The sequence below is a fragment of the Natronosalvus vescus genome (assembly GCF_023973145.1).
Classification (GTDB): domain Archaea; phylum Halobacteriota; class Halobacteria; order Halobacteriales; family Natrialbaceae; genus Natronosalvus; species Natronosalvus vescus.
On record NZ_CP099546.1, the window covers coordinates 3,642,691 to 3,699,328 of the forward strand.

Annotated in this window: 55 protein-coding genes, 2 tRNA genes and 1 pseudogene (2 of these 58 running past the window's edge); 25 read left to right on the plus strand and 33 right to left on the minus strand. The window is 57.2% G+C overall.

Annotation, left to right across the window (positions count from 1 at the left end; all coding sequences use genetic code 11):
• The 7 genes and pseudogenes from NGM68_RS17195 to NGM68_RS17225 all read left to right on the plus strand — a co-directional run.
• A protein-coding gene (locus NGM68_RS17195; protein ID WP_252699444.1) for a hydantoinase B/oxoprolinase family protein crosses the window boundary here: on the plus strand, positions 1 to 669 show its final stretch. It extends 1,134 nt beyond the left edge of the window; 669 of the gene's 1,803 nt are visible here — the last part of the coding sequence; the start codon falls outside the window, past its left edge; the stop codon is at positions 667 to 669.
• 505 nt (positions 670 to 1,174) lie between these two features.
• Positions 1,175 to 1,765, plus strand: a complete 591-nt coding sequence (locus tag NGM68_RS17200) for a GNAT family N-acetyltransferase (protein WP_252699445.1) — start codon at positions 1,175 to 1,177, stop codon at positions 1,763 to 1,765.
• 233 nt (positions 1,766 to 1,998) lie between these two features.
• Positions 1,999 to 2,255 (plus strand): annotated as a pseudogene (locus tag NGM68_RS17205) (hypothetical protein); the annotation flags it as partial.
• A gap of 288 nt (positions 2,256 to 2,543) precedes the next feature.
• Complete coding sequence (locus NGM68_RS17210) at positions 2,544 to 2,909, plus strand: DUF7344 domain-containing protein (protein WP_252699446.1); 366 nt, start codon at positions 2,544 to 2,546, stop codon at positions 2,907 to 2,909.
• Positions 2,910 to 2,952: 43 nt separating this feature from the next.
• Positions 2,953 to 3,684, plus strand: a complete 732-nt coding sequence (locus NGM68_RS17215) for a DICT sensory domain-containing protein (protein WP_252699447.1) — start codon at positions 2,953 to 2,955, stop codon at positions 3,682 to 3,684.
• 63 nt (positions 3,685 to 3,747) lie between these two features.
• The gene (locus tag NGM68_RS17220; RefSeq protein WP_252699448.1) at positions 3,748 to 5,430 is read left to right on the plus strand and encodes an acyl-CoA mutase large subunit family protein; all 1,683 of its coding nucleotides are present in this window, start codon (positions 3,748 to 3,750) and stop codon (positions 5,428 to 5,430) included.
• Positions 5,431 to 5,554: 124 nt separating this feature from the next.
• Positions 5,555 to 6,370 (plus strand): aldo/keto reductase, encoded by an 816-nt coding sequence (locus tag NGM68_RS17225; protein ID WP_252699449.1) that lies wholly within the window; start codon positions 5,555 to 5,557, stop codon positions 6,368 to 6,370.
• 180 nt (positions 6,371 to 6,550) lie between these two features.
• On the opposite strand, the gene NGM68_RS17230 is transcribed toward NGM68_RS17225, so the two are convergent.
• Entirely contained in the window at positions 6,551 to 6,865 is a 315-nt protein-coding gene (locus NGM68_RS17230; RefSeq protein ID WP_252699450.1) for a YbjQ family protein, read from the minus strand.
• A gap of 146 nt (positions 6,866 to 7,011) precedes the next feature.
• Between NGM68_RS17230 and mce the strand changes: the two genes are divergently transcribed.
• Positions 7,012 to 7,395, plus strand: a complete 384-nt coding sequence (mce, locus tag NGM68_RS17235) for a methylmalonyl-CoA epimerase (RefSeq protein WP_252699451.1) — start codon at positions 7,012 to 7,014, stop codon at positions 7,393 to 7,395.
• A 110-nt stretch (positions 7,396 to 7,505) separates the two neighbouring features.
• Here mce and NGM68_RS17240 read toward each other — a convergent pair whose 3' ends face one another.
• The 3 genes from NGM68_RS17240 to NGM68_RS17250 form a co-directional block, all read right to left on the minus strand.
• Positions 7,506 to 8,066 (minus strand): hypothetical protein, encoded by a 561-nt coding sequence (locus NGM68_RS17240; protein WP_252699452.1) that lies wholly within the window; start codon positions 8,064 to 8,066, stop codon positions 7,506 to 7,508.
• A 72-nt stretch (positions 8,067 to 8,138) separates the two neighbouring features.
• Positions 8,139 to 9,425 carry an HAD family hydrolase gene (locus NGM68_RS17245; protein WP_252699453.1) on the minus strand — a complete coding sequence of 429 codons (1,287 nt, stop codon included), beginning with the start codon at positions 9,423 to 9,425 and terminating at the stop codon, positions 8,139 to 8,141.
• Positions 9,426 to 9,530: 105 nt separating this feature from the next.
• A complete protein-coding gene (locus NGM68_RS17250) occupies positions 9,531 to 10,376 on the minus strand; it encodes a hypothetical protein (protein ID WP_252699454.1) in 846 nt (281 codons plus the stop codon).
• A 130-nt stretch (positions 10,377 to 10,506) separates the two neighbouring features.
• On the opposite strand from NGM68_RS17250, the gene NGM68_RS17255 reads away from it, so the two are divergent.
• From NGM68_RS17255 to NGM68_RS17270, 4 genes are all read left to right on the plus strand, one after another.
• Positions 10,507 to 11,574 carry a glucose 1-dehydrogenase gene (locus tag NGM68_RS17255; protein WP_252699455.1) on the plus strand — a complete coding sequence of 356 codons (1,068 nt, stop codon included), beginning with the start codon at positions 10,507 to 10,509 and terminating at the stop codon, positions 11,572 to 11,574.
• Entirely contained in the window at positions 11,571 to 12,215 is a 645-nt protein-coding gene (gene gfcR / locus NGM68_RS17260) for a transcriptional regulator GfcR (RefSeq protein ID WP_252699456.1), read from the plus strand. Before NGM68_RS17255 ends, gfcR begins: the two co-directional genes overlap by 4 nt.
• 359 nt (positions 12,216 to 12,574) lie before the next feature.
• Positions 12,575 to 12,919, plus strand: a complete 345-nt coding sequence (locus tag NGM68_RS17265) for a glutaredoxin family protein (RefSeq protein WP_252699457.1) — start codon at positions 12,575 to 12,577, stop codon at positions 12,917 to 12,919.
• A 212-nt stretch (positions 12,920 to 13,131) separates the two neighbouring features.
• A complete protein-coding gene (locus NGM68_RS17270; protein ID WP_252699458.1) occupies positions 13,132 to 13,713 on the plus strand; it encodes a DUF7110 family protein in 582 nt (193 codons plus the stop codon).
• 89 nt (positions 13,714 to 13,802) lie between these two features.
• On the opposite strand, the gene NGM68_RS17275 is transcribed toward NGM68_RS17270, so the two are convergent.
• Both NGM68_RS17275 and NGM68_RS17280 read right to left on the minus strand, forming a co-directional pair.
• Positions 13,803 to 14,021, minus strand: a complete 219-nt coding sequence (locus NGM68_RS17275) for a hypothetical protein (protein WP_252699459.1) — start codon at positions 14,019 to 14,021, stop codon at positions 13,803 to 13,805.
• Entirely contained in the window at positions 13,984 to 15,195 is a 1,212-nt protein-coding gene (locus tag NGM68_RS17280; protein ID WP_252699460.1) for a DUF7289 family protein, read from the minus strand. The genes NGM68_RS17275 and NGM68_RS17280 overlap by 38 nt, the downstream gene beginning before the upstream one ends.
• A gap of 927 nt (positions 15,196 to 16,122) precedes the next feature.
• On the opposite strand from NGM68_RS17280, the gene NGM68_RS17285 reads away from it, so the two are divergent.
• The 3 genes from NGM68_RS17285 (at position 16,123) to NGM68_RS17295 (ending at position 17,415) form a co-directional block, all read left to right on the plus strand.
• On the plus strand, positions 16,123 to 16,527 hold the full coding sequence (locus NGM68_RS17285; RefSeq protein WP_311136043.1) for a type IV pilin domain-containing protein: 405 nt from the start codon (positions 16,123 to 16,125) through the stop codon (positions 16,525 to 16,527).
• 7 nt (positions 16,528 to 16,534) lie between these two features.
• Positions 16,535 to 16,945: a type IV pilin domain-containing protein gene (locus NGM68_RS17290; protein ID WP_252701454.1), complete on the plus strand. Its 411-nt coding sequence runs from the start codon at positions 16,535 to 16,537 to the stop codon at positions 16,943 to 16,945.
• A gap of 221 nt (positions 16,946 to 17,166) precedes the next feature.
• Complete coding sequence (locus NGM68_RS17295) at positions 17,167 to 17,415, plus strand: hypothetical protein (RefSeq protein WP_252699461.1); 249 nt, start codon at positions 17,167 to 17,169, stop codon at positions 17,413 to 17,415.
• Positions 17,416 to 17,515: 100 nt separating this feature from the next.
• Here the strand turns inward: NGM68_RS17295 and NGM68_RS17300 are convergent, their stop codons facing one another.
• Positions 17,516 to 18,115: a hypothetical protein gene (locus tag NGM68_RS17300; RefSeq protein WP_252699462.1), complete on the minus strand. Its 600-nt coding sequence runs from the start codon at positions 18,113 to 18,115 to the stop codon at positions 17,516 to 17,518.
• Between the two features lie 1,488 nt (positions 18,116 to 19,603).
• Positions 19,604 to 20,671 carry a site-specific integrase gene (locus tag NGM68_RS17305; protein ID WP_252699463.1) on the minus strand — a complete coding sequence of 356 codons (1,068 nt, stop codon included), beginning with the start codon at positions 20,669 to 20,671 and terminating at the stop codon, positions 19,604 to 19,606.
• A 903-nt stretch (positions 20,672 to 21,574) separates the two neighbouring features.
• Between NGM68_RS17305 and NGM68_RS17310 the strand changes: the two genes are divergently transcribed.
• From NGM68_RS17310 to NGM68_RS17320, 3 genes are all read left to right on the plus strand, one after another.
• The gene (locus tag NGM68_RS17310; RefSeq protein ID WP_252699464.1) at positions 21,575 to 21,865 is read left to right on the plus strand and encodes a helix-turn-helix domain-containing protein; all 291 of its coding nucleotides are present in this window, start codon (positions 21,575 to 21,577) and stop codon (positions 21,863 to 21,865) included.
• A 310-nt stretch (positions 21,866 to 22,175) separates the two neighbouring features.
• Positions 22,176 to 22,967 carry a hypothetical protein gene (locus tag NGM68_RS17315; RefSeq protein ID WP_252699465.1) on the plus strand — a complete coding sequence of 264 codons (792 nt, stop codon included), beginning with the start codon at positions 22,176 to 22,178 and terminating at the stop codon, positions 22,965 to 22,967.
• A 65-nt stretch (positions 22,968 to 23,032) separates the two neighbouring features.
• Positions 23,033 to 24,073, plus strand: a complete 1,041-nt coding sequence (locus tag NGM68_RS17320; protein ID WP_252699466.1) for a hypothetical protein — start codon at positions 23,033 to 23,035, stop codon at positions 24,071 to 24,073.
• Between the two features lie 34 nt (positions 24,074 to 24,107).
• Here NGM68_RS17320 and NGM68_RS17325 read toward each other — a convergent pair whose 3' ends face one another.
• From NGM68_RS17325 to NGM68_RS17380, 12 genes are all read right to left on the minus strand, one after another.
• The gene (locus tag NGM68_RS17325) at positions 24,108 to 24,830 is read right to left on the minus strand and encodes a hypothetical protein (RefSeq protein ID WP_252699467.1); all 723 of its coding nucleotides are present in this window, start codon (positions 24,828 to 24,830) and stop codon (positions 24,108 to 24,110) included.
• Between the two features lie 4 nt (positions 24,831 to 24,834).
• Positions 24,835 to 25,521, minus strand: coding sequence for a zinc ribbon domain-containing protein (locus tag NGM68_RS17330; protein WP_252699468.1), 687 nt, complete (start codon positions 25,519 to 25,521; stop codon positions 24,835 to 24,837).
• A 231-nt stretch (positions 25,522 to 25,752) separates the two neighbouring features.
• Positions 25,753 to 26,742, minus strand: a complete 990-nt coding sequence (locus NGM68_RS17335) for a hypothetical protein (RefSeq protein ID WP_252699469.1) — start codon at positions 26,740 to 26,742, stop codon at positions 25,753 to 25,755.
• Positions 26,743 to 26,853: 111 nt separating this feature from the next.
• On the minus strand, positions 26,854 to 27,633 hold the full coding sequence (locus NGM68_RS17340; protein ID WP_252699470.1) for a DUF8125 domain-containing protein: 780 nt from the start codon (positions 27,631 to 27,633) through the stop codon (positions 26,854 to 26,856).
• Positions 27,634 to 27,808: 175 nt separating this feature from the next.
• Positions 27,809 to 28,393, minus strand: a complete 585-nt coding sequence (locus NGM68_RS17345; protein ID WP_252699471.1) for a DUF8063 family protein — start codon at positions 28,391 to 28,393, stop codon at positions 27,809 to 27,811.
• 26 nt (positions 28,394 to 28,419) lie between these two features.
• Positions 28,420 to 31,338: an Env/VP5 family phage fusion protein gene (locus tag NGM68_RS17350; RefSeq protein WP_252699472.1), complete on the minus strand. Its 2,919-nt coding sequence runs from the start codon at positions 31,336 to 31,338 to the stop codon at positions 28,420 to 28,422.
• A gap of 2 nt (positions 31,339 to 31,340) precedes the next feature.
• Positions 31,341 to 31,907, minus strand: coding sequence for a hypothetical protein (locus NGM68_RS17355; RefSeq protein ID WP_252699473.1), 567 nt, complete (start codon positions 31,905 to 31,907; stop codon positions 31,341 to 31,343).
• A 145-nt stretch (positions 31,908 to 32,052) separates the two neighbouring features.
• Entirely contained in the window at positions 32,053 to 32,457 is a 405-nt protein-coding gene (locus tag NGM68_RS17360; protein WP_252699474.1) for a DUF8023 family protein, read from the minus strand.
• Positions 32,458 to 32,492: 35 nt separating this feature from the next.
• The gene (locus NGM68_RS17365) at positions 32,493 to 32,861 is read right to left on the minus strand and encodes a hypothetical protein (RefSeq protein WP_252699475.1); all 369 of its coding nucleotides are present in this window, start codon (positions 32,859 to 32,861) and stop codon (positions 32,493 to 32,495) included.
• Positions 32,862 to 33,025: 164 nt separating this feature from the next.
• Positions 33,026 to 35,014 (minus strand): DUF8148 domain-containing protein, encoded by a 1,989-nt coding sequence (locus tag NGM68_RS17370; RefSeq protein WP_252699476.1) that lies wholly within the window; start codon positions 35,012 to 35,014, stop codon positions 33,026 to 33,028.
• Positions 35,015 to 36,189: 1,175 nt separating this feature from the next.
• Positions 36,190 to 36,364 (minus strand) — tRNA-Trp (locus NGM68_RS17375).
• A 51-nt stretch (positions 36,365 to 36,415) separates the two neighbouring features.
• A complete protein-coding gene (locus tag NGM68_RS17380) occupies positions 36,416 to 37,324 on the minus strand; it encodes a DUF5794 domain-containing protein (protein ID WP_252699477.1) in 909 nt (302 codons plus the stop codon).
• A 544-nt stretch (positions 37,325 to 37,868) separates the two neighbouring features.
• Between NGM68_RS17380 and guaB the strand changes: the two genes are divergently transcribed.
• A complete protein-coding gene (gene guaB, locus NGM68_RS17385; RefSeq protein ID WP_252699478.1) occupies positions 37,869 to 39,368 on the plus strand; it encodes an IMP dehydrogenase in 1,500 nt (499 codons plus the stop codon).
• A 158-nt stretch (positions 39,369 to 39,526) separates the two neighbouring features.
• Positions 39,527 to 41,266: a DUF7289 family protein gene (locus tag NGM68_RS17390; protein WP_252699479.1), complete on the plus strand. Its 1,740-nt coding sequence runs from the start codon at positions 39,527 to 39,529 to the stop codon at positions 41,264 to 41,266.
• 112 nt (positions 41,267 to 41,378) lie between these two features.
• Here the strand turns inward: NGM68_RS17390 and NGM68_RS17395 are convergent, their stop codons facing one another.
• Positions 41,379 to 42,224 carry an aldo/keto reductase gene (locus NGM68_RS17395; RefSeq protein ID WP_252699480.1) on the minus strand — a complete coding sequence of 282 codons (846 nt, stop codon included), beginning with the start codon at positions 42,222 to 42,224 and terminating at the stop codon, positions 41,379 to 41,381.
• A gap of 128 nt (positions 42,225 to 42,352) precedes the next feature.
• A complete protein-coding gene (locus NGM68_RS17400; RefSeq protein ID WP_252699481.1) occupies positions 42,353 to 43,093 on the minus strand; it encodes a proteasome assembly chaperone family protein in 741 nt (246 codons plus the stop codon).
• Positions 43,094 to 43,219: 126 nt separating this feature from the next.
• Here NGM68_RS17400 and NGM68_RS17405 point away from each other — a divergent pair, with 126 nt between their 5' ends.
• The 3 genes from NGM68_RS17405 to NGM68_RS17415 all read left to right on the plus strand — a co-directional run bounded on the left by NGM68_RS17405 (position 43,220) and on the right by NGM68_RS17415 (position 45,245).
• A complete protein-coding gene (locus NGM68_RS17405) occupies positions 43,220 to 44,128 on the plus strand; it encodes an RsmB/NOP family class I SAM-dependent RNA methyltransferase (protein WP_252699482.1) in 909 nt (302 codons plus the stop codon).
• Positions 44,128 to 44,646 carry a DUF7122 family protein gene (locus tag NGM68_RS17410; RefSeq protein WP_252699483.1) on the plus strand — a complete coding sequence of 173 codons (519 nt, stop codon included), beginning with the start codon at positions 44,128 to 44,130 and terminating at the stop codon, positions 44,644 to 44,646. Before NGM68_RS17405 ends, NGM68_RS17410 begins: the two co-directional genes overlap by 1 nt.
• Positions 44,647 to 44,876: 230 nt before the next feature.
• The gene (locus NGM68_RS17415; RefSeq protein ID WP_252699484.1) at positions 44,877 to 45,245 is read left to right on the plus strand and encodes a DUF7344 domain-containing protein; all 369 of its coding nucleotides are present in this window, start codon (positions 44,877 to 44,879) and stop codon (positions 45,243 to 45,245) included.
• A gap of 157 nt (positions 45,246 to 45,402) precedes the next feature.
• Here the strand turns inward: NGM68_RS17415 and NGM68_RS17420 are convergent, their stop codons facing one another.
• Together NGM68_RS17420 and NGM68_RS17425 are read right to left on the minus strand one after the other, a co-directional pair.
• Positions 45,403 to 45,855 carry a response regulator gene (locus tag NGM68_RS17420; protein WP_252699485.1) on the minus strand — a complete coding sequence of 151 codons (453 nt, stop codon included), beginning with the start codon at positions 45,853 to 45,855 and terminating at the stop codon, positions 45,403 to 45,405.
• Positions 45,852 to 47,018: a sensor histidine kinase gene (locus tag NGM68_RS17425; protein WP_252699486.1), complete on the minus strand. Its 1,167-nt coding sequence runs from the start codon at positions 47,016 to 47,018 to the stop codon at positions 45,852 to 45,854. Before NGM68_RS17425 ends, NGM68_RS17420 begins: the two co-directional genes overlap by 4 nt.
• A 411-nt stretch (positions 47,019 to 47,429) precedes the next feature.
• Here NGM68_RS17425 and NGM68_RS17430 point away from each other — a divergent pair, with 411 nt between their 5' ends.
• Positions 47,430 to 48,005, plus strand: coding sequence for a DUF6789 family protein (locus tag NGM68_RS17430; RefSeq protein WP_252699487.1), 576 nt, complete (start codon positions 47,430 to 47,432; stop codon positions 48,003 to 48,005).
• Between the two features lie 114 nt (positions 48,006 to 48,119).
• Here NGM68_RS17430 and NGM68_RS17435 read toward each other — a convergent pair.
• A tRNA-Glu gene (locus tag NGM68_RS17435) sits at positions 48,120 to 48,194 on the minus strand.
• Positions 48,195 to 48,359: 165 nt separating this feature from the next.
• Between NGM68_RS17435 and NGM68_RS17440 the strand changes: the two genes are divergently transcribed.
• Complete coding sequence (locus NGM68_RS17440) at positions 48,360 to 49,097, plus strand: fumarylacetoacetate hydrolase family protein (protein WP_252699488.1); 738 nt, start codon at positions 48,360 to 48,362, stop codon at positions 49,095 to 49,097.
• Positions 49,098 to 49,204: 107 nt separating this feature from the next.
• Here the strand turns inward: NGM68_RS17440 and asd are convergent, their stop codons facing one another.
• From asd to NGM68_RS17480, 8 genes are all read right to left on the minus strand, one after another.
• The gene (asd, locus tag NGM68_RS17445) at positions 49,205 to 50,245 is read right to left on the minus strand and encodes an aspartate-semialdehyde dehydrogenase (protein ID WP_252699489.1); all 1,041 of its coding nucleotides are present in this window, start codon (positions 50,243 to 50,245) and stop codon (positions 49,205 to 49,207) included.
• A gap of 369 nt (positions 50,246 to 50,614) precedes the next feature.
• Positions 50,615 to 51,700: a methionine synthase gene (locus NGM68_RS17450; protein ID WP_252699490.1), complete on the minus strand. Its 1,086-nt coding sequence runs from the start codon at positions 51,698 to 51,700 to the stop codon at positions 50,615 to 50,617.
• Positions 51,697 to 52,698, minus strand: a complete 1,002-nt coding sequence (locus NGM68_RS17455) for a 5-methyltetrahydropteroyltriglutamate--homocysteine methyltransferase (protein ID WP_252699491.1) — start codon at positions 52,696 to 52,698, stop codon at positions 51,697 to 51,699. Before NGM68_RS17455 ends, NGM68_RS17450 begins: the two co-directional genes overlap by 4 nt.
• 224 nt (positions 52,699 to 52,922) lie before the next feature.
• Positions 52,923 to 53,495, minus strand: a complete 573-nt coding sequence (locus NGM68_RS17460; protein WP_252699492.1) for a HemK2/MTQ2 family protein methyltransferase — start codon at positions 53,493 to 53,495, stop codon at positions 52,923 to 52,925.
• Complete coding sequence (locus NGM68_RS17465; protein ID WP_252699493.1) at positions 53,495 to 54,706, minus strand: mechanosensitive ion channel family protein; 1,212 nt, start codon at positions 54,704 to 54,706, stop codon at positions 53,495 to 53,497. The genes NGM68_RS17460 and NGM68_RS17465 overlap by 1 nt, the downstream gene beginning before the upstream one ends.
• Positions 54,707 to 54,801: 95 nt before the next feature.
• The gene (locus NGM68_RS17470; protein ID WP_252699494.1) at positions 54,802 to 55,662 is read right to left on the minus strand and encodes a 16S ribosomal RNA methyltransferase A; all 861 of its coding nucleotides are present in this window, start codon (positions 55,660 to 55,662) and stop codon (positions 54,802 to 54,804) included.
• Positions 55,663 to 55,754: 92 nt separating this feature from the next.
• A complete protein-coding gene (locus NGM68_RS17475; protein WP_252699495.1) occupies positions 55,755 to 56,333 on the minus strand; it encodes a DUF655 domain-containing protein in 579 nt (192 codons plus the stop codon).
• A gap of 165 nt (positions 56,334 to 56,498) precedes the next feature.
• A protein-coding gene (locus NGM68_RS17480) for an RNA polymerase Rpb4 family protein (protein ID WP_252699496.1) crosses the window boundary here: on the minus strand, positions 56,499 to 56,638 show its end. The gene runs 217 nt beyond the window's last position; the window shows 140 of its 357 coding nt (coding positions 218-357); its start codon lies off the right edge, out of view; its stop codon occupies positions 56,499 to 56,501.

Here is a 56,638-nt window from a genome sequence, read left to right on the forward strand (position 1 = left end):
ATGTTGTACGGAGAGGATCCCGAAACCGGCCGCCAGTTCGTCGAGGCCAACAACGACGCCGTCGGCTGGGGAGCGACGAACGACCACGACGGAGCGAACGCAGTCATGCACATCAGTGAGACGATGGTGCAGAACATTCCCGTCGAGGTCTTCGAGAACAAAGCCCCCATCTCGTTCGACGAACTGTCCCTGCGAACCGATTCAGGCGGTGCGGGCGAGTATCGTGGAGGACTCGGGTTGCGTCGTGACTTCCGCATCGATCACCCGGTCGGCGCGCTCTCGATCATCCAAAAAACCAAGAAACCGGGCTGGGGGATCGATGGGGGCAAGCCCGGCGCGAAAAACGGCATCGTGCTAGACCTGGATGAAGACGCCGACGAGCGCGTTCAGATACTCGTCGACAACACCGACCTGTACGACGACGGCAACACATGGGCCGGGTTCTTCCGGGGGAACTTCGTCCCCGGTGAGGTCATCTCGAATCGTACTGGCGGCGGTGGCGGCTACGGTGAGCCGTTCGACCGAGAGCCTGAAGCAGTCCTCGAGGACGTCAGAGACGGCTACGTCTCTCGAGGCGCCGCCGAAGACGAGTACGGAGTGGTCATCACGGACGAACTCGAGATCGACGCCGACGCGACTCGAGCGCGACGCTCGGATAGTACCAACTGAAACGATGCACACACCGATCGCAGACCTGACTTTCGATCGGATGTGCAGTGACGTTCAGTCGCTACGAAGCTGTCAGTAAACACTGCTCGAGAGACCGTCTGTTGCGCATCGACGAATCGTCGACGGCCGTTTCGGTCGTCTTCGTGGGGTGATCGGCAGCAACCAACCACCAAACCTACCACCACCACCACCAGGCTGCCAACTCATCGTGCCAGGTTCCCGGTGTCGCAACTCCACCCATATTTCACTTTCCTCGTTCGGAGTGGGCACGCCGAACGTATCGGCTGTCTCGAGTACCGAGCACCGACGGTCGAGAGGCCATTCCTCACATCGGGGCCTCGAGTACCTGCAGTAGTTCAAAGACCGTGACCGAGGTACGAGGTACGCTGTCGTGGTTGTGGGATCAGAACGGGCAAAACAGGTTGGAACAGAATGGCGGCGTCCCCACGTGCGGCACGGACAAATCCCACAAACGCTTTTGGCCGCGGCGGTCATATCTCCACCTATGTACGTGCGGGACGCGAAAAACCGGGAAGAGGTCTGGCTTCTCGACCATATCGAGGCGATGGGACTCGACGACACGGCGTTCCGCTCACGTGATTACGTCGTCGCCATCGACGAAGTCTCCGGGGAAAAAGCCGGGTTCGGACGCATTCGGATCCACAAACCCGACGACGGTGACGACGTGTGTGAGCTCACGAGTATCGGCGTCCTCGAGGAGTGGCGCGGGCAAGGCGTCGGCGCACACGTGATCGAACGGCTGATCGAGTACGCCGGTGACGAGGGGTTCGTAACGGTCTACACGCTCACCGGTGACGGTGCGTATCTCGCCCGTTTCGGCTTCAGCCGAATCGACGAGTCCGCCCTACCAGCGGTCTTACAGGATCGACTGGCAGCCAAGCGGGAGGGAGTCGACCCCGACGCGGTTCCCCTCGCCATCGACGCGGCGGAATTTCAGATGCCCTCACACCTCCGGGACGCATTCAAGCAGGCGACTGCGTCCGCGGGTAGCGACACTGCTGACGAGGATTCACCGGAAGACTTCGGCATCGATCCCGAAAAAGCGACGTACAAGTACGACACGGGTCGACGCTAACGAAGGATACGTGGCGATACTGAGGTCTCGAGCGCACAGTGGCCGACTCGAACGCAAACTGACGCCACTCGAAACGAGACCGACCGTTTGCGCCACCTCGTGCACTGTGAACTCGGTAATGGAGCGTGAGCACCAGAACGCTACGGTCATGCTCGAGTCCACACAGGGGGTAGAGTTGCAGTCTGGCAGATACGGGGTCGGTATTCAGACAGGATTACAAGAACATTGATTCGATGAGCGACGATCCTGACTCCGGACGCGTGGACACCGAAGATGACGACATTCGCGTTCGGTTCCGCGGTCCAGACCGATTCGTCGAAATCCGCACACCTGACTGGGCGATATAGCCGGCGGTGTCGGTGTCGCAGGGGAGTGAGGTTCGACCGGCAGACTCGAGGATAGCAACAGCTGGGAGGTGACGGGCGTGTTGATCAAGATATCCGTCGGGGAGGACAAAGCCGAAGACCAGGCGCGTGAGATCGTCGAAAAATCGAATCATAGCGTCACCGTCGTGCTCAGTAGCGATCAGCTGATTGGAGGGTATGGCTGCTCTGGTTTCGAAATTTCACGACGTACTACAGTGACCAAACGCACTGTTACTGGTCAGTATCATCGTGTCCTGTGTCGACAATGGGTATTTACCAGGTCGAAGCCCCCGATATTTACGTTATTACCACAGTCCGGTAGTGCCCAACACGTCACTACCACAATTTAGTCGGGCACATAACAGATATCTATCGGGAGAACCTATGGGTATCGGTCTGGTAGGCTGCGTACGATGGACGAGCATCGACTCGATATCGATCTCGACACGCTCCAATCCCTCGAGCGTCGCCTCCCGCTAGACGACATCTTCGACGTGCTGTCGGACGACTGTGCTCGGTACACCCTGTACTGCCTGGACGATCAGCCAACGATAGCGCTCGAGCAACTCGCGGACGTCGTCGCAGGGATGCGTGCAACGGCAACGGACACCGTCACGACGCCGAGCGAGCACGAGCGCATTCGTATTCGGCTCTATCACGTCTCTCTTCCCAAACTCGAGTCGCTCGAGTTTATCGAGTACGACGTCGACACACGGATGGTCACCAGAGCGAACGTTCCCCCGGACGTCTACGAACTCTTAGATATCGACCAGTCCTAGCACCCACACCAACAGAACCCAGAACGATCAACCACCCACGCTCATGGATACACTTACCGATGCGTTCGAGCGCGTCGAACGCCGACGAAAAACGCTCGAGGTGTATGCAGTCGACGACTCGGTTCGCTCGGAACTCGAGAGGCAGTTTTCGACGCAGAACGTCCGAATCGTCCACCACGCGTTCCCGTCGAAGACGGATCTCGGATTCGTCGTCATCCGGGATTCGAACGGGGAGTTTCGCGCCGCGTTGGGCCTCGAGAAACTGCAGGCGATCATCTCCCCGGAGATTCAACCACCGTGGGAACTTTCGGATCTCGATTCGACAGACGTATTCGACTTTCTCGAGAACACCATCTTTACGGCGTACGATCGTCGCCAGATGCTGGCGGCGACTCGCGAGATCGAAGAGCGCGCCTGGCGAACTGACAGCGGAACCCTGCACACCGGCTTCCAGACGTCGACTGCGTTCGCCAAACAGGCGCCGATCTACGATCGGTTCGCTCACGACAGCAGCGTATCGGTACGGGTTTTCTTCGATGGGGATCCAGCGGTCACGAACGACAGCGATTCCAGCCTCGAGGTCACCCCTGATGCGGGGGCCGAAATCGGCGAGCACTGGTTCGTGCTGTTCGACGGTGGGCCAACCGACAGAAACGCCTCCGGGTTGCTCGCCAGGGAACGCGAACCCGGCCGATACTACGGCTTCTGGACGTACGATCCCGGATTCGTCGAGGAGATCATGTCCTACGTTCGGACGGCCGTCGACAGCCACTAACCGCGCCAGGGACGTCGGTCGGTTTGTCAACCTTCAAGCCGGAGGAAACCGTCGTCAACGATAATGTTCGACTCCGACGATCTCGAGGCCATCAGGGAGGGGGAAGCGAGCTGGCACGCAGACCAGGTCGAACCAGTGCTCGAGCGCTTTGGCGAGCGAAACGAGACGTTCACCACGGACACCGGTGGACAGGAAGTCGACCGCCTGTACACGCCGGCTGACGTCGCCGACCGCGACTACGACGAGGATCTCGGGTTCCCTGGCGAACCACCGTACACGCGAGGCGTGTACTCGACGGGGTATCGTGGACGGCTGTGGACGATGCGTCAGTACGCCGGCTTCTCGACGCCCGAAGACACTAACGAGCGCTTCCACTACCTGCTCGATCAGGGTCAGACCGGGCTCTCGATGGCGTTCGACCTGCCGACCCAGATGGGCTACGACTCCGACGCCGAGATGTCCGCCGGCGAGGTCGGCAAAGCCGGCGTGGCGATCGACTCCCTCGAGGACATGGAGACCGTCTTCGACGGGATTCCGCTGGACGACGTCTCGACGAGCATGACGATCAACGCGCCCGCCTCGGTGTTGCTCGCGATGTACATCGCCGTCGGCGACCGCCAGGGGGTCGACCGTTCCGCTCTGCGGGGAACCATTCAGAACGACCTTCTGAAGGAGTACATCGCGCGCAACACCTATATCTACCCGCCCGAGCCGTCGATGCGGATCATCACGGACATCTTCGAGTTCTGTGCCGAGGAGGTGCCGAAGTTCAACACCATCTCCATTTCGGGCTATCACATCCGCGAGGCCGGATCGACCGCCGCCCAGGAACTTGCCTTTACGCTGGGCAACGGCCTCGAGTACGTCGAATCGGCGATCGACGCGGGTCTCGATGTCGACGACTTCGCCCCGCAGCTCTCGTTTTTCTTCAACGGTCACAACAACATCTTCGAGGAGGTCGCGAAGTTCCGGGCGGCCCGACGGATGTGGCACGACCTGATGGACGAGCGCTTCGACGCGCAGAACCCCAAGTCAAAGCAACTCAAGTTCCACACCCAGACGGCCGGGTCGATGCTCACCGCCCAGCAAATCGAGAACAACGTCGTCCGCGTCGCCTACCAGGCGCTCGCGGCCGTCCTCGGTGGCACCCAGAGCCTCCACACCAACGGGAAGGACGAGGCGCTCGCCCTGCCGACCGAGAAGTCGGTTCGAACCGCACTGCGAACCCAGCAGATTCTCGCCCACGAATCCGGCGCGGCGGACACGGTCGACCCTCTCGCCGGAAGTTACTACGTCGAGAGCCTCACCGACGAGGTCGAAGCCGACGCTTACGAAATCCTCGAGGAGGTAGACGGACGCGGCGGGATGCGTCGAGCGATCGAACAACAGTGGGTGCAGCGCCAGATCCAGGATACGGCGTTCGAACGACAGCACGAAATCGAAAAGCGAGAGCGAATCATCGTCGGCGTCAACGAGTTCGAGGTCGACGAAGAACCCGAGATGGACGTCCAGGAGGTCACCGAGGAGGACGAGCGCCGTCAGATTCGTCGCCTCGAGTCCGTTCAGAGCGACCGGGACGAGGAAGCCGTCGAGGCGACACTCGAAGCCCTCCGCGAGGCCGCACGCGGCGAGGACAACCTGATGCCGTACATCATCGACGCCGTCAAAGCGTACGCGACCGTGGGTGAGGTCTGTAACGTCCTGCGAGATGAGTTCGGCGAGTACACGCCTGGCAGCGCGGTCTGACTACCCTCGAGGATCCGTACTGTGCCCCGGAACACGGGCCATCTTGTGGCGACGACCCGCGCGGAGCTCTCGCCGCGTCGTTTACGTGGTCAGTTTCAAGGGCACCGACGATGACGGGACAGCCATGACTGACCTGACGATCGAATCGACAGTCGACATCGACGACGCGTCGATCCCCGCCCTCGGGTTCGGCACCGCATCAATGACGGGATCGGACTGTGCGGATGCCGTCGACTGGGCGCTCGAGGCCGGCTATAGACACCTCGATACGGCCACGATGTACGACAACGAGGAGGCCGTCGGGGACGGACTCACGGCGGCGGACGTGTCCCGGGACGAAGTATTCGTGGTCACGAAGGTACACCCCGACGATGCCGCGTACGACGACGTTCTCGAGTCGGCGAACGGGAGCTGTGACCGGCTCGGCATCGAGACGATCGACCTGCTGTTGCTCCATGCCCCGAGCGAGGAGTATCCCCTCGAGATCACGCTGGACGCGATGAACCACCTCCAGGACGAGGCGGTCGTCGATCACATCGGCGTCAGCAACTTCTCGGTGAGTCAACTCGAGGAGGCCGTCGAGATTTCAGAGACGCCGATCGTCACGAACCAGGTGAAGTATCACCCGTATAATCGCCAGGACGCCCTGCTCGAGTACTGCATCGAGGAAGATATCGCGCTGACGGCGTACTCGCCGCTCGCGAAAGGCGACGTCGTCGGCGAGGATCGGCTCGTAGAGATCGGTGACCAGTACGGCAAATCCGCCGCCCAGATCGCGTTACGGTGGTTACTCCAGCAGCCACAGGTCGTGGCGATTCCGAAAGCCTCGAGTCGAGAGCACGTCGAGGCCAATGCCGACGTGTTCGATTTCGAGTTATCGGCCGAGGAGATGCACACAACCTTCGAACTGAGTGGCGAAGTTCCACCGTTCGCCCGGTAAGCATCTCGGATCCGTTCGGTCACTCGTATCGGATCCGTTCGGTAATGAGCCGTTCGAGAGGACGACTCGAGGAGAGATTCGTGGCATTCAGGGAGGAAACTCGAGGGGGTCTGCACGGCCACCTGGAAGGCGACTCGAGGCGGCTTGCTCCTTCGCTTTCAACTTATTACTCGTCGGTGCCTACCGAAGCCGGACGGCCGTTCCGTAGGCCATCACTTCCGATCCGCCATCGGTGATCTGGGAGGTCTCGAGGCGGACGTTGATGACGGCGTCGGCTCCCATCGATTCGGCGTCGGCTTCCATCCGCGTGATCGCTTCGTCGCGGGCTTTGGTGAGCAGATCGGAGTAGGCCTTGAGTTCGCCGCCGAAGACGTTCCGAATGCCCTGGGTGATGTCCCGGCCGACGTTTCGCGCCTCGACGGTGTTTCCGCGTGCGACGCCAAGGATTTCGACGACTTCGCTATCGGGAACCGTTTCAGTAGTGGTGAGTAACATCCGCTCGAGACAATGGTGTTATCGTACTAACACCTTTGGGTTCGCTTCGACGTGCGCCGGTTGTATTCCAGCAGTCGGAACACCCCACAGGATCGTCCGGAACAGAACACTGACGGTACTACTCATCACACAGTCGAACACAGACAATGCGTTACGATCACGCCGGAATCGCAACCGACGACGCCAACGAGCTGGCCTCGCTGTACGCAGACCTCTTCGACGTCGAGGTCGTTCACGAGGAAACGTTCAACGGGATGACCGTCGTCTTTCTGGACTTCGGAAACGGGTACTTCGAATTGCTCGAGCCCCAAGAAGACGGCACCATCGCGACCTACCTCGAGCGCCACGGGCCCGGCATTCACCACCTCGCGCTCGAGACCGACGACATCGAGAGTGCGCTCGATCGAGCGCGGGAACTCGGGATCGAGTGTATCGACGAGGAGCCACGACCGGGCGCGTGGGGTCACGACGTCGCATTCCTGCACCCGCGGGATACCGGTGGTATCTTACTCGAGTTCGTCGAGCACTGACCGTCCGACCCTGATCGTCGTCGGCACTCCTCTCGTACACAGTACCATCGACTGCTCGGCGCGTCAGTGAGTGTTCGAACGGTTCACGTGTCAGCGGTGATCGAACGTCCTCAGGGCCACTCGAGGACGAACACGGTCGACGGCTCGTCGAAAGCGTCGTGTACGAGTCGGACGCTATCGGGTCGCTTCTCGAGATCCGGGATGGTGAGTGCGAGGTCGTAGTGTACGGCACCGATACACTGGACGCACGCGTCCACCGATGGCTCGGTCGGTGTAATCGGTAGCACGAGTTCATCACCGGGTTCGTCAGATCCGTTCCCGTCGTTGGCTCCCACGTGGATTCCGTCGTCGGTACGGTCGCGGACGACCGCCGACTCGATCGCTACCTCGTGACAGGGCGTCGGTGCTTCGATCGTTGCCCGAATCCGGAGGCCATCCTCGTGGACGCGAATCGTCGGATACACCGGCGTCTCGTCGCTCAGACACTCCCCGTCGATGCGCTCGAGATCGATCTCGACCCCTTCTGGAAGGTGCTCGTCGAATTCGGATCGTTCCCGATCGACAACCGCGTCGACCTGAGTGATCGTAGTGTCGCTTCTGTCGACATTGGTACCCGCCCCCAGGACAATTCCAGCGCCACCGATCCGCGAGAGAACCTGCCGTCGTTCCATACCACACGTTACGCCATCTGGAGCAAAAACCGCTTGTTCAGCTCGGTGAGACCGTTCGTCTCGAGAGACCGATCAGTTGAGCCGCGCGAGGTGATTCAGTGCGTAGACCGTCCGCAACACGTCGACGCTCTTCCCGCGATCGAAGACGAGTTCGTCGGAGGTGAGCACGTGATCCAGGGTGTCCCGCGAGGCGTGCTCCGGCGCAGCGGCGATTCCAGCGTCGTTCTCCGCAACCCACTCCATCACGCGGAGATCGCTCTTGGAGTCGCCCATCACGAGGGCGAACGGCTCCGCGACGTCGAGCACCGACAGCGCGTGTTCGACGCCGGCCACCTTGTTGAGTTCGAGACTACCGATCTCGGCGGCGTCGGCCTCGTAGTAGGCCACGTCGATTCGCTCGAACAGGCTCGCGATCGCGTCGGGGACGGCAGCGACGCCGATGTCGGGATAGGCCCCCTGTTGCTCGAGGACGGCTCTGATCTCTGGATCGGCATCGGCGTAGAAGGCGCGGGTGGCGGCGATAGTGGGATCGACGCCGAGATCCGCTGCCGTTTCGTCATCGAGTGAAATCGCTTCCTCACCCTCGAGTGCGCCCGAGACGGCCCGACCCAACTGGTCGATCATGTGGACGAGGGCCTCGTCGATGATCTCGCGAGCTCGGTTCGAGCCGGTCTCGTAGTTGGGTTTCATCGTAACGTTGAACTCGTTGCCCTGGAGGTGACACCCACGGCGGAGGGATTCGGGCGCTTCGGGGAGCATCCGCGCCCGAAGGGTGTCGAAGATGTCGCGAATCTCCGGGTCGAGATCCGCGTACAGCAGTTGCTTGGTGTCCGCGCCGTGACCCGGCGTGAAGACCCCGTTCCCCGCCTCGTAGACGATAGAAAGCGTGCCGGAGTGGACGATTTCGCTGCCCAATCCCTGAATGGCGAACCCTTTGACGTTCTCGAGCGTCTGGCCGGTACAGATGACGATCGGGACGCCGGCCTCGTGAAACTCCGTGAGGACGTGCAGGGTGTCTCGTGGGATCTCGTTGTCCGTCCCCCCGGCCGAGCGAAGGGTTTCGTCCACGTCAAGCACGAGGACGTTCACCGCACGACCGTACTTCGCCTCGAGGTCGAGCGCGGTAAAGGCCTGATCGCGCGTGGCTCGTGAGGCGATTTCGGCGAACGTTTCACCGGCGGCGAAAGTCGAGCGAATTTCGTCTTTGCGGCCTTCGAGTTCGTCGCTGGCGTCCTGCCAGTGCTCGAGGGCGACCCGCGAGTCGATCGGCGGAAAGACGTCGACGAACTCCTGGTACTCCTGGAGGGTCTTCGTGTCAAACTCGTCGTAGAGGCGGTAGACGAGGTCGTAACGTTCCATGTCACCGCATGTGTGGGGCTGCCGGATAATCGTTTCCGACGGTGCGACGGTTGCCAGGGTCGGTCGGGTGCACGCCTGCCGGCGCGACGGCGGCACCTCCCACGCTCAGTCGCGCAATAGAAACGGCCGGACTTCGAGACCGACGACCCGACCTGGGTCACACCACCGGTAGGGAAGGGAAAACGTGTGCGTCTCGCCGGGCTCGAGTTTCGGACTGGCGTACTCGTGGTGAGTCTGTGCGGTGGTGCCGTTCTCGTACAGCGACCGGGCGTAGACGAGTGCGTTACGGGGCTTTTGGCCCGCTGGGTGTTCGCCGGAGACGTTCTCGACGGTCACCAGACCGCCGTAGACCGATTCTCCGTCTGCTTCGCCGATGATTCCCCACGCCGTCTCGCGTACCTCGAGGCCATCGTTGATCTCCGGGCCGGGGCCACTGTCGTCGCCATCCGGAGGAATCAATCGATAGCCGTCGATCCGATCCGGATTCCCGTCGCCGGTAATCGTAAAGATGGCGTCCTCGCTGGGGCGAAACAGGGTTCGACTCGCTCGCTCGAGTACCGTCGAGCCCTCGAGAAACTCGACCCTGATCGTGGGCGTGCTGAGCGCACGCTCGAACTGGATGCGGCCACGAACCCCGTAGCGGCCGGTGTCGGGATCGTGAAAGAAGCCGTGGTCAGCGATGTTGACGTCTGCGATGGTCTCGGCGTCACCCGCAATCTCGCTTCGCTCGGCGCAGATAGGCAATGCAGAACGCTCGAACGTCCTGTCTGCAACCGTGTCGTCAGGCCAATCGGAATCGGGGAATAGCGGAACCGAGTCGGTACCTGACTCTCGGTCACCGATTTCACGACGCGAGAGACAGCCGGCGAGGAAGACGGTACCGAGGCCGGCACACGCGACGCCACCGACGCTGGCGAGATACGGTCGCCGCCCGTGCAATCTGTCACGCATGGCAATAGGCACTCATCTCGAGGGGCGGGTATAGCGCTTTGGTACGGTACAATCGGTCTTTCACCCAACCCCCGAGCATGTTTACTCGAGATAGAATAAACTTTTAGCACCCGGGCGAGAATGGTTGGGTATGAAAACGATCGCAGTCGAACCCGGGGCGGGCAAACCCACTATTCTCGAGAAGCCGGTGCCCGAACCCAGAGCGGGTGAAGCGCTGGTACGCACCCTCCGCGTCGGCGTCGACGGCACCGACCACGAGGTCATTTCGGGCGGCCACGGGGGAATCCCCGACGGTGACGACCACCTCGTGCTCGGCCACGAAGCCGTCGGGATCGTGGAAGATCCGAACGGAACCGGCCTCGAGGCGGGTGAAATCGTCGTCCCCACGGTTCGTCGACCTCCGAACGGCACCAACCACTATTTCGAGAGTGGCTATCCGGATATGGCTCCAGAGGGAGAGTACGTCGAGCGGGGCATCGTCGGCGGCCACGGCTTCATGGCCAAGTACTTCACGAGTCCGGCGGAATATCTCGTCCCAATTCCCGAGGAACTGGCCCCGCTCGGGTTTCTCGTCGAACCGATCAGCATCTCCGAGAAGGCACTCGAGCACGCCTATGCCAGTCGATCAGCGTTCGACTGGCGACCCGAATCCGCGATGGTGCTCGGCAACGGCTCGCTCGGGCTCGTGACCGTCGCGATGTTGCTCGAAACCCGTGACTTCGAGCGGCTCTACTGTCTGGGCCGCCGGGATCGCCCCGACCCGACCATCGACATCATCGAGAAACTGGGGGCGACTTACGTCGACTCCCGTGAGACGCCGGTTTCGAAGGTACCGGAGGCCCACGAGGGGATGGACTTCATCTACGAGGCGACCGGCTACGCCCCCCACGCGTTCGAGACGATCGAGGCGCTCGCCCCGAACGGCGTCGGCGCACTGCTCGGCGTTCCCTCGAGCTGGCAGTTCGACATCGACGGCGGGGCACTCCACAGGGAGTTCGTTCTCCACAACAAGGCCCTGGTCGGCAGCGTCAACTCCCACCGCGGCCACTTCGAGGCGGCCATCGACACCCTCTCGCAGCTACCCGAGTGGTTCACCGACGATCTCGTCACCGGCGTCTACGACCTCGACGCATTCGAGGCGGCATTCGACGACGACGATACGACTATAAAAACCGCGGTTCAATTCGAATCTATATGAAAAACGTCGACGACCTTATCGAGAGCGCGTCAGACCTCGCCGAGCGAGGCCTCTCGAAAGGTGAGATTGCAGACGAGCTCAACGTCTCCCGCGAGACTGCGAGCTGGCTCGTCGAACGGAGCGGTACCGCAACCCAGCCATCGAAATCCACCACCTCGTCGGACACCAGCCGTTCCGCCGACATCCACGTCGACTGGTCGGCGATCGGCCGCGACTCACAGCGGATGGGCTACGTCGCCAGTGCGATGGCCGACCTGCTCGCAAAACACGGCGAAGACGTCGATCTGACGATCGGGATCGAGAAGGCTGGTGGCCCCATCGCCGCCCTCGTCGCCCACGAACTCGAGACCGACCTCGGCACCTACACCCCGGCGAAACACCAGTGGGAGGAAGGCGACATCGACAAACTCGGCGGAACCTTTTCACGGAATTTCGCGACGATTCGCGGCCGCGAGTGTTACATCGTCGACGACACGATCACGAGCGGAACGACGATGAAAGAGACCATCGACGCCATCCGAAAAGAGGGTGGGGAGCCACTCGCGTGTGTCGTTCTCGCGGACAAGCAGGGCGTCGACGAACTCGAGGGCGTGCCCGTGTACTCCCTGTTACAGGTCATCAGCGTCGGTACCGAGGAGTAGCCGTACCCGGCTCGAGCACCCTGTTTTTGTCTCCAGCTTCTCTTCCTGGCGACATACGGTGTTCAGTTTAGCCGGGTAGCCTCAATCCGTTCCGACGCTGGCCACCGTGACTCGATGGTTCCTCGGAGCGCTCGATATCGTTCTCGGTCAATTTGATCTCGGGTGCGTCGACGTACTCGAGGCAGTCTATTGAGCCGGGCCGATAAACGGGGCGTCCACGTCGAAGATATAGATATTGTAGTGGATTAGTATTAATACTGTAGTGATAATAGGTGTTTTAGCGGGTCGAGCTCGAGCGGAACCACCTACCAACGGCCGATGGCGCAAATGCTTTCCACGTGACCCCCCAACAGGCAGCTATGACGTTCCAGCCAGACAGCAGTCTCGAGCAGGATGAGGTCAACGACATCGTCGACCAGGCGATCGAATCCAACGACGTCGTTCTCTTCATGAAGGGGAACGAACTGATGCCCCAGTGTGGCTACTCCCAGCGCGCCCTCGAGTTGATCCGTCAACACCGCACCGACCTGGAAACGGTGGATACCCTCGAGTCGCTACCGGAGTTCCGCGAGGCCCTCTCCGAACACAGCGGCTGGGAAACCGTTCCACAGACGTTCGTCGACGGCGAGTTCGTCGGTGGCTCGGACGTCCTCGCCGAACTCGACGAGCGGGGCGAACTCGAAGCGACACTGCAGTCGGCCTGAGCCGTCCGTTTTCAACCGGCGTGCTACTCGTCGCCGATACGTCTCGTTTCCACCCACCATCTATTGAATTTCGTGTGATCACATCACACAGAAAAACCTGTACTGGCACTAACTTGTTTGGATTCGAACCAGTAATGAGGGGATATAATAGCAGGTCATATATGGGGAGGTACCGTACTAGGAGCCAGACGACTATCGCCTACCCTTCCACAATGTCAACTGAGGATTCCAGACACGTGTATCGGTTGCATTCCACACTTGAACTCCCCCTCGAAGACCTCGAGGAGCACCTCGAGACCGCAACGTATCCAGAGGGGGTTACCGACGTCGAACTCACCCGCCGCAACAATACGCTGATCCTCAAAGCCGTCTCGAACGACGACACCGTCAGCAAGTACACCCCGACGGCACAGTTGAAAGCCAGCGTCACCGAAAACCGGGTCTACGAGGAAGACCCCGACGAGCGACGCAACTCCTTCCGGTGGGACGAAGAGGACGAAGAGGAGATCGAATCCGAACTGGTAGAGTTTGCGGCGTTCAAAGGCGACCGCGAGACGGTGCTCCAGAACTCCCTGCTCCAGTACGAGATGTTCCAGGTACTCTGTGATATCGCCCTCCAGACCGAGAAGGGGACGCTGACGGCGATTTCCGAGCAGGATGGCGACCTCGAGGCGACCCGGATCGTCGACGGCGAAGCCCGCCCGGCGGACGTCGAGGTCGTCGAAGGGCCACGCGAGCGCAAGGGCAAATCGAGTGGGGTCAACTGGCGGGATAACAAGTTTATCAGCGACTGATTGGGACGAGGCGGGGTTTTCTGCCTAGAGTGCGTGGAGAGAATAGCTCAGAGGCAGATTAAACGATAGCTGAGATCAACAGCAAGCGTTCACTTATTGTTGATCTCGATCTCCTGTTCGACGATATTGAGGTGTATGAGCTGGGGTGCAGGTTCGTAGCCCTCTGGAATGACGTCGATATCCGAATTATCAATTGGCTTTAAATCGACGTTGTTGGCTGGGTTCTGGAAATATATCGAGTGAGCAATAATTGCGCCTTCAATATCGACGCTACCAGCACCCGTGATTTCCACCTGGTAATCCGTCATCGGGATCAAATTTATTACTAGCAACATAGATCAGACCCCGGAATTCGCTACTCGAATCGTGGAACCGAACAGTAGAGGTGTCTGTTCCATAGAGTTGGATAGTACTAATATCACAGTCTTCCGGTGATGTCACGTCATCAGATAGGTCAAAATCACCTTTCGCATAAATCTGGAGCGAGTGTTCTCCATCTGAACAGTTTGACACTGTAATTTTATCAGTGTCAACGCTCCCGTTTACGACAACGGTTGCGTCGCCATCGGAGAGATCGAAGTTATAGGTGCCCGTCATTCCCTCTGTGAAGAATTCCCCATGAGATTCCGCAGACTGAGGCTCACTCTTATTCTTAAAATCTTCAGCCATAGCGGCTATCGTGTGGTTGAGAGGTGGGAATTCGTTCTCATCAACTTCGATGGAATCTGAATTACCTTTCCCCTCCGATGTTCTGAGGTTGTCAGAATCCGGCAGCGCCAGGCCGGAGGAAAACGCGTTTTCAGCTTCATCGTATCCGAGTCGAGCTTTTAGCGTACCGTCCTCGTTGTCTCCCTCGTAGCACGGCTCTTCAACGACCGAACTTCCTGCGTGTGTGGAAAGAGCCTGTTCCCAACCGAGGCAGTATTCGCTCTCGATTTGCACATACAGGCGGTCGTTCTGGATGTACCGTAAATCACCAGTATACACGTTGGAGCGACGAATATCGATACCTCCCGAGTCAATGGTCTTCCCCTCGTCAAGACTTACAGCCGAGAATTGAAACGTCGACGTCTCTCGGTCGTAAAATACCGGAGGCATGGAGAGGATTCGTATTTCTACACCCGTTTCGCGAAACACGGCCCCACCCTCATAGGCAACCCTCGTTCCATCGTCGCTTTCATATTCAATCGTCCCGAGCGTTCCATCTCCGAGATCAATTCGGTTCCCGTCGTTATCTTCAGACCAGATTTCATAACTCGCAGCGTCATGGCGGGCTATCGCTCCATGTTCGCCCGCATCTATACTCGTATGATGAGAAACGTCGGTCTGGAGCGTAGACGTAGAGATACTCTGGCTAAGTTGAACAAAGGATTGTTCGATACGTTCCTGCTCTGCTGCCCGTTCTACCTCGTTTATACTGTCTGTAGCAACCACAAAGAGGCCAAGGCTCCCGATTGCGACGATACCGATTAACAACACCACCCCAATTACCGCTGATTGCGCTCGAGGAGGATAGGATTCCGAGTTTTGATCCCCATCCTGGACAGTATATTACTGTGAACATGGGATTCGAAGTATAAACCTGCTAGCCAACAAGAATATATAAGCCAACCACATCGAACTGTCGCTCAAATCTCATTCCGACCTCTACTGTCCCTCGAGACTTCGCCAGGTGCATACGAAGCGGTTGATCACGGGACTGTCCTCCCTCGACGAGTGAGAGCAAACGACGAGCGATAGTCTCGAGCTGCAATCCACCCGAAAAGACGTTCGCGACTCACGCGTTTAGTGCCGCGAACGTCGGACTCTCGTCGGTGACGTTCAGCCACCCGTTCCGAGCGACCTCGAGAGATCGCACTTCATCGAATGTTCCGTCGTCATCGATCCAGGATCGCAGTCTCGAGCAGGGAAGAGCCACGCGCTGCCAGTCGCTCCGGATTTGGCGTCGTGTGTACTCGCGTATCGGGTGGCCTCGCGGGACTGTTAGACGGCTTCCCTGGCGTCGAGGTCACCGCCGGCGTGGAAGGCGCGCGCGAGTTCCCGACCGGTGACGAACACGCGATTTTCAGTGGAAGGTGCAGCTGCGGCAGTGGCTACCACGATTTGGGTTTCCGGCGACGATTTCGGAAATCGATAAACGTGGTGGCTTCAAGGCACCGCTGTAGGGCTTCTATGGGTGGCTGATTATCAGTTTTGAAAGTTATTCAGTTGTGGTGACAGTCATTTCTTTAGACCTGGCCACAGCCTTTATTATACAGGCTTGAGGTTCGACTATCAGCATCCGATGTGAGCGTGAGAAACTGACGGTGGAGGTTGATGCGGTAGCATCCCCCGACCCCATCCGTCATCTCGAGCATTCGGCAGTCGCTCAATAAAGGTTCTCATCGCTCACAGGTGCTGTGAAATACTATGCGTATGGAAAGCAAATTCGAAACCGAAGACGAATCGTCCAGCCGGGCGGTATCGCCGGTTATTGGGGTTATCCTAATGGTCGCTATTACCGTGATTCTGGCTGCAGTGATTGCGGCGTTTGTGCTGGATCTCGGTCAGAGTTCAGGAGCTAACCCGTCAGCAGGATATTCAATTGATGGAAATGGTGAAGACATGTCCGTTCAGTTGTCTAATATCGACCGTTTAGACTCTTGGGCAGCATACTGTGATGATCGACCCGATAATCTAGACTTTGAAGATGCCAATGTGGGAGAGAGGTTTGATGTTAACGATTTCAGCAGTGACGATAATTGTGACCCAGACTCAACCTCTGATGACGTGACAATCATTGGCGAATACAACGGTAATGAAGCTACGCTGTGATAATAACATGAATGTGAAATCCAAAATAGACGAAAGTGGAGAAAAGGAGAAAAGAGCAGTATCACCAGTGATTGGAGTTATACTTATGGTTGCAATTACTGTAATTCTAGCGGCAGTGATTGCTGCCTTTGTACTTGACCTTGGTCAAAGTTCAGGTGCAAACCCATCAGCAGGATTCTCATATGATCAATCGGATAATGAAACAACTATTCAACTGAACACGGTTGACCGTTTAGATTCGGTTACTTTCAACGTCCATGGCGACTGTAACGACATTGCTACAGATGTTGGTCACGATGCAGACCCTAGTGTTGGTGACTCATGGACTTTCCCACCAAATGACTCCACCACCCAATCGTGCGAACCAGATGATATTACTATCGTAGGCGAGTACGACGGGAACGAAGCCACACTGTAACCTACATATCTCTTTGTCGTGAAATTGTCTTTTAAACATAGGTTGAGCGCGCATATGCTGGAATGTAGCATGAATAGCCGTCAGATATCGTCTATATCTCGGACGTAAACCGGCCCGATCGGGCCGGTCATCGCACCATAACACTCACTATCTACCGGGTTGCCGTCCGCCTTACTCGCAACCCGGACAAGAACCTCCAGCAACATCGCAACCGCGACGACATGAACGTCTGGCTCAGTCAGACGACTGGCGAGCTGCACCAGGCGACCGGCGACGACGGCTGGCTGTATCTCGGGATGCACGATCTCCGGCGTACATGGGCGACCTCGCTCGCGAGCAACGACGTCGACCCGCTCCTGGTGATCGACTGGGGTTGGTGGAACGAGTTGGGAAGGTTCCTCGAGCACTACCGGGGGACACACTCACCGGAAGACCAACAGCGAGCACGTGGGAAAGTGACGTGGCTGTAAACTCCAGTAAGCCATGAGTTGGCACCCGTAATTGCACCCGGAAGGTTACGGCGTATTGCGTTTCTCTTCGACCCAGTCGAGAATTTCTATCTCGACATTTTCAGTATCGACGGTATACGTAATTTCCTGGGCTAGTGGGCTCATCGGAGAACGTCGTTGTCAAAAGGTACTTCGCGTAGGAATCCGCCGTGGAGACTACGTTGAACGAGACATCTGCGGACTCGATAGCGTACGAATCAGGGTCAACGGTTACGTGACCGGTCGAATCCGTGACTCGATAGCCCTCAGCCCCTTCGAACCAGCCGTTTCGTGGTTCGTAAACGGCCTGTTCTATGCTTTCATCGACCTGCTCGTACTGAGTGATGTACAAACTTCGAACAAAGAGAGAAACATGATTCTCAATGCTTCGTGCCTGATCGCCAGCGTTCTCTTCACGGACAAAGAAAACGACTCCCTCGCCTTTCCGGGTGACCTGGAGAACGTGCTTCTCGTCATCGTGGCTGATTCCCTCGAGAATTTGCTCAGCGTGTTCTTCATCCGAAACTTCCGTCCGCGTATACAACGCTTCGTCGGGAGCGCCCTGGTACAGGGTGTACCGTACGTCATCGCTACTGGCAACTAGGTAGCGGTCTCCGTCTTCGGTAATAGCTCCGTCGAGCGCATGGACTCCCTCACCGTCAATCTGCAGGTCAGCAGTCATCTGATATTCGTCCGCTTCGACACCAGTAAACCGCTCACCTGCGGGCCGCTCTGAGTGAGATTCTGACGTAGAGAACGGGTAGGCTACGGAAAGGATCATAGCCAGACAAAACACCACCAGGACGGCGATTATAGCGCCTGCAGTTCGGTGGTTCACTTCTGTATGAAGTTATGAAAAAGTAATAAATTTAGTGGTGATTCGTGGGGGCGAATTGACGATGTTGAATCCCAATCTCCATACAACCCGTCGAACTCGGGGGCGGCGTGATCGTCGGCGGCGACGCCCAGCCCCGCTTCGGTATCGGGGTAGCTGCCCTGGCGCTCGCGACCCCGTGTGGGCTCGAGGCTCGGGAACCGGCTCCTGGCTGGTGCCAGACGGTGCTGTAGTCTTCGATCCAACCGGGTTGTCGACGCTCACAGCGGCCCACCTCGAGCACCTTTCAGGTCTCGAATGCAATCCGAACGAAGGCGCCGAAGCCCATCGACATCCACGCCACAACGGTTGCACTCGCTGTTCTCGACGAGGCGACTGAAGCGGACTAATTCCCGTTGGAACGCTCAGTTCCCGTGTGTAGTGACCGAACTATAGGCCATTTGAGGTACTGATACGCAAGCTTAAGCTCTCTGGACGCTACTGAATCGTCTATGTCTAATGGGGTAGACAATAATCGAAAGATGGCAGTTTGCGAAAGCTGTGGAAACGCGTACGCAGCACGTGAGACAGGAGATGGGGCGCTCGTTCCAATCGGTAATCGAAACGGCTGTTCGTGCGGTGGATCCTCGTTCAGTGAGGTTGCCGTCGAAACCGATCTCGATTTCGATGAAGAGGGCTGAGCAAGTCCGACCGAAGGCATCACGAATCGCCTCCGTGGCCGTCATTCCCCATTTCTACATATCGATCTGCAAGCGACTCACTGTCCGGAAACAGACCACAAGAGGAGTCAGATTTGTATAATTTTACTCTCGAGGTGTGTACGTCCCCGAAAATCAGGGGTGCCACCTCCGACACACTACCTTTGGTACGTCCGATTTCAATCGTATCCCACTGGTCAGTACCGCCCGTGCACGTACCGCTTTCTTTCGCGCGAATCACCTCCGACTCGAGGCGAGCCTCAGCTCGAGCCAGCAGGTTCCCGATCGTGCCGGGTCGTCGGTCGGTTCGTCGAGCGAACGCACGAACGCCGACGTCGTTCTCTCGACCATGGGCTCCACAGTGGCGACAGGTCGATCAACTCGAGGGCGGCCGATGGCTTACTCCCACGCAGATCATCTCCCTCTCAGAACGAGGTCGAAATGACGAAAAACACCTCCCCCTTCGCCTATATCTCGATACGTCGGAGGATCCGAACCACGGTCGCAGCAGGCAGTTCCTGATTCAAATCCCACCGAATCCCACACGCACCGCTCACGACCGTTGTTCGCGGTGAGGAATGGGGTCGGAGGGCTAGGAGTCGAAATAAAACGGCGATAGAGGCCCTAATTCGAGCGATCATGCGTCCACCTCCTCAAAGTCGGTCGGATCTGTATGCTCACAGATGTCGATCCCATCGAACTGCGTGATCCGTCGACGAAGCTCTGCATTGAGATCGGGGCGATCGTAATAGCGACGAATCACGTCGGGCGTCGTTGCAGCTCGATCGGCAACGTCTTGGATCGAACGTCCGATGTTCAGCTGCCACGTGATGCTGCCTCGACGAACAGGGTGGGGAGACGTTGACGACGGGCACTTACTGGAATGAGATTGCTCCGTCCACTCGCAGGTGTGGCGTTTCCGACTATGGGGACACTCTCGCATTACACAGGGAAGCGTCGCCTCGTACAGCCAGTTCGTGATTGTACTCTTCGTTGGACGGCCTCGAGTGCTCGTGAAGAGCGGTTTCCGTCCGTTCTTATCGTGTTTTTCGTAGCGCTCTCGCTCCAGGTACTCGTAGAGAACCTGGTTCGGTGTCTCCGAGAGAATCACTTTCCGCTGGTGGGTATCGCCTCGTTTAAGACGAGTTCCAGTCTCCGATCGATTGAGGAATTCGAGGGTTCGAGTCTCCGGGTCGTAGTCCTGGACATCCAGTGCCCGGATACACGATCGCCGGGCGCCCGTGTGACCGATGACCTCGAGGAGAGCATGGCATCGTTTGGCTCGCCACTGAATCGAATCGCGATAGAACTCCAGGAACTCGCGAAGAGTGTTCGGTCGAAGAATATCCGAGCTGGTCTGCTCGCTGTCCTCGAGGCGCAGCGTTTCGATGGCGAGGTGAGTTCCAACGTCGACGAGACCCTGTGACTCGAGCCACTTGAGCCAGGTACGGGCCATTTTCTGTTTACTGTAGATCGTCGCCCGCGCATAATCGGTTTGGACCAACCAGTCGGTGTATTGCCCGACTTTCCATAGGTCGAGATCGTCGAGGGTTTCGAGATCGTGATCGTCGGCGAAGTTCTCGAACGAGTCGAGTCCCTTCCGGTACGATCGAGCCGTTTCGCCTTTCCAATCTGGGCGTCGACGAGTGATGAAGAGTTCCGTCGCCTCACGAATTTCGAAATTCGGAGAATTACGACGATTCATAGATCGCCCTCCGGTCGCTCAGTCCCCGGCTGTAATGAGCGTTGAATTCGATAACGGGAACAGTATGGTAGATATTGCCACCCACCATTGGTTTGATGGCCTTCTATAACGGAGTTGTAACTGGCCCTGAGATGCCGATATGATGGGTTTTCCAACTTAATTAATCGGGATCTCGAGGCTGTGGGTTGCCGAATAATACTCTGCTGGCAGCCGGTTGCACCCCCGGCCTCAGCAGGTATACACCAATACCGAGATCGATCTATAACGCTCGTGCAGTGATCGTTTCGAGGCATCACCGAGCCTCCACGACTGGGGTTTCGTTCGGATATTCTCGAGCATCGCACTCCTCGCAGAGCCAGCAGGCACCGTATTCTCGAGTGACCGCGAGTTGCACATCACCGAGTTCGTTGCAGATAGTGCAACGGTGTGTCATCGGTCGGTCCTCCGCTCCGGCCCGATCGGGGCGGGCACCTGGAGGAGCTGGCGAACAACACTGTCGGGTTGAAGTCGAGCGCAAAGTTCACACGTTGGCTCCAGGAGGCGAGCGTCGAGGCCGACGGCTCGAGTACCACACGCGCACGTAGCGAGTGGCGTAAGAGTGATATTATTAAGAGCGTTCGATTCTTCTCTCTGGCCGTGGGGCTGATGCCCCGCATTGGTTCCGTGAAACATGGTTCGTAACCAGGAGCCACCTTCTGGGCGGTGTTGCAGCACCGCCCGGTTTCAGATGCCAACGAGCGACATCTTCACCGGAGTTGATAGCTCCGTGGCTAGCTCAATGGAGCGGTATTACATATATGTAACGGTGCTCCTAATACTGATTAACTCTTCTTTACTGGAGGAATGCGAACAAAGAGGGGCATATCGTACGAAAGGGATTTAATGAGAGAATCGGGAACGTGGATGACCATCTGGGATGATCGGATTTTGGAATATCTTAGAGAGAATGATGGAGGAACCGTGGGTGAACTAACGAAAAGTGAGAGTATTAGAGTGTCAAACGCTCATGTATCCCGTCGATGCAAAAAGCTCGCTGAGCATGGGTTCTTGTCCCCGATCGGGAATGGGGCATATGTGATTACAGAGATCGGGGAGGCCTACCTTGATGAGGAATATGATGCTGAGAATGAGGTCTTTCTAGAAGAAAATGTGACGCAAAGCGAACCAAATGCCACTGAGAGTTCGAATTCCTAAATGAAGCGTAAGCCAGCACGGTGGATGTGTACCTTGGACGAAAGGATTCTTGAATACCTTGAAGAGGAGGGTTGGTCAACACCACGATTAATGGCAGATCGTATGCGGTTTAACGCTTCTCGATCTCGGGTTAAAGAACGCTGTTGTATGCTTGCACAGGTGGAATTGATAACTCCAATCTTCGAAAATAGCAATATGTTTGAGATCACTAATGATGGATCAAGTTATCTAACTGGTGGCGTCGATATTGAGCTTCGTCCTGATCCATCGCCTCATGTTTTAAATAGTTGAGATATGATGGTAGATTATCATGGATTGGGAACTTGCGAAACGTGTCTTCTTTACGGACTTCTATTTATGTGGTAGATATTTAAAGAGTATTGTAGGTGATTGGCGTCTGATTTGGAATAAGTGGGTTGTCTTTTCACATCTAATAATCATATGTTTTATACCGGGTGTAATTGGTATAATCCTTCTAGAGATTTTTGATCATGTAAATAGACTAAGTTCATTTATTGAATACGTTGTTATGGTCATAATGCTCTTATTCGCACCATTATTATTCGGCCTGGTATTGCTATATTCCATCAAAATTTTGTCAGTGTTCAGATCTATCGCATCATATCCATGGAAGAGGAGTAAAAAAGATCCGCTAAAAAGTCGAGGTACGTCAACAAAGAAGATACCGCCAGTTGCGTACGAAATCCTCCACGAAAGAAGTTACAGGTGGTTTTTCAGGGGATTAGTACTCTACACTGCATCCATAACAACGCTACTAATTATCGAAGATATCATGGGAATTCGCGTTGACAATTACCTGTCTGAGCCTACTTGGGTATCCGTAACCTATGAGGTTCTTATTAATCATACACCATTTTCAATCCTAACAATTTTATTAAAACCCTTTTCTGGTATGGGATTTGCAAACAGCATGATTTTGTTTATAATTGGAGTGCTACCAGCTCTACTCTTTGCATCTTCATTCCGAAGCCTAAGTTATATTTATGAGAGTCAAGTAGAGAAAATGCCAAGAAACATGAAAATAGTGATTGGCACAGTTGCTTTCTGGCTAACATCGATCTTCATATTAATATCACTTTGAAAAGGGCCATAGGAGAAAATACTATTTTGCAAAATTTTTATCACATCGGAATCAAGATCATGTTCATGGAAATTAGTCACGAGAAATTAGAGAAGAATATAGTAAAGACATTAATCGGGGCCTTCGTACTTTTACTAATAATTGCATCACTGGTAAACACAATTATGGCTCCAGGTTGGTTAACTGTGCTAAATCTCTCTATATCTGGTGTGCTAACTATGGCACTTGTTCTTCTATATTACAATCAAACAGATTTGCTCGAGAGGGAAATCAATAGAGAGGTTAGACAAGAACATTCGAAGACACTTAGAGAAATTGTAAGAGTCTGGCACGGTGATCCAGACATATTAATCGGAGATAATATCCACTACAACTCAAAAATCAATTTTCCAGTAATAAGAGGGGGTAGACCTTTATCTGCAATAATCGACCGATCGGATGATACCGAGGATAAAGACGAATTTCGAGTAGTCCCAAAAGAGCTAGAGAGAAACAGATATTTGGAAGACCTACTGGAAAACCATGCTCCCGATCTAAAGGAGGCTCGGCAGAATATTAGATCGTTGAAGGAAAAGTTCGAATCTCATAGAAATGCTTTCGATGATGAGTTCAGTGAAATATATGTTGACAAAGACACATATAGCGTAGAACCAGGTGATGATCTTTCTGAGTGGGTCTTTGAGATGTTAGTGATTGAAGTTAGAAACGATGAGTCGGTAGTAGAAGAAGAATTTGATAGTATTGTTTGGTCACTAGTGAATAAAGAAGAAAGCCTTTACAGAAATAACAAAATCGGGTTGATTTGCACGTTGGAGAACGAAAAAGTCATTGAACCATATAGACTTAAATTCAAAGATGAAGAAGAGTGGGAAGCACAAAATGGCGAAAATATGAATAATTTTAACCGTGTTAAACAAACAGCAATAACTCAATTAGAATCGGTAGTAGGGTCAAATAGCTTTGATATAATAAAAGATGCTGCAAGTGTATTAGACGAACTTGAGGACGAGATATTTCGTCTGGATGAACTATTATTAGAGTATGAAGGGAGACCGGTCTACCCTGGTGAATGTGAATACATAATGTTAGAAGAAAATGGGATCTAACTCTGTTAGTGAGGATAAGTGTGCTAATCTCGAATCAGAGCCGGTTGAGAACCCGGAGCCCGGTCTGATACATGAGTTCTCGAGATAGCTTATAGATAGCATTGTACATGTTTGCAATGATTACGGTGAGTGGTACAGATGGAATCCAAAAGTAAATTAGGTTGTATTGAAGCTCGAAGGTGTTCAATTCGTAAAGCGATTCGCCAATGAAGATCTCGAGTGGTGCTTCTAAAATGTGATAGAGTACCGGTAAAAAAGCGCTATCAGGAATCAACTCAAGGTAATTTTTTGGAAAATCAGATTGGAAATGCAGGTACTCTAAATGCAAATACATCAGTACAGGAAAAGCAACGATCATAAAACAAATACCGATAACTGAAATTCGAATGGATCTATAAAGACTATAGTTCACTTTCTCGGCTGGAATTGGCAATTTTGAGGTATTTGAGCGCTTCTGGTGTGGTGGCATAAAATCTCCCCATAGCTTATCAATCATCGATTTAGCTGAAAGCGCTATGTAGATACTCACTGAGAGATAGAACGCAAATCTGATTCCAACGGTGAAGAAAAATAGGTGATAGATCTGCGTATTAATGACACTGGCTTCAGTTGGATACCACCAGATAAAGAGATACGAGGGTAGGAGATCGAAAAGAACATACAAATAACCAACTGTTACCCCGAACGCAATTGGTCGGGTACAAAGAACCCATAACTTCAACCCATTAAATCTGTTCATGCTTGAGGGAGTGGTCACGTCCTTAGTTTTTGGTGAATACTGCCATAAGAGTATAAACGAAAGAGATGGCCATGATTACAACAGGTAATATCAAAGCCCATCCGACTCCAAAACCAGGTTCAACAGCTTCAATTGGTGCATAAGTGCCATCAGGCATCTCAATCGGTTGAGCCTCTCGAAAGATGTGTCGAGAAGCTTCAGCTTCAGCTTGAGCAAGGGCATAAATGTGCCAAACAGGCCCAATTAAAAGAAATAATCCAGTCATGAAGGTTCCAAGAGCAGCAGTACTGTCCCATTCTTTAATCCATGTAAAGACCAGTAAGAATGTCGCGGTAGCCAGAGTAATTAGACCTCCGGTTGTTTGATACCCTGCATAATCGCTTTCCGGGGTCACATCACCAGCCCCAAATGAATCGGCAAGGTTATTCACGAGATCGCCACCTTGAATATTGATCCAAGGTGCAAAAACGAGGGCAACCAAGGCTAAGCCACAGAGGACAATAGCAGTTTCAGCTAAAGAGGTATGCGGCTTGAGAATAGACCATCCCTTAGACGAATTACGCAGTTGTTGTACGGTGCCGATTTTTTGAGGATGTTGATCTTGATTCTTCTCACTTGAAGTTGAGTGATCTGAAAAATCAGTTCCGCATTCTCTACAGAACCGATCTTTATTAGAACACCTTTCCCCACATGAAGGACAATATTTCATCTATTACAGCAGAATAGAGATTCATATTTAATTATGTTTTCGGCTTGAGTAAATGCGTATGAAGCGGCCTCAGACCCCCACGAGGAGGGACTTCGGCCGCAATTCGGCCTTTGGTTCCGATAAGGCCGGTCACCGACAAAAGTGAGTTGGTCGGTGGGTGGGTGTCCCAAGTCGGGGGCGTGACGATCGGCCTCGAGGGATCGCGAGAAGAACCAGAGGTGACCCTCCGAATTAGGAGTCGACCGGGCCTGACTCCTGGAGGAGTTCCAGCAGTTTGCGCCAGGACAAATCTTCTGCGAACAGCCCAGCTCGCAAATTCCAATCCCACGGTGCAGCGTCATCCGGGTCGTACCCCTCGTACTTCTCGAGGTTCTGTACCGGGTCAGGAAACACCGGATCGGACGGAGAATCGGATTCGGCAGGCCAGTTCATGAAGAATGTCGCGACGGCTTTCTGCTCTTTGTGGAACGCAAGGGTGGTGAGCCGTTTCGCCTCTGGATGGAGGTCTTTCCCGCTGTGGGTGATTAGTCCGCAGAACTCGACACCGAGTTTCGCCATCCGTTTGGCAAGTGGCGTCCACTGATTTGGTACCTCGTAGTTGTAGGTTCGTGCATCGAAGTGCGTCGACGCCTCGTCGATGACAACCGCTTTCGGCGTTTGACGATGCTCGAGCAGCGCGACCGTGAGGTCATGGGCTGACGTGACGACGAGATCAGTCCGGTGCCAGGTTCGAGAGTTCGAGATGACCAGGAGGTCATCGTACACCCGACCAGCTACGTCGTCGACGATGTAGAACATTAGATTGGATTTGCCGGTGTTGGGGTTGCCAGCGCCGGAGCAGAAACACGGCGCCCCGTCGTTCTCAATTTGATTTGCGAGCTCGAGAGAGACAGTAATCGACGAGCCATCGAACTCGGTTTCAGTCACCCCGACGAGATGAGAGGCGAGGCCGTACCGTTGCTCCTGAACCGCAGTCCAGGCGGCATCGGTTCGAACGTTCGAATGGACGATCGATCCTAATTGCGTTTCCTCAAATCGAGATTCGGGACGATCGTCCTCGTCGACGAGATCGTCGAGGAAGTTGAGCGAAGCACGATCAACTGGATCAATCGCATATCCAGCATGGGGTTTGATTCCATCGCCGCCCTGGAGGTCGCCGTCGAGGGCGATCTGTTCCCGGAGCTTCGCGAGTGTCAACAGGTTCTCGTCAGTATCGGTCATGCGTATTCCTCCGGCGTTACCGACTTCGAACCGCAGACTGCACAGGCCACAGGGACAGTGTATAACTCGTACCATCGGCGTTCACAGGTATCACACCGGTAGTACGTGCGTTCAGTCATCGGCTGGCCTCGGGAGCTTTTCTTCGGGTTGGTCGTCGTCATTCATCCCGAGATCGAGATCGTCCAGGTCGGCGTCGAGATCGTCGGCTTCCTCGAGGTTGTCAACTGTGTCGAGTAACCCGAACTGGTCGAGAGCGTCGTTTACTGCGTTGTCGACGCCCTCGCCTTCGTCGGGCAACGTACCCTTCTCGAACGTGTTGACAACGCTACGAGTGGCGTCCTTCGTCGCCCGGTAGACGATCGACCACAGGTTCGATTCGATTGCGAACAGCTTTCGGCTGTCCTCCTCGAGCATCCCGCGACACTCCTCGACAGCCGAGAGTGCAGCCAGCAACTCGCGGTCTGTCAGGGTGCCGCGCCAGCAGCCTTCGACTGTCATCTCCTCGAGGTCGAGGTTCTTCCCAGCGTACAACATCGGTGCCCACTGGTCGAGTTTCCCGTCGACGACCTCGAGGTCGCGCCAGTCAGCGAGTGGGATACTTGCGATCCCGCCGTCTTCCTCCTGGGCGGCTACGTCGACGAGCAACACGAACTGTGGGTCGCCGCGTTGGTTTTGCACCCAGTCTCCGACGTAGGAGCCAGGGAGCAAGAACGCAGCGAACGCGAGGCCAGCGATTTTTGCCTCACGGCTCACGTCAGGGAGCAAATCGAGCCACATCAGTCCGGCAGCGGCGAATAGCCCGAGGGCGAGAATTTTACCGGAGTTGCGAAGCAGCAGCGCAATCCACGGGTGGCGCTCAGACGGTGGTTTGACGTTGTTCAGTTCTGTCATGGTTTAAGTTTACCCTCCATCGCAGTCAGTTGGATAGCAATATCTCCGAGCAGCATAGAGACCACTGACAAGTAGCCAAAATAGGTCGCTTCTGGCGATAGTACGCCAACGTGCCAAAGAAAGAATATTCCCACCGGGAACGACAGCGTAAAGGCTAGCTTTTCTCTCCGGTACCTCATCGCAACCACTCCGGTTTCATTCCAGCGCCGAATTGTCTCTCGAGTTCCTTTTTGATCGTCATGAACGCAATTGCGCCAGCCGCGCCGATCGCGGATAAACGCGAATCGCTAGCCGTCCAGGGGCCGCCGATCAGCACGTCATTACTCGGGTCGAGAATGACGGCACTGATGCCCTCCATGCTGTCGAACGTCATGGCGACTACGGTGTCCTCGTTGTCGATCGTCCGGGTACGCTCGTTACCGCCTTCGATCTCGAGCGAGACGCCCTGTACACTCTGTGTCGTCGCCTCGTCGGTGTCGATCACCGGGAGGAACAGGACGGTCGTGTCCTCATCAGCACCCACCGTCACGGTGTGTGTGTCGCCATCGTGTTCCCACTCAGTGATGTAGGCGTTGTTGTCGATGTACAGGCGGCGTTCTCCGTCGAGGTCGTCCGGCTCGAGTTCTTCATCGTCGGCAAGCTCGAGCAGGTCATCGTCGAGATCGTCGTCGGTCGCCGTTGAGTTGTTGGCCTCCTGGGCGGCAGCGATCGGCGCGGCGATCGGTGCGATCAGTGTGGCAGAAGCTACCAGGAGTAGCACGCAAAAAATAGTTTTTCGGGGCATGGTTAGCGTCGTGAGTCGTCGCCGCCGAGGGCGGCAAGCGCCACGGCAGCGAGCGCCAGCACCCCGGCGAAAGCGCGGTTACTCATTCCTGCGAGGAAGCCGCCACCGTCGCCGTCGTCGTCGGCGGTGTCGTCTTCATCAGTGGCATCCTCATCCTCGAGATTTTCGACCATATCTTCAACTCGTTGCATCCATTCAACGAACTCGGTGGAATCGAACGTGTCGTAGTCAGGTTCCGTCCAGTCAGGTTCTATGACTACAACGTCGCTTCCCTCGTCTTCACCTACGGTCGCGTCGGTTTCGTCATAGAACTCGAGAATCTGCAAGACGTGGCGAGTGTACTTGATGTCGGAGACATCGTCAAACTCGTCCATCTCGTCGATTATCGTATCGATGTCACCAGGTGTTCCATTGAGGTCGATGATGTCATCGAGAGTGTCGTCGTCGACGTGTGTGATGTTGGCTCCGCCAGCATCCCACATTTCGTCGATCTCGAGTACTCCGTACCAGAGATCAACTTGTCCCTGCCCCTCTCGGATTACCTCGTCTTCGTCGTCGGTAATCGTCTCATCGAACATGATGGCTCGAGCAGCACTGCCGTCGAGAGTTTGCGAGGTGTTCCAAGTTCCGACCCACTGCTCCCATTCATTGTCGCATTCAGCTACGTGGAGAGTGTCGCCGGTTTCAGCGTCCAAATATTGGATTTCGCCGTTGTCAGTAACTGCGTAAACTAACGTGCCGCAAGGCGAAACCGTCACGTCCTGTGGTTGATCGGGGACGCTCGCCACCCATTCCTCTTCGAGATCAGGGAGCGAGAGTCGAACGACACGGTCATTCTCAACGCCAGCATACATGGCGCGGTCGCGGTGGTTGTCGAAGGTGTAGACATCACGCTCGGTGTACTCTGTTTCAGAGTATGCCTGTTCTTCCGTATCTACAGCCCTGATCTGGGCGTGGTCTATGGCGTAGAGAGCACCGAGGTCTGTTCCATCATCGACGAGCAAGGTGCCCTGACCAGAATTGTTGTTATCACTGGTATCGAATTGCCATAGTTGGGTGCCATCGGAGGCGTCGAGTGCCCTAACCGTGTTGTGAGCAACGAAGAACAACGTTGTTTCATCAGGAGACAGTTCGAGGCCACTGATGCTCGAATACGTTTCCGAGACGTTGGTTTGGTGCCACTCAGTCTGGTGATCCTCGAGGTCGATTGCGTATAGGTCACGATCGGTCGTGACGACAGCGTACAGTATTTGACCATCAGAGGCAAGTCCAGTTACGTTGCGGGAAGTAGAATCGTCGTTCATTACCTCGTGTTCGCCCGTTACAGGGTCTAACGAGACGATTTCACCCTGATCGTTACCGATGTAGAGCAATCGACGCTCTTCGTCCCACAGGAAGCTACAGGCCTTCGCAACACCAGTGTTCTCCCAAAGCAGGTCACCTTTTTGGTCGAACGCCTGTGTTCGGCCATCGCCACCAGTGAATACAGGCGTTCCAACAGCGTACTTTCCGCCAGCCTGCATTCCGTTGGTCGTGCTATCTCCGAATACAACCCCCGAGTATTGTTGATCTTCAACAAACTCGTTTGGGTAGACGTGACGGTCATCGAGATCGGGGTCGGTGTCAACAACAGTGTCAATAGCACCGTTCCAGGTTACAGCCATTCCGCGGACTTCAGTTAGGTCGGTGCGCTCGAAACCGAACTGCTGCATCCACGAGATGCGGAAGCGTTCGCTTTCCACATCATCTGTACCAGCGAGAAAGCGAGCCATGCCTTCGGGTGAACGTACCTGTTCAGGTGTGATGTTTCCAGCGTCAAGCTCGGCTTTGATGTCCTCGACGAACGAGTATTCGTACCACGCCACTACATCGTCAGAAAGATCTTTCAGTTCTTGGTGTTGTCCGAGCCATTCAGGGCCGTCAAAGACGACCTGAGACGGGAGCGTATCGTCACCGTCAGAGACGGTCGTACAAGCAAACCGGAGGTTTGTCGTGTACGTACCGTTCTCGAGGTCGAACGTCACTTCGTCGCCGTCCCAGGAGTCGATCACATCTTGGGTGATCGGAGACTCATCAAGAACCGTTTCCTCATCGTCAGCACGGAATTGAAGAACGGGCGTGATGAAGTCGCCATCGCCCTCTTGGCCGTCGAGGTGATCGATGTACTTGAATGCGTCTTCGATTAGGACAGTCCCATCATGTAAGGTGAGTGTTTCATGTTCCCGCGAATCGGTGATTATGCACTGTACAAACTCGCCTTCATCGTCCTCGGCATAGGCCGTGAACTCGAAGGTAGGGTCAGTATTCTGCCCCGCTCCTGCAAGGTAGGAGAGTTGTGCGAGTGCCTTGTTACCGGCGTGGAAATGATTGAACTCAGGAAGTTCGTAATACTGGCGGATTCGTTGGTGTGCGGTATCGTGCATGGTGTTAGCACCCTCACCATCTTCCCACGCCAAGGCCATGCCGTGACGTGCTTCGAGGGACGCGATCGAGCGCGAATCCTCCATGCGATTTCCGAAGTTGATGAAGTGGTTATTTAACCACGTTATTTCGTTGTTTGCTTGATGCCACAAGCTGATGCGTTCAGCAGTCGGATCGGTGTTGAACGTTTCGCGCCAGACGTTCGGGGCGGTTGCCCCCATGTAGATAGCCGCACCGATCGGCGTCGAAGTCAGGTAGACATCTTTTGCCGAAGTGGGAATTGATTCCCTCAGTGTGTCGAATACGCCGTATTCATCATCGTCATCAGCCATCACCGTGTTCGAGGCTGCGATCGTCGCGGTGGCAGCAGCCATCGCTTGCATCGCTTGCCGTCGAGTGAGCGTGCAGCCGTGTTCGTACTCGTGTGCAGCTTCGGCAGCAAAGCGGTCGGCGTGATCAGCGCCAATCTGCGTTTCAGCCTCCAGAGTCGTTGCAGACATAGTTACTGCCCCCCGTTACCGTTGCCGTTACCGTCGCGAGTGAGCAGATACGCGCCACCGATGAGTGCGAGCACGATCACTCCGTTTCTCTGCGTGTCCGAGGCGAAGATCGCGCCACCATCAGCGTCACCAGTGTTCAGCGTGATGTGTGCGTCCTCGAGGTGCTCGTCGTCGCCTTCGACGATGATGCGGTATTCCGTGTCGAGTTCGAGAGCTTCATGCGAAGAATCGAACTCGCTTAGTGTGACGTTGCCCGGATCAGCGTCTTCGGCGCGTTCAAGCACCGCTTCGTCCGAACCGTCGCCCTCATACTCCGTAGCGTTGTAGAAGTAGATGGTTGCGTGTTCGGTATCGTTCGCCTCGTCGAACCAGTGTAGTTCGACCTCGATCGTGTCGTTATCGTCAGTGAGTTCGGCGGTGTCGTTTGCGAACTCAGCCGTTGCAGCCGCGCCGGTCATCGAGATCGCCGCGACCAGCACTATCGTAAGTGCAGCCGCGCCGAGGATGTACCCGACAACGGCGAATTTGTACTCCTTTCGTCCGTTGAATAGTTGTCGTGGTTTGCTCATGTCAGCATGAACGGCCATAGGCTATCCGACGCGAGTGATTCGAGGTACGACACAGGGTCGAACCAGAACCACAGAATTACGCCGAACGCGAACAGCCACAGCATCGTTCGTGCGCCCGGTGCGATTTTGAGTGCCGGAAGCATCGTTATCGGATTGCGACGGCGTAGCCAGCGGCACAGATAACGAACGCGGCGATTTGTCCCCACGGCTCGGCGGTGTTGACGAGTGTTTCGACGAACCCGACGTAGTGGTAGCCGAGGATCAGTACCGGAGCAGCGGCGATCAAGCCCTGCTCCCACTGCTCATAGCGTTCGAAGTCCTTCGTTTCCGAAGAAGCGAACGCGATGACGAGGACGCCGAGCGACCCCATCATGGCGTGCGTCGTCGTCAATTCGTAGCCACCGAACCAGAGGATTTCTGGCGTCGAGAGGCCGCCGAATTGGAACAGCGAGGCAGCGAGGTAGAACACCCCGAGCAGCGCCGGTACAGCGCGAAGTTGTGCGTAGTCGTCGATCAGTCCGTTCAGCGATGTGTTGTGGTGAGTTGCCATTTGTGAAGAAGTGGTGTGTCAGCAGCGTTTGGAGTTCAGTCCCGAGTGTAGACGGAGAAGCCGCGGCGGTTTTCTCCGTCAATCTCGAACGTGTCGTCGCAGACGACGGCGATCTCCTCGCCCCGGGAGACTTCGTTCTCCTCGAGGGCGGAGTCGATGCCGTTCGTCGACCAGAAACAGACAAGCGCGCCTTCGTCCTGGTCGTGGTACGGTTCGGAAAGACGCAGCTCGAGAATCGTGGTGTCGAATTCGCCACAATCCGGTTTGACGTTCAGGAGGGTACCCTGAATCATCTCACCGAGTTCTGGGCGATCGACGAATTCGGTGTCGTAGTCGTCGGTGTTCTGTTGCGGTGCTTCGGCCTTCGTGAAGCCCTCAGGGACTTCGGCTTGTTCCGTTGCCATGGTTCGAACCACCACGGCGAAACGCTCGTGGTAGTTACTCAGGGGTATAATCCATGCGATAATAACTAGGGGATGTCACGTGTCCTCCTACGTGGCACAGCTAACGGTCAAAGGATGACGAAGCCGCAGCTGGAGATAGCGCAGTTGCTGGCCCGCGTGACAGCTCACCAAACCTGTGAGACAGGCGGTGGGTTATCGCCTGTCGCCGCCAAGACGATTGCATCGTCTCGATCATGGATAGCTTCTTCCAGGGCACCAGGGTCAATGCGGCGATCGGGCGTGGCCGGTATATCGTCCCAGTGGAACGTACCGAGCATCTTGATCTGGGCGAGCGTCGTTGTCGAGGTCGTCGACCGTTGGGCGGCGAGTTCCTTTTCAGCCAGCAATTGGCGGGTTTCGCGGTGGATCAGCGACTTTGCGCGTTCAGCGTCCAGATCAGGGTATAGCGCGTGGGGTTCGTGTGCGTGTTCAGCGTGGTGCAACAGCGAGGTCGTCGAAACGTCGACGACCCCCGTGAGTATGTCCTTCCGATCAGCGTCCTCGAGGGCAATGTCGTCGCGAATGCCTTGAGAGCACGACCAGAACTGGCGACCAGTCGCCCAGTACAGGCCGAGCTTCCAGAAGGCAGCTTTGTCGTCGTCGTCAACGTCGTGAGGGAAGTGCATCGGGTCGTCAGCGATTTCGGCAGAAGCCTCACGTAGCGTCCCAAGCGTCTCAGAAACGTACTTTCCGATATACGAGCCAGCCGTTTTTTGGCGAGCCACGTCCTCGTGGCCGTCGAAGTCGATCTGCCCGTTTTCTTTGTGAAAGCGTACTCGTTCCTCGATTTGTTCGTCAGTCCAGTCGTGGTCGCCGTAGCGGTACCACGAAACGAAGCCTTCCGAAACCGGCTGTTTCGCCGGGTTTCCGTCGGCATTCGTGAGTATCTGTCCGTCGTCATCGCGGATGAACTCCTCTCCGAAGTTTCCAACTTCGTCCAGGTCGTCACGGTAGACGAGCGGGTAAAGGTCGACGATCCGGGCTTGTCCGTATCGTTCTTGCCACAGATATTCGAGTTCCGCTTTGTCGATCAGCCATGGCATTCCGTCCTTCTCCCGCGTCGGTACGTTGAAAAAAAGTACGTGCAGGTGGGGCTTTCCGCCGGAATCCCACTCCAGAACCTTCACGTATTGTAGCTGTTTGCGCGGTCTACCGGAGACAGCGCCCTCAGCGCCAAAGTGAAAGTTCGAGGAATCGAGATCTTCCGACCACTGAGGAACGTGGGTCTTACGGGTGTCTTCGACCGTTTTCGGATCGGTTTTGAAAAACTGTGTGAGGTTATGGAAATTCGGGTTGATGTTCTGGGTGGCGTCCCAGTGGGAATCGAAATTCTCAGGCCACGTCGTCAGGGTGCAGAATACGGCGTTATCGGCGTTCTCGTAGCCCCATTCGAGCGCAGCCTGTAGGCGTGCGTAGTTCTTGGAGATGCGCCCCTCGCTGGTGAAACGAGTCGAGAAGTCTTTCACCATGCGGCGGCGTTCGTGGCCACTCCGGTTCTGCAGCATTACGTCGAAAACGAGCCGGTAGTCGTTCACCCGAGAGATGTAACGACGTAACGCGGCTGCCAAGAACTTCTTCTGGTGCGTGGTGAGGCCCTTTTTCGTCGGCCAGGGCGTTTTGAGCAGGTTCTGGGCGAAATCGCGGTCATATACGAGGTCGTTTGAGACGGACGTTGTTTCACGAATGCCTTCTGAAATCAAGTCAATAAGGCGGTGGGTTGGTGCAACCCATCGTCCGTGGGTTTCATCCGCGTCGAGGCGATCGACCCGGATCAACTCTGTGTGCGCCTCGAGGTCGTTGACGAAGCGATTTAGGAACTGAAAGTCGTCGTCAGAGCCGTCGAGAGCCGTCCAGCCGTCGCCACGTCCGTCGTAGAGGTACTGGGCGGCGTTGTCGTGGCGCTCGAACGCATCGCCGGAGAGGTCGTACAGGCCGGTATAATCGTTCGGAGCAACGCCTTTCAGGACGTAGTGGCACAGCGCGGTTTGACTGACACCCTCTGGGTGTCGAGCGAGGTATTGTAAAACGCGAACGCGGTCGCTGTTTCGGTCGGTCAGCGCGGTGGGGTCGCGCTGGCCGTAGGCCATCAGTCCCGTGTCAGCCAGGTAGTCCACTAACCCCGATGTGTTACAACCCTGGCTGGTTCCAGCCAGAGCTGCCATTCAGACGTGAACACGGTGATCGCAGTTGGGGCAACGGAACTTTGAGTAAACGCCCAGGTGATCGTTACTGTCTACACCAACGTACCAATATTCAGCCTCTGAGCAGTTCCGACACACCGGTTTGTAGAACGGAGAGTCCTCGAGGTCGAGTGTCTCGACACTCATTGCTGTCCCTCCTGGTCAGTGACCGCGTGGAGTGACCGGTGATTTCTGCCAAGACCTACCGGAGCAGAGTTACCACGCGAGCGTTGTCTTCGCGCTACCGCAGCGCGGACAACGAGTAAACTCGTACGTATCGTACTTGTTCTTGACTTCAGCGGGGAATTTCTGTTTACACGAGTGACAATAGAAGTCGGGCATGTTCCATCACAGATAGTAGGAGACGACTCCTCTTGCCGTTCACTGCTGATCAAGCAATGATCGATGCCCGTCATTTGGGCACCTCACTGGCAAACTCCTCACTACGATGTACCTCAGCTACCCGGTGCTTCCAGGACTCAACGAGCTCAATATTCTCTGGGGTATCGATCTGAGAAACTCCCCACTTCGTTGGAACAGAGAGTTTGTGATGGCAATCATACTCCGGTGAGAAGACATGGTGAGGATCTTCACCAGAAGCAATCGCACAGAGTTGATGAACGTAGACCGTATCGTCAGTGCCTAACGCTTGACATCGGATGTAGTTGTAACCCTGACCAGTTTGCTGAATAGATGGAGCGATGGCAGTGGTTTGAGAAAGAGAGGTGTAATCAGATTTAGCAAGGCCACCGTCAGTCAATATAATAGGAGGGGAATCTGTATCCGAAGAAGAACTCCCTCGCGCCGCTCCCTGGCCGGTACCCTCACTCGCTTCGCTCGCTCGGAACAGAGGCCGGTCGCTCGTTACTCTGCGCTCCCTGCATTCCGGGCTTTCCCTCAACGCGACAGACGCTCCTAAAGGTCGCGCTGCGTCGCGTGTTGCGGGTTCCGGGCATCTGCCCATCCGGCACTCGCGGCGCTCAGTCGATGCTGGGGCACAACCGCCACACGAAGGAGCCGTCGGAGGGAAGGGTAATCGATTAGTTAAGAGAGAAAATTGGTCTAACGCACTTTCTATCCGTAGTATTAAGAAATAATTAAGGTGAGGATGGGGTCGGAGGGATTTGAACCCCCGATCGACTGATATCTCCGGTGCGCCTCGGAACTCCAGAGGGTCATCACACGGACACTGATCAGGTGTCCGATCAGTATATCAGTCTGGAGTGTCGTCCCGGGCGCGGAACCTCTGGAGTCAGTCGCCATGCCTGGCTTGGCCACGACCCCTCGTGGAATCGTTGGGTAATCCTGCCTAAAGCAGTTACGGTTCGATTCGGATCAGAGCCATGGGGCGCGTCCGTCGGTCGTCGTCGTATCGTCGCTCGGATACGGTGCGTCCTCAGTAGTCCCCTCCGACTCACCAGCGGGCTCGAGCGTCGTGGATTCGCGATCGGCGCCATTCGTACCGCCATCCGTTCTCGTTCCAGCCGCCGAATGCTGGGCCTCGACGTCGCCATCCGATGGGGTATCGGGATCGAGGGCGAACAGTGCGGCGACGACGAGCGCAGCCAGCGGTGCCTGACCGAATGCCATCCCCATAATCGACAGGGGCAACAACCCGAGGGCGACCGCGCTGCCGAAGCGGAAACGGTTGATGTCCATGTGCGCCCGAAGGTACGGGCCGCTGATGGCAACTCCGAGGGCGAACGCGACGCCGACGACGGCCGCCAGCGTGGCGTTCGCGACCAGTGCCGTATCGGTCATCAACACGAATTCGGCCCCCGCTGGATCGAGGCTGGCGAGCAGTCCCAGCCCGATGATGACGCCAGGGCTCGGGAGATACTCGCCGACGGTAGCGCTCGCGGTTTTCGCTGCGATAGCGAGGATCACCAGCGCGGCGAACCGTTCGAAGATGACGGTGTCGATGACGCTCCCGATCGCCGGTGCCAGGGCCGCCTGGATGGCTGCGACGACGATCAGCGGAACGCCGACGAGTAAGACGACACGGATCTGTTTGCGCACCGATCCCTGCATCTCAGCGAGAATGACCGCGAGCGTCGCACTCCCGCCGAAGATCAGCAAGCCGACCTGAATAGCGCCCATCGTCGTCTCGAGCGCGCCGGCGAGGATCAACGCGACGAAGATGCCGTCGACCAGCGGCAGCGCCATCACCAGCGCGAGAAGCCTGGTGTCACCGCCGACCAGTCGCTCGAGGCGAATCGCAATCGGGTGTTGTGACGTGCTCATCGCTCAGGGACGATGGCCGTGACCCGAGGCCTGTGGGTAACGTGATAAACGGTCTCCCAGTTCCGACAGCGAACCGAGCGGGAGCCAGTCCATCGGCGAGCGAAGGGATACCTTCGACCGAAGGCCTCGTGCTGTGAACTGGCGTTTCCCGATAAAGAATGTGGCGTCGGAGTCGAGACTCGTCAGGCCAACAATGCGGGAAACGCGGGAGTTCACAGCGTACATACCGAACCAAATCGGCGTGTCTTATTAAACGTTGTGTGGGAAGTGGACACACTCTACGAAGGATTGTAAACAAAGAGGGGACGTCACCGATAGATGATTGTCGAAACATATCTTCAGGCTCGGATTTTTCACTGCGCGTTCGGAACGTACAGCGGTCGATGCTAATCGACCATGACGTATCGACCATGACGCACCGACCATGACGTATCGACCGTAACCGCTGGCCACGTAACTCGAGCGAATCCATCGGTGGATGTGCCCCGCTCACAGACACGAACGGTCTCGCAACGTTTTTCACCGACGGTTCCGGACAGTTTACATGGCGAACGACGTTCCCGAGCACGAGCCCTATTCTGCAAAACTTCGCGTACCGGAGGCACTGACGTTCGACGACGTCCTGCTTCGACCGAAAGAAAGTCGCGTCGAACCCGATCAGGCCGATCTGACCTCACGGGTGTCAAAAACCGTCGAGGTATCGGTGCCGATCCTGTCGGCGGCGATGGACACCGTCACCGAGAGCGAGATGGCCATTGCGATGGCCCGCCACGGCGGACTCGGTGTCCTCCACCGCAACATGAACATCGATCAGATGGTCGAATCGATCTCACGAGTCAAACGCGCCGACGAACTCATCATCCCGTTCGACGACGTCGTCACTGCCGATCCCAAAATGACCGTTCGGGAGGTCGACGAGATGATGATCCGTGAGGGCGTCGGTGGCGCACCAGTCGTCAACACCAACGGCGAAGTGCTGGGGATCATCTCGAGTACGGACATCCGGCCACACCTCGAGGTCGGCGAGAACGACCCGGTGACGGAGGCGATGACCGACGAAGTGATCACCGCACCCAAAGATATCGACGCCCGCGAGGCGTTCGACCTGATGTACGAGCACAAGATCGAACGCGTGCCTGTCGTCGACGACGAGAACCTGCTCGTCGGCCTGGTGACGATGCAGGGGATTCTCCAGCGACGCGAGTACAAGGAGGCGGCCCGGGACGAAAACGGACGGCTCCGCTGTGGGGTCGCCGTCGGCCCGTTCGAGATGGATCGCGCAGTTGCTGCCGACGAGGCGGGCGTGGACGTCATCTTCATCGACTGCGCTCACGCTCACAACTTGAACGTCGTCGACGGCGCGAAGGAGATCAAAGACGCCGTCGAGGCTGACGTCGTCGTGGGGAACGTCGGCACTCGAGAGGCTGCTGAGGATCTCGTCGAGTTTGCAGACGGGCTCAAAGTCGGTATCGGCCCGGGGTCGATCTGTACGACTCGGGTCGTCTCGGGGGCAGGAATGCCCCAGATCACCGCCGTTGCCCAGGTTGCTGACGTTGCCAGCGAGTACGACGTACCGGTGATCGCCGACGGCGGAATTCGGTACTCCGGTGATGCGATCAAAGCGATTGCCGCCGGGGCCGATGCCGTAATGCTCGGGTCGTACTTTGCAGGCACCGACGAGGCACCGGGTCGCGTCGTGACGATGAACGGCAAGCGTTACAAGCAGTATCGCGGCATGGGATCGGTTGGGGCGATGAAATCCGGTGACGCCGACCGGTACCTCAAAGAAGATCCCGAGGACGACGAGGAGTACGTGCCCGAAGGCGTCGAAGCGGCGACACCATACAAGGGGACGCTCCAGTCCGAGCTTCACCAATTGGCTGGCGGAATGCAGTCCGGAATGGGGTACGTCGGCGCGGAGACGATTCCGGCGTTCAAAGCGCGCGCCGAGTTCGTCCGAGTTTCCTCGGCCGGCCAGGCGGAGGGACACGCTCACGACGTCGTCATCACGGACGAAGCGCCGAACTACTCGCCGAGCGAATAGAGTTCGAATCGACACACAGCGTCTGGATCCCGTCTTTTCCGTCCGTGTGAAGATTGGAAGGTGTACCGAGTTCACGACGGCCGAAAATCGACGAGAGCATTCATCCAACTGTCTTTCCGGCCGATATATTATTACCCGTTGAACGTCATTCGGAAGACATGAGCGACGAGTGGGGACAGGAACGGAGTACAAACCGTCCCCTATCGAGACCGACTCGCGGGCAATCAGAGGTGATCGCCGTCGTCTTACTAATCGGATTCGTGACCGTCGGTGCTCTCGGTGTCGTCGCAGTTGGACACAGTGCGATGGGGCACCTGGAATCACAGAGTCACGACGAGGCCGCTACGCAGTCTCTCGAGAACGCGAAGGCTGAACTGGCGTCGATACAACCAGGGGAGGCCCGATCGCTGTCGTTCAGTGAATCAGTCGAGGACGATATCACTGTAAAACCGGATGATGGTCATATGACGGTAACGCTGAACGGTGAATCATCCACGTATGCGCTCGGGACGATACAGTATGAGCGTGATGGCACCCATCTGGCATACCAGGGTGGTGGTGTGTGGGAATACGCAGATGGAACCAGTAGACTCGTTAGTGCACCAAATTTCGACGTGTTGATTTCTGAGTCTCAAGTGACAAATATGCGGATGGAGGTCACCAGTCTGCAGGGAGTTGACCGGAGTGGGAGTGACCTCGCAATTCGTTCGACTGGCATGAATCAGAGTGCCCGCTCACTCCCGCATGAAGTGCCCCCAGGCCGGATGGAGATTGCAATCCAGTCATCGTACTACGAAGGTTGGGCAGCGTACTTCACTGATCAGGATAGAATCGAGATGAACGATGGTGACGTCGGCAGTGTTTACGTCGATCATGAGAACGAGTACGTACGACTCGTCGTTGACGTTCCGTACGAGTACGATATCGACGCTGGCGTGACTTCGCCAGCGAGCGGCCAAGAGATTGAGATAAATAATAACATCAACATGACGGCGTACAACTCTGCTGAACCGGATAAGGAGATCGACGACATGCAGCTTCAATTTGCAGATGACGTGACGATTAATCACAATACGCAGATTGAGGCCGATATTATGATTGACGGGGAGTTAACACTCGATCAGAACAACGCAGAAGTTTCTGGTGACGTCTATTGTCTAGACGGAACCACTGACTGTGTAAATATCAAAAAAGGATCACACTCCGGTTCGGTGTATTCCGATGACACCAATCTCGAGGTGCTGTCTTCGACCCTCGAGATCAACCGGTGGCAAGAGCGCATCACGGCCACGGAAAACGATAACGAACAGACCGATGCTATCGACGATGGGGAACTCACCGGCGATACAATCAAAACACCTGGTGAGTACTATCTCACGGAGATAGGGCCAGGAGACACACTCGAGGTTGACCTCGACGACGAAGGTGAGGTCGATATCCTCGTCGATGGGGACGTTTATTTTGATAATGAAGTGAAACTCGATAGCGTCAACGGCCATCAGGTGAACCTCTACATAACGGACGACGAGGACAGATCACTTACGATACAGGATACGGTCAACAAATACAACAACACCAATGATGATTCGACGAATTTCTGGGTATTCGCACCTCCGGGAGCGGACATCTCGTTTGAAGAGGGCAATACAAAATTCGTAGGAGTGATCTACGCCGGAAATGATGCAGATGAACCACCGGCCAAAGTAACGTTCAACAATCAGATCGACTTCTACGGTGGACTCGTTGCTTCTGTCGAACACGTCGAACAAAACACGGATCTCCACTACGACGATGCATTGATCGAGGAGTCAGCCGGCGCTGGTGGTGACGGTGAGGATGACTCAAACACGACCTACCTTGAGCTGACGATCACTGATCTCGTCGTTGAGAACGAATAACGACGTCACGAGCAATAGGCATCTCACATCGCAGAATCTTTCGATCATCCGTTCTATGCGGCTACCAATCAAAATAGTCGGAAAACCGAATTCGTACCAGTTGCTGAGAGAGCTACTCGTCGGTGTGCCACGGCCCGAACTCCGGATCCACTTCTCGATGAACCTTTTCGAGTCCGTCCAGCATCTCTAGATCCCCACCATCCAACTCGAGGGCGAGTGACGACCAGTTGTCGGCGATGTGTTCCTCACTGGTCGCTTTCGGGATCGCCGTCACGCCCTTCGCCCGGAGCCAGGCGAGACTGACCTGGGCTTCGGTGACGTCGTGGGTCTCGGCAACGTGTTGTATTTCGGGAACCTCGAACAGCGTTCCACGGGCGAGCGGCGAATACGCCACGAGTTCGATATCGTGCTCGTCACAGACGGCCCGAAGCTCCTCCTGGGGAAGCAACGGATGACACTCGACCTGATTGGCGAAGATGGGTGCGTCGAGCAGCTCGACGGCCTCCTCGATGTGTCGCGGTTCGAAGTTACTCACGCCGACGTTGTGAATCAACCCGTCGGCATACAACTCGTCGAAGGCAGCCAGCGTCTCCTCGGCATTGTAAGAGTCGACCGGCCAGTGGACGTACAGCAGGTCGACCGCGTCGACGCCGAGTTTCTCGAGACTCTCCCGGGTCGTCTCGAGGACGTCGTCGTAGCCGAGATTCGACGTGGCAACTTTCGTCGCGAGAAAGATATCCTCCCGGTCGACGGCCGCATCGGCGATCCCCTGTCCCACAAACGCCTCGTTGTCGTAGCCCTGGGCGGTATCGATGTGGCGATACCCCATTTCGAGGGCCGTTTTGACGCTCCGGGTACACTGATCGGGGTCGGTGTGCTGCCAGGTGCCGAGGCCGAGCATGGGCATTCCGTTTGCGCGTGGGCAGTCGCCAGCGGTAATGTCGTCGGCGGAGTCCATGTCTGGGTCATCGGACGACAACGGAAAAGCGTTCGGATTGTGGCGGTTACGGTCTCAAATAGCGTACTCGAGCCGAGTTGGTTCCCGATTTCCAGACCCCACAAGCGGCGTCGCACGCTGGCTGTGCGTCACTGATACATCCGTAACGGCTGCGCCTGCGTACTCTCTGCTTCGCCCATTTCGCGCATACGCTGGGCGAACGCTTCCCGTTTCTCCCGGATCTCGGCCGCTCGGTTCAGCAACTCGCCCACGTCGACGTCGACATCCGCGATGGGACACACCCCATCCTCGAGGAGAACGCTGGCTGCCTGTGGATCCGGGAACTGCGGGCTACACTCGACGACGAGACCGACCGAATCGCTGCCACGTTCGGTACTTCGGTTGAGCAATGCACCGGTCGGGCCGCTGACGACGCCGTCTTCCGGCGGAGTGCCGATCGAGTGGCCATCGAGAAGATCCCTGCCACCACCGGTCGCGATGCCAAAAATTGACGGGTTGCCGTCGTGTTCGGCCGGGAGACCGCTCAAATACAACGGGGTTGCCTCGTGGCTGTCGATCCAGCTGGTCAAACAGTCGGCAACCGGTTCGAGCGCTTGCGCACCGATAGGGATGTCGCTCTGGAGCGCCAGCACGTCGTCGGGTTCGCTGACGTACAGCCGAACCGGTGGGTGGACGATCGGCTCCCCCTCGCGGTAGATGCCGACTTGCGGTAACCCGTCACAGTGGATGCTGGCGTAGTAACGCATATCGAGTTGATCGATCAGGTGGTCGGTCGCGATCTTTCCGACCAGTCCGACGCCCGGGAAGCCTTCGACGAGTACCGGGTTCTCGAGGTCGGCCGCTCCATCCTGGAGACGGATCTGTGACATGGGTTACGTGACTCTCCCCGGTGACTTAAAACCGGCTCCGGATCCAGATTCGGCGCCCGTTCAGTGTTCAGTGAACGAGCCGACGGGTCGAAACCGACAAACGCCTCCGCTACAAATGCCGCGCTAATGGAGCCACTCGAGCGGTACCGACCGATCATTGACGACTTCGATGCGTTTCGCGCCGCCTGCGAGCGCCCGCTTGGAATCGTCGTGCGCGCGAACTCGATCAAAGCGACCCCCGAACGGGTGATGGCGACGCTCGACGAGGACGATATCGAATACGAACAGGCTGACTGGAACCCCCGTGTCTTCCGTCTCGAGACGGACGCTCCCGGCTCGACGTGGGCGTCGTTCCACGGGTTCATCCACACCCAGGAAGAGGTCTCGTCGGTTCCACCGGTCGTTCTGGCTCCCGAGCCGGGCGAGTGCGTGTTCGACGCCTGTGCGGCACCTGGTGGGAAGGCCACCCAGTTAGCAGCGCTGATGGACGACCAGGGAACCGTCGTCGCGAACGATAGCAATCTCGGCCGACTATCTGCCCTGCGGTTCAACGCCGAACGACTCGGCGTCACCGCACTCGCCGTCACCAACCAGGACGCCCGGAACTTCTCGCTCAAGCCCCTGGAACTCGAGGCGTTCGATCACGCCCTCGTCGATGCACCCTGTTCGTGTGAAGGGACGATTCGAAAGAATCCCACGACGCTCGAGCAGTGGACCGAAGACCACGTCCACTCCGTTGCCGGCATCCAGAAGGGGATTCTCCGCCGGGCGATCCAGGCCACCCGCCCGGGTGGTACCGTCGTCTACTCTACGTGTACGTTCGCTCCCGAGGAAAACGAGGCCGTCGTCCAGCACGCCCTCGAGACCGAAGACTGCCGTGTCGTCGATATCGACCTCCCGCTCGAATCCTCGCCCGGTATCACCGAGTGGCACGACGAGACGTACGATTCGACCCTCGAGAAGGCGATCCGGATCTATCCGCACCACAACGACACCGGCGGGTTCTTCGTCGCGAAACTGGAGGTGACGGCCTGATGGGAGCCGACGACCTCGAGGAGAACGTCGGTCAGCGATTCGACCGGTTGCCGGCAACGGCCGACGACCGAGCCGTCGAGGGACGAGCAACGCGCGAGGAAGTAGTTACGTACTTCCACGATCGGTTTGGGATTTCACCAGCCGTGTTCGAACCGTACACGTTCTGGGAGAAGGGGGCTGGAAAGATCTGGGTCTACGGCGGCGAAAGCCCATCGCCGGCACGGATCGAAGCGCTGGGGATGACCTGCCTGCGAACGCGACAGGAACACTGGAAGCCGACGACAGACGTCGTACAGCGCTTTGGCCGGCACGCAACGGCCTGTGTGATCGAACTGTCCCGGGAGCAGGCAACCCGATTTGCCGCTGGCGAGGATCAATCGCTCGAGTGGGACGGCGACTGGGGCTATCTCATCGCGGCTCACGAAATCGATGGCGACCGCGAGCCGATCGGCGTCGGTCTCTACCTCCACGGTGAGCTTCGCTCGATGGTGCCGAAGGGACGACAGCGGTCGATGTGAGAACGGATCGATCTTCGTGTGTACTGGCCAGTGGCTCGTAAAAACCGCCACCTGATCGGGCGAGTCGTGTCGAGTGCGATCGACAAATACCGTCCCTGACGTGGTAACGAACCACTGTATCGCTTGCAATCCCTGCTTACGCACACACAGTCAATCACTAAGCGAGTCCCCTGATCCAAAGCACTTTGGAGGAACCCTTGTGGCAATACGGTTCCGATCTTGAGGTACCGATGGCACGTAGAAACTCGCTCCCTGAAGAAACCGTCCACAAGCTGCTCTCGAATCCCCAGCGTCGCCGTTTGCTGACTTTTCTCTCTGAACGGCGAACCGCGACCGTCGACGAACTTAGCCGTCATCTCGCGTCGGCGGAACATCGAGACAATCCCACCACCGACGAAGAAGACGCCCGCCGTCGAGCCTCGGTCGCACTCGTTCATACCCACATTCCGTTGCTCGAGGATCACGACGTCGTCGAGTACAACCCCGAACGCGGTGAGGTCGCCCTCATGGATGTGTTCGACGAACTCAGCCACTATATGCAGACGTCAGCAGATGCCGATACCACGTCACTTCTTCACCGATTCGTACCGGGACAGTGAACTAAAGTAGCCACTGCACGTCACTGACACCCGATCGCAAACCGAGTAGTAGTGTGCACATCGTTTCAGTTGGTGCTACAATTGAGCAATCGCAGCTACTGAACTTCGGACGACAACGTCGACAGTCGACTTTCGATCGAAGTCGGGCTCGAGACGCTCAGCTAACCTCGTCAGGTAATCGAACGACCGACAGCCAGAACAGCTCGAGGGTCTGAATCGTCTCGATAAACTCGTTCGGGTCGACCGGTTTCGTCAGGTAGGCGTTCGCGTGCAGTTTGTACGATCGAATCATGTCCTCGTGACTTTCAGAACTGGTGAGGACGATCACGGGAATCGTCTTGAGGGCAGGATCCGATTTGAGTTCGTCGAGGACGACGTCGCCGTTTTTCCGGGGTAAGTTGAGGTCGAGCAAAACGAGATCTGGCCGAGGCGCATCTTCGTATTCACCACGCTGATGACAGAAATCGAGTGCTTCGACACCATCTCTGGTAACGTGGAGTGTATTGCTAATTCGTCCGTCCTTGAACGCCTCTTGTGTGAGCCGAACGTCACCAGGGTTGTCCTCGACGAGGAGAATATTGATCGGGTCGATATCGTCGGCCACACTCATTGGTTAGTGTCTGTAGGCAAGGTAAATGAAAATATCGACCCGGCGCCCATCTCGGACTCGACCCATATCTCACCGTTGTGGCGTTCGACGATCCGTTCACAGAGAGCTAACCCGATTCCAGTTCCCGAGGAGGCATCCGCGGGGGCTGCTCGCTCGAACACGTTGAAGATCCGATCCTGACTCTCCGAATCGATCCCGATCCCCTCATCACGAACGGACAGCGTCCATTCCGACCCGTTTTGCTCGGCTGAAACGTGTACGCGAGGACGATCGTTGCCGCTGTATTCAATCGCGTTCGAAAGGAGGTTCTGAAAGACCTGTCGCAGTTGGCGCTCATCGCCGGTGACTGTCGGCAGTGCCGACGTCGTAATTTCGGCCTCCGATTCGTCGATTTTCACCTGTAGATCCGTTCGTACCGCCTCGAGAACTATCTCCAGGTCGACAGGTTCGAATTCACTCCCCTGTGTCTGTACCCGGGAGTACTGCAGGAGGGTATCGATCATCGACCGCATCCGATCGGCACCGTCGATGGCAAACTCGAGGAACTCTTCGCCATCTTCGTCGAGTTCTTCGCTATATCGTTGCTCCAGCAACTTGAGATAGCTCGAGATCATCCGAAGCGGCTCCTGTAAATCGTGTGAGGCTGCGTACGCGAACTGCTCCAGCCGTTCGTTCGACGTCTCGAGTTCGGCGACGGTCTGTTCGAGTTCCACCTGGGTTTCCTCGAGGGCTCGATTTTGCCGTTCGAGAGCCAGTGCCCGGGTCTTTGCCTCACCATCGTAGATGCCGATGCCGAGACCAGCAGTGCTGGCGAGGGCAGTCAAGATCGAGATCGTCACCGTGCTGTCGACGACGACGCCAGGCTGCAGACTGTACAGGCTGAGAACTCCGGCCATTACGGCAAAACCGCCGAGACACCAGGCCGCGATGGTCGAATAAAACGTAGGATCGATATCGGATTCGGGAAGCCGGTACCCGAAATAGAACAGGACAAAACCGGGGCCACCAACCAGACTCGCCAGGATAAGAATACTCGCAGCTGGGTCACCAGTGGCGCTCTGAAAGAGAATTCGACCGACAGCGAGCGCCATGTACAGCATTCCGAGGAGTACAATGACGCGTCTTCCGCCGACGGTAGCGATGAAGCGGTTCCAGACTGGCACTACATTCGTGGACGAGAGTCACTCCCATGAGAGTTGTGTTCTCGTTTCTTGTCCAGAAGAGATAATTGATCTCCGTTACGTTGCGGGTTGGAAACGGTGTTGATACACTAACCGAGACAGTTAGCGTTCGGCAACGTCTCACAGCCATCGCACCCGTCGTGTCTCTCCACCAGTACAGTGATACGAGATGGTCATCTGCACCCTCGCTCGAATCGCCCGTGGGAACGCACTACGAGCGATACCGCTCGAGACGTGTTGGCGTCACAAGCAAAATAGACACACCGTCTCTTAGCGGACGTGTGACCCTCGTGGAGTGTAGTTATGAACCGATTGACTCGGAGAGCCTGTCGGTATCGATCGTTCCTCGCCCCGGTCAGTTAAGGCCGTCTCCGTCGTATGGTGAGTTCCGCTATGACTCTTCCCGATCACCTTCGGCGGCTCCGTTCGCGGACTGCTCCGGATACAACCGAACGGGCGACGGACTCGGCCGCCCCAGCACGTCGTACCGATGTCGTCGATGCAGTGGCTCGTGGTATGCAGGCAGGGTTCGTCGCAACGCTCATCATGACCGCGTTTCGCCTCCCGATCATGCGTTCGTTGCCTCCATCGGCAAACTTCTGGTCGCAGTACGTCACCGGCGACGATCCGGACGATCACGTCATCGTCGGCCTCGCGTTGCACCTCGGATACGGGATACAGGCGGGGGCGCTCTTTGGCGCTCTGTTCGCGCTCCACGACGCCGAACGGTCCATCGAACCCGAACAACGCGGTCTCGTCTGGGGTTCGGTGTACGGAATGGCACTCTCGGCGTTCGGCTCGCAGATTATGCTCAAACGGCTCCTCGGTATCGAACTCGATGCCGACGAACTCGCGCTCTTTCACGCCGGGCACCTGGTTTATGGACTCTCGCTCGGTGCGTGGGTTGGGTCGCGTACCGAAGGGGTCGATGACCCCGAAGCGGAGTACGAGTACGGCGACGGAAACTGAAGGGGACGAAGAGTGGTTCGTCGCCCGATCGAAGCTCGAGTACCGGACTCTCGAGACGGTAACAGTCGACGTTTGAGCCAAAACCGTCGTTCACGACGTTGTTTACCACAAAAGTGCTCCGTCTGGGATTTGAACCCAGGTCATCGGCTCGAAAGGCCGAAATGATTGGCCGGACTACACCAACGGAGCTAGCTGCACCCGTTGCTTTCCCGGGGCTAGTAAAAAGCGTTCCGTTCCGCGACGAGGGTGATAGCTCGTACCGTACCGATCCGTCGGTCGAGACTGCGAACGCTCGACAGTGGGACACTCGCCGTCTTCTCAACGTTTTTGCTCACAGCCCACGAGCACGTTGATATGAAGTCCATCAGATTCCGCGATCCGGCCGGAGCAATACGCACTGGGCGCCTCGAAAGAGGTACCGTCCACTTCGCTAACGAGAGCTATCCCTTCGACAGCGACGACATCGAAATCTTGCCGCCATGTGAACCGTCGAAGGTAGTCTGTATCGGCCGGAACTACGCCGATCACGCCGCGGAGATGGATTCGGACGTCCCCGACCGCCCGTTGCTCTTTCTCAAACCACCGAACACGCTTGCCGCCCACGGCGACACCATCAGCGTGCCGGCCGGGAAAGCTCGAATCGACTACGAGGCCGAACTCGGCGTCGTCATCGGCAGGCAGTGTCGCCACGTATCGGAAGCTGATGCCATGAACGTCGTCGCCGGTTTTACCTGCGTGAACGACCTCTCGAACCGGGACGACCAGCGCCAGGAACAGAACTGGGTTCGTGGAAAGGCGTTCGACGGTGCCGCTCCAATTGGCCCGGTGCTCGCCTCCCCCGGGGACGTTCCCACCGACGCCTTCGTCCGCTCGCGCGTCAACGGCGAACTGAAACAGGATGGCTCGCGCTCACAGCTCATCTTCTCCATCCCCGAACTCATCGCGGAGATCACGACCTACCTCACCCTCGAGCCCGGCGACGTAATCGCGACCGGGACTCCGGAGGGCGTCGGCCCGCTCGAGGACGGCGATAACGTCGAAATCGAGGTCGAGGGAGTCGGCACGCTCGAGCATTCGGTTCGGATGCCCTGAGTCGGCCTGTCGTCGTTCATGTGGTCGCCTGTGTCACACTCACCAGTACGCACACCGTTACAACAGCCCGTACGAACGCCAGCACGCCGGACTGACTGGAAAAACGATTAGAGGTAGCCGTTCTCGAGCAACAACTCGCCGTTTAGCACACTCGCACCGGCTGCCCCGCGGATGGTGTTGTGCGCCAGGCAGTTATACTGGAGGCCGAACGTCGACTCCTGGAGGCCGCCGACGGAGATGGCCATCCCGTCGCCGAGCGTCCGATCGAGGCGGGGTTGCGGTCGCTCGAGATCCTCGAAGACGTGGATAAGCGGGTCGGGCGACGATCGAAGATCGACGTCGTCGAAGGAGTACGACGAGAGCGCGTCGGCAGCATCGACAGGACTGAGCGTTTCCGCGGTCTCGAGCCAGACGTTCTCGAGGTGGCCATCGAGCGTCGGAATGCGGTTACAGGAGGCGCTGACGCTCACGTCGTGCTGGGCGAGTTCGGCCCCGTCGAAGTCACCGAGAAGCTTCTTCGATTCGGTCTCGAGTTTTTCTTCTTCGCTCCCGATGTGGGGAATCGCGTTGTCGATGATCTCCATCGACGTGACGCCGTCGTAGCCGGCCCCGGAGACCGCCTGGAGGGTCGCGACGTGGACGCGTTCGAGACCGAACTGCTCGAGAGCCGCGAGCGTCGGCACGAACGTGATCGTCGAGCAGTTCGGGTTCTTCACGAGCGCGCCGTCCCAGCCGCGGTCGTCGCGCTGTACCTCGAGCAGGTCGAGGTGGTCGGCGTTGACCTCCGGGATGACGAGCGGGACGTCGTCGGCCATCCGCGCGTTCGAGGAGTTCGAGGAGACGACGTAACCGGCCTCACAGAAAGCGGGTTCGACGGCGGCACCGACGCTCGAGGGAAGCGACGAGAAGAGGAGATCGACGTCGCCTGGAACGTCGTCGGGGTCGGTCGCACCCACCGTCATGTCGGCCACGTCCGCAGGGATGGGCGTGTCGACGCGCCACTTTGCCGCCTCGCGGTACGATTTGCCCGCGCTCGAGTCGCTCGCGGTGAGGGCGGCGATCTCGAAGTCCGGGTGGGGGTCGAGAAGTTGAATCAGTCGTTGTCCGACGGCGCCAGTTGCGCCGAGAATGCCTACTCGTACTGCCATTGGCGCCCCTCAGTACCGGGCGTGCAAAACGGTTTGGATGGTGTCACGGTTTGCAACCAACCGTTTTTAGCGGGGTTCTCCTCACTCGCTTCGCTCGTTCGGTCGAACCCCGCCAAAACCAGTTGATTCAAAAAGACCGCCCCGCAGGGTGCTTGAGTAGGCACTGAAAGTCAATATATACGATTACAAGAAGAATCTATAATCGAGTGTAATACATTTTGGTTGATAGTATATCACCCCCTCTGCGAACCATTCTGAAACGCTCCATATGAGGGTGGCAAACACGACTGCAAGAGTGCTTTCAGAATGAGTCGGTGTTCTGTCCACTGAGGACGATAGCGTTCCTCAAAAGCCAGTCGTCCGTCGAGATCAGTCGTCCGCCGGCGTCGGTGCCGACCGAACGTCGATCTCACCGTCGTCGAGACGCTTCTCGACGTTACGAGCCGCTTCGACCATATTCGCCATCTTGCCGTAGGCCACCTCGCGTGGGAGGAGTTTCACGCCACAGTCGGGCGACACGACGAGCTGTTCGGGCGGGACGATCTCGAGTCCCTTCTCGATGTTGCGTTCGATCTGCTCGACCGATTCGACGTCGGCGACGTGGACGTCGGTGACACCGAGGGCGAGATCCTTGGTGAACGAGGGGTCTTTGAACACGTCGAGCTGTTCGTAGTCGCCGTTGGCGAGCTCCAGGTCGAACTCGTCGACCGGGAACTCGAGGATCTCGGGGTAGATCCGGGAGTAGTCGCCGTAACAGACGTGGAGACCGATGCGTACCTCGTCGGGAATGTCGGCGACGATGCGCTCGAGACACTCGCCGACGATGGCGTGGTCGTCGGGCGTCGTCGCGAGGGCGGGTTCGTCGATCTGGATGTAGCGAGCACCGGCCTCGACGAGCTTTTCGACCTCTTCGTTGACGAGGTCGGCGAGGTCGTACGCCAGCGCTTCCTCGTCCTCGTAGGCCTCGTTGAACGACCAGTTGGCCAGGGTGTACGGGCCGGTGATGGGAACCTTGATCGGACGGTTCGTCGCTTCAGCGGTGAACTCGTATTCGTCGACCAGCCAGCTATCGGTGTACTCGACCTCGCTCACGACGGAGGGTTTGTCGAAGTAGTTGTGTCCCCAGACCTTCACGGGGCCGTTGAACTCGTAGCCCTCGATCCGGTGGGCGAAGAACTCCACCATCTCGTTGCGACGCATCTCGCCGTCGACGACGACGTCCAGTCCCGCGCGCTCGTGCTCGTTCGTGATGAGGCGGGAAGCGTCGTCGAGCGCCTCCTGGTAGTCGTCCTCGTCGAAGCTGTGGTCGGGATCCTGGTAGAGCTCTTTGGCCCGGTTGAGCCACTTCGGCTTGGGATAACTGCCGACGACGGTCGTCAACAGGAAGTGGTCGTGCTCGTGGTCGGCTGGGCGGAATTGATCGCGGTTCTCGTTGCGTGGGGGGTTTGGACTCATGCGTGGGTCACCTCCGCCAGTGCCGCAGCCTCCGCAAGGGCCTCGAGTTTGGCCTCGAACTTGGCGTAGGGCAGGTAGAACGTTTCGGTATTGGTCGTCAGATACGCCGTCTCGAAGTCCGTTACCGGAAGCTGGTCGAACACCCACTCGGCGCGGTCGCGGATTGCTTCGGGATCTTCGACCAGCGTGTTCTGTCCGTCTACCAGCCCCAGCGCGATGTCGTCCGGTGCGCCGTACTCCTGAAGGGTGTACAGGTTCTGCTCTTGTTCGGTGACGAAGTCGAAGCCGACGGCGTCGATGTCGGCGTCGAGCAGGTGGGCGTATACCTTCTCCTCGAGCGCGCCGTAGAACGGCTGGACGATGACGTTCGCGTCGGTCGCCCCTGACACGACGTCGATCGCATCGCTCGCACGTTCGTCGAGACCGTCACCCGGCGCGTTCTCGACGAGCGAGGGCTCGAGCAAAAAGAGCGTCTCGTGGTCGGGGAACGCCTCGACTTCGCCGGCCAGGAACTCAGCGACGGCGGCGAGGAACGTCTCCTCGTCGCCATAGTGCTCGTCGGAAGCGAGGTCAGCCAGCGAGTACGGGCCCGGTAAAACGGCCTGGAGCGGATTGTCGGTCAACTCGGCCGCGGCCTCGAGTTCCGAGGCGACGTCTCCCGAGAAATCGAGGTCGTCGGTGACGACGGGGTCTCGATAGAAGTTGTTGTTGTCGTAGTAGCGGACGATCCCCTGGGTGTCGACGGCGTCGTGTACCGCCAGCGGATGGGCGAGCATATCGTCCCATCGAAGCTGCCCCTCGGTGACCAGGTCGAGGCCGGCCTCGACCTGGAGATCGACGACCGCCGCACGCGATTTCTCGTAGACGGAGGTGATCTCCGCCCTCTCATCCCCGCTGATGAGGTCGTGTTTCTGATGGCCTTTGAGATCCGAAAGTTCGTCTTTCGACCAGTCCGGGAGCGGGAACAGTCCCGGTGTGGTCGATACGTAGTCAGTCATGCGTGACCGTGGATAGGCTATGCTGCTGCTTAATATTTTCCATATCGATAAATGCTCACCAGTAATTTATCTGTGCTCGATGGTACCATACTCGAGTCGTCGATACACCCACAATCCACAGCGTGTGGGGACTCATACCCAAGAATTACGTTGGATGGACAAGCTCCGGACAGTTCGTCGTGTAGTGCGCGGGCGGGAATTCCCTTAAAAACTGATGCGACCGGTTACAGCCACATCTCGAGCACCGTTAGCGTCTCGTAGGGGAACGATTCGTCGGCGACGGCGACCGCACTGAACCCACACTCGCCTGCGCGCTCGACCACTGCCTCGACCCCGGTGAGGCTGCTCACCAGTAACAGAACGACGCCGTCGGAGGCCAGCACCCGGGGAACCTGCTCGAGGAACGGATCGATCACTGCCCGACCGTCTTCGCCGCCCGAGAGGGCGCGCTCCATCCAGTCGTCCCACTCGTGATCCGGCTCCGTCGGGAGATACGGCGGGTTGAACACGACTGCATCGAACGCCCCGTCGACAAACGGTGCCACGAGATCTGCTCGCACCGCCTCGAGTCCACGGTCGCGAGCCTGCGAGACGGCGTGTGGGTTGAGATCGGCTGCAACGACACGCGCGTCCGTGTTGGTGGCAATCTGCTCGGCGACGTATCCGGAACCCGTCCCGACCTCGAGGATCAAGTCGCCGCCCTCGAGACGGTCGGTGGCAGCGTCAGCGAGCAATCGCGAGTCCTCCGCAGGCTGGTAGACGTCGGTCTCGAGGCCGCGGCGTTCGGCGAGATCCATCAGTCGTCCTCCGCCGAGTTGGTCTCGGTTGCCGCCGCCTGCTCGTCGGCCCCAGGTTCGTCGACATCAGCGGGTTTCCCCGTCGACCCATTCGAACGCTCTCCCTCAGCCGATGCCGATCGGTCGTCGGCAACACGAAATCCACTCGTTTCCTCGCGTCCAGACAGTTCGCGCTGTGGATATGGAATCTTGACATCGGCGTCGGCGAACTGGGATTTGATCGCACTGATCGCGTTCGTTCGGGCGATCGATCGTCGGCGAGCGCTCGGTTTCTCGATCCAGAACCGCACGCCCAGGATCACTGCTGAATCACCGAAATCCTTGGTGATCACCTGTGGCTCCGGTACCTCCATCGCATCCTCGACGGATTCGAGAGCGTCCCGGGCCAGCGTGGCCGCCTGGTCGATGTCTACGTCGTAATCGACACCGACCTCGACCTCTAAACGGAGTCGTCCCGTCTTCGATCGGTTCGTGACGATGCTCGCGGTGACGACGTCGTTCGGGACGATGATGTACTCGCCGTCGAACGACCGAATCTGGGTGTTGAAGATCGAGATATCGGTGACGGTACCCTCACGACCGTCGAGTTCGACCCAGTGGCCGATCTCGAACGATCGGGAGAACATCAGGACGAACCCAGCGAGGAGGGAGCCGAGGGTCTGTCTGGCGGCCATACCGACGACGATGCCCAGGAAGCCGGCACCGACGAGGAGTCCACTGAGGTCGTCGATCCAGATACTCAGAATAACGACGAACGAAAGCGACCAGATCGTGACCTGCAAAATGCGATGGGAGACCTCCTCCTGGTGGTCGGTCACTGACGGAGAGGACGCGACGAGGTCGTGCACCAATCGCTTGGCGAAGCGCCAGACGATGTAGGTCATGACGAGGAGGATGAACGAGACCGCCAACCGGGCGATGACGTCCTGACCGATATCGAACTCAGACATGAGATCCGAGATGTCGTCGGTGGCGCCCCAGACGCCGATGGTCACCAACAGCGTGAGTACGCTGGTTCCCAGGAGGACGATGGTCGTGACGATGTCCGCGTACAACGCCTGGATTCGGCTCGACAACCAGGACTGGAGGCGACGGTAAGAGACCAATACGAGCAACAACAGTCCCGACGCTGCGACCGTCACAGCGATCTTCTGATTCTGGGTTGGGAATTCCTCTGCGAGCCACTCGAGGCTGGTGAGCAGTTCGTACATCGGTTATCCCTCACCCGCTGTGGGTTTCGATGGTGGTGGCGAGTCGACGGGAAGGCTGCTCGAGGACACAGTTGATTGGTCAGTTACCCGCACGTTCACCCCTCCTCTGTGTGGCGGCCGACGTCGTCGGCGAGGGTCGCCAGCGCGGCGAACTCCGCAGGCGTCACAGCACCGGCACGTTTCTGGAGCAACTCCTCGCTGGCAGCGTCGACGACTGCATCCGGATCGTCGAGCCCCGAGATGTGTGCCGTGTTACGAATCGCGTTTCGCATCGTCTTCCGGCGCTGGGTGAACACCGCCTTGACGAACCGGAGGAAGAACTCCTCGTCGTCGACCGCGTAGTCCGGGACTCGCGGAACCAGCCGTACGACTGCGCTCTCGACCTGTGGTGGCGGCGAGAACGCCTCTTTCGGAACGGTCTCGACGAGTTCGGCTGCCGCGAAATGCTGTGTCGAGACCGATAACCGACCGTACTCGGGCGTCCCCGGTTCGGCCACCATGCGCTCGGCGAACTCCTTCTGAAACATCAAAATCAGGGGTCGGCCCTCGGGGAGCAACCGGAACGTGATCTCACTCGAGACGCCGTACGGAAGGTTCGACACGCAGGCGGTAAACGGCGGGAGTGATACCTCGAGGGCGTCCCCAGAGATGACGGTCAGCCGATCATCGGCGATCTCTTTGGCGAATTCTTCGGTGAGAAAGTCGGCGAGCTGACGATCTCGTTCGACAACGGTCACGTCATCTGCGACGGCGAGGAGCCGATCGGTCAGCGCACCCGTTCCCCCGCCGATCTCGAGAATGTGGTCGGTTATGGAGCCGTCATCGCCCTCGAGCGAAACACCCTCGAGATACGTCGGTAACCGATCAAGGACGCGGTCGTCGACGAGAAAGTGTTGATCGCGATCCGGATTCCCACGAACCCCCGCCCGGGCGATCAATCCGTCTGGATCTCTCATTTTCCCGGGGGTAGGTGACAGAGCGCCGTAAACGCACCGTCTCGAGAAGGGATCTCCGATGGTCGGTCAACAGGTGACTCGTCGGCTCCAGCTCATTGCTCTCGACCGACGAAGGTTCGGTACTTGAGATCTTCGTCCCGAAGTTCCTCGAGGATTCGGTTCGCCAGCACGTCACCGGGATCGTGTAAGCCAGAGACGCGCTCTTCGAGTTCCTTGAAACTTTCGAACGGTTTGCGCTTGCGCTCGTCGAGGACGGTGTTGCGCAGTTTTTTCCCGATCCCCGGTAAGAGGTTGAGCTGGTGAAGTCGGAGCGTGATCGGCTGTGCTTCGTTGTAGAAATCGACAAATCGCTCCTCGTCCTCTTCGATGAGATCGTGGATGACGTACTCGAGCTCCGACTGGGCTCCCGAGGAGAGCCGCTCGTACTCGACGGGTCGACAATCCTCGACGACGTCCCGCTCTTCCTGGGGTTCGACCACGACTCGTGTTCCGATCGTGATCCGTGCCGTCTCGTCGAATGCGACCTCGTACAACGTAAAGTCGTCTACCCCGAGGGCGTATCCGGCAGGTGACTGCTGGTAGCGGCGACGTCCATCCGAGAGTCCGTGGGCGAGATAGTCGAGTACCACTGCCCGACGGACATCACTCTCATCGCTATCGACTTCGCTCATTGGGTCTTGATACGGCGACGGCATACTTAAAGAGTTGGCTCAACGACCAGTAGAAACGGTTGCGACCTCGATGGGGCGATTCTCAGAGGGAACGTTGTACCATTGAACCGTCGACCGCCGAATCGACGGCAGGCGTTCGGCGGTACGTGACTACAACGATCCCGTTCAGACGTACTGAGCGATGACGTCGAGGATTTCGTCGAGTTCCTCACCAGAAAGCGAGTATCGCTGCTGGGCGAACACCGTCCGGAGCTCCTGGCGGTCGCGGGGCAGGAGGTTTGCGATCTTGTACGCCGTCGGTTCGT

What these genes read in the sequence shown, in the direction of transcription:
- NGM68_RS17450 (WP_252699490.1), bottom strand. Translation starts at nt 51,700, where the DNA reads ATGAGTCCAAACCCCCCACGCAACGAGAACCGCGATCAATTCCGCCCA.
- NGM68_RS17275 (WP_252699459.1), bottom strand. Translation starts at nt 14,021, where the DNA reads ATGACGGATTACCAGGTGGAAATCACGGGTGCTGGTAGCGTCGATATT.
- NGM68_RS17390 (WP_252699479.1), top strand. Translation starts at nt 39,527, where the DNA reads ATGAGCGACGAGTGGGGACAGGAACGGAGTACAAACCGTCCCCTATCG.
- NGM68_RS17470 (WP_252699494.1), bottom strand. Translation starts at nt 55,662, where the DNA reads ATGAGAGATCCAGACGGATTGATCGCCCGGGCGGGGGTTCGTGGGAAT.
- NGM68_RS17245 (WP_252699453.1), bottom strand. Translation starts at nt 9,425, where the DNA reads ATGGAACGTTACGACCTCGTCTACCGCCTCTACGACGAGTTTGACACG.
- NGM68_RS17355 (WP_252699473.1), bottom strand. Translation starts at nt 31,907, where the DNA reads ATGAGCAAACCACGACAACTATTCAACGGACGAAAGGAGTACAAATTC.
- NGM68_RS17360 (WP_252699474.1), bottom strand. Translation starts at nt 32,457, where the DNA reads ATGGCAACTCACCACAACACATCGCTGAACGGACTGATCGACGACTAC.
- guaB (WP_252699478.1), top strand. Translation starts at nt 37,869, where the DNA reads ATGGCGAACGACGTTCCCGAGCACGAGCCCTATTCTGCAAAACTTCGC.
- NGM68_RS17405 (WP_252699482.1), top strand. Translation starts at nt 43,220, where the DNA reads ATGGAGCCACTCGAGCGGTACCGACCGATCATTGACGACTTCGATGCG.
- NGM68_RS17315 (WP_252699465.1), top strand. Translation starts at nt 22,176, where the DNA reads ATGGATTGGGAACTTGCGAAACGTGTCTTCTTTACGGACTTCTATTTA.
- NGM68_RS17310 (WP_252699464.1), top strand. Translation starts at nt 21,575, where the DNA reads ATGACCATCTGGGATGATCGGATTTTGGAATATCTTAGAGAGAATGAT.
- NGM68_RS17465 (WP_252699493.1), bottom strand. Translation starts at nt 54,706, where the DNA reads ATGTACGAACTGCTCACCAGCCTCGAGTGGCTCGCAGAGGAATTCCCA.
- NGM68_RS17220 (WP_252699448.1), top strand. Translation starts at nt 3,748, where the DNA reads ATGTTCGACTCCGACGATCTCGAGGCCATCAGGGAGGGGGAAGCGAGC.
- asd (WP_252699489.1), bottom strand. Translation starts at nt 50,245, where the DNA reads ATGGCAGTACGAGTAGGCATTCTCGGCGCAACTGGCGCCGTCGGACAA.
- NGM68_RS17320 (WP_252699466.1), top strand. Translation starts at nt 23,033, where the DNA reads ATGGAAATTAGTCACGAGAAATTAGAGAAGAATATAGTAAAGACATTA.
- NGM68_RS17395 (WP_252699480.1), bottom strand. Translation starts at nt 42,224, where the DNA reads ATGGACTCCGCCGACGACATTACCGCTGGCGACTGCCCACGCGCAAAC.
- mce (WP_252699451.1), top strand. Translation starts at nt 7,012, where the DNA reads ATGCGTTACGATCACGCCGGAATCGCAACCGACGACGCCAACGAGCTG.
- NGM68_RS17230 (WP_252699450.1), bottom strand. Translation starts at nt 6,865, where the DNA reads ATGTTACTCACCACTACTGAAACGGTTCCCGATAGCGAAGTCGTCGAA.
- NGM68_RS17380 (WP_252699477.1), bottom strand. Translation starts at nt 37,324, where the DNA reads ATGAGCACGTCACAACACCCGATTGCGATTCGCCTCGAGCGACTGGTC.
- NGM68_RS17200 (WP_252699445.1), top strand. Translation starts at nt 1,175, where the DNA reads ATGTACGTGCGGGACGCGAAAAACCGGGAAGAGGTCTGGCTTCTCGAC.
- NGM68_RS17225 (WP_252699449.1), top strand. Translation starts at nt 5,555, where the DNA reads ATGACTGACCTGACGATCGAATCGACAGTCGACATCGACGACGCGTCG.
- NGM68_RS17335 (WP_252699469.1), bottom strand. Translation starts at nt 26,742, where the DNA reads ATGACCGATACTGACGAGAACCTGTTGACACTCGCGAAGCTCCGGGAA.
- NGM68_RS17215 (WP_252699447.1), top strand. Translation starts at nt 2,953, where the DNA reads ATGGATACACTTACCGATGCGTTCGAGCGCGTCGAACGCCGACGAAAA.
- NGM68_RS17350 (WP_252699472.1), bottom strand. Translation starts at nt 31,338, where the DNA reads ATGTCTGCAACGACTCTGGAGGCTGAAACGCAGATTGGCGCTGATCAC.
- NGM68_RS17415 (WP_252699484.1), top strand. Translation starts at nt 44,877, where the DNA reads ATGGCACGTAGAAACTCGCTCCCTGAAGAAACCGTCCACAAGCTGCTC.
- NGM68_RS17250 (WP_252699454.1), bottom strand. Translation starts at nt 10,376, where the DNA reads ATGCGTGACAGATTGCACGGGCGGCGACCGTATCTCGCCAGCGTCGGT.
- NGM68_RS17460 (WP_252699492.1), bottom strand. Translation starts at nt 53,495, where the DNA reads ATGGATCTCGCCGAACGCCGCGGCCTCGAGACCGACGTCTACCAGCCT.
- NGM68_RS17420 (WP_252699485.1), bottom strand. Translation starts at nt 45,855, where the DNA reads ATGAGTGTGGCCGACGATATCGACCCGATCAATATTCTCCTCGTCGAG.
- NGM68_RS17270 (WP_252699458.1), top strand. Translation starts at nt 13,132, where the DNA reads ATGTCAACTGAGGATTCCAGACACGTGTATCGGTTGCATTCCACACTT.
- NGM68_RS17290 (WP_252701454.1), top strand. Translation starts at nt 16,535, where the DNA reads ATGAATGTGAAATCCAAAATAGACGAAAGTGGAGAAAAGGAGAAAAGA.
- NGM68_RS17285 (WP_311136043.1), top strand. Translation starts at nt 16,123, where the DNA reads ATGCGTATGGAAAGCAAATTCGAAACCGAAGACGAATCGTCCAGCCGG.
- NGM68_RS17475 (WP_252699495.1), bottom strand. Translation starts at nt 56,333, where the DNA reads ATGAGCGAAGTCGATAGCGATGAGAGTGATGTCCGTCGGGCAGTGGTA.
- NGM68_RS17300 (WP_252699462.1), bottom strand. Translation starts at nt 18,115, where the DNA reads ATGACTGCTGACCTGCAGATTGACGGTGAGGGAGTCCATGCGCTCGAC.
- NGM68_RS17210 (WP_252699446.1), top strand. Translation starts at nt 2,544, where the DNA reads ATGGACGAGCATCGACTCGATATCGATCTCGACACGCTCCAATCCCTC.
- NGM68_RS17365 (WP_252699475.1), bottom strand. Translation starts at nt 32,861, where the DNA reads ATGGCAACGGAACAAGCCGAAGTCCCTGAGGGCTTCACGAAGGCCGAA.
- NGM68_RS17305 (WP_252699463.1), bottom strand. Translation starts at nt 20,671, where the DNA reads ATGAATCGTCGTAATTCTCCGAATTTCGAAATTCGTGAGGCGACGGAA.
- gfcR (WP_252699456.1), top strand. Translation starts at nt 11,571, where the DNA reads ATGAAAAACGTCGACGACCTTATCGAGAGCGCGTCAGACCTCGCCGAG.
- NGM68_RS17340 (WP_252699470.1), bottom strand. Translation starts at nt 27,633, where the DNA reads ATGACAGAACTGAACAACGTCAAACCACCGTCTGAGCGCCACCCGTGG.
- NGM68_RS17400 (WP_252699481.1), bottom strand. Translation starts at nt 43,093, where the DNA reads ATGTCACAGATCCGTCTCCAGGATGGAGCGGCCGACCTCGAGAACCCG.
- NGM68_RS17330 (WP_252699468.1), bottom strand. Translation starts at nt 25,521, where the DNA reads ATGAAATATTGTCCTTCATGTGGGGAAAGGTGTTCTAATAAAGATCGG.
- NGM68_RS17255 (WP_252699455.1), top strand. Translation starts at nt 10,507, where the DNA reads ATGAAAACGATCGCAGTCGAACCCGGGGCGGGCAAACCCACTATTCTC.
- NGM68_RS17440 (WP_252699488.1), top strand. Translation starts at nt 48,360, where the DNA reads ATGAAGTCCATCAGATTCCGCGATCCGGCCGGAGCAATACGCACTGGG.
- NGM68_RS17240 (WP_252699452.1), bottom strand. Translation starts at nt 8,066, where the DNA reads ATGGAACGACGGCAGGTTCTCTCGCGGATCGGTGGCGCTGGAATTGTC.
- NGM68_RS17430 (WP_252699487.1), top strand. Translation starts at nt 47,430, where the DNA reads ATGACTCTTCCCGATCACCTTCGGCGGCTCCGTTCGCGGACTGCTCCG.
- NGM68_RS17295 (WP_252699461.1), top strand. Translation starts at nt 17,167, where the DNA reads ATGAACGTCTGGCTCAGTCAGACGACTGGCGAGCTGCACCAGGCGACC.
- NGM68_RS17265 (WP_252699457.1), top strand. Translation starts at nt 12,575, where the DNA reads ATGACGTTCCAGCCAGACAGCAGTCTCGAGCAGGATGAGGTCAACGAC.
- NGM68_RS17455 (WP_252699491.1), bottom strand. Translation starts at nt 52,698, where the DNA reads ATGACTGACTACGTATCGACCACACCGGGACTGTTCCCGCTCCCGGAC.
- NGM68_RS17410 (WP_252699483.1), top strand. Translation starts at nt 44,128, where the DNA reads ATGGGAGCCGACGACCTCGAGGAGAACGTCGGTCAGCGATTCGACCGG.